Source organism: Streptomyces sp. NPDC039430 (assembly GCF_055639435.1).
Genome location: NZ_JBVKAK010000009.1, coordinates 57,137 through 112,153 on the forward strand (window position 1 = coordinate 57,137; position 55,017 = coordinate 112,153).

The window sequence follows — 55,017 nt, forward strand, 5'->3', positions numbered from 1 at the left end:
GAGCGGAGTAGCTCCCCACCGGTCGTAGCCCAGCGCCTTCACGTCGAAGACGTCCAGGTCCTTACGGATCTGCTTGCCGATCACCGTGTAGTCGGTGACGTTGCCCGGGGTCGTCGTGAGCCAGCCCTCGCGCACCCACACGCTGGCGTTCCCGGCCGTGCGCCGGTCCAGCGACTTGATGTTGTCCTCGGGCGTCCACAAACGGATGACCAGGTCGAGGCTTCCGTCACGGTCGTCCGGGAACAGCCACGCGAGCGCGTTGAGGTCCGAGACGCTGGCGAGGTCCAGGCCGCCGTATGCCTCGCGGCCCTTCAGCTTCGCCTCATCGATGAGCGCGCCGTTCGCCTCCCACGACTCCAGCGTCAAAAACTTCGTGACCTGCTTGGTACGGATCCCCAGATGCAGACGCAGGAACTGGGCGAGTTCCGCCGGCGACTGCTTGGCCTTGTCGCTCGCGACCGCCAGGGCCGCCCGCGTCGGCGACACCCCGTACCCCGGATTGGCCTTGCGCCACGTCGACTCGGCGTGCGGGTCGTCGTCCTTCTCAGCGGCGAACACGACCCCGTAGACCGCCGGGGCCATGTAGGCGCCGCGCGCCAACTGCTCGATCCGCTCGCGCTTACGGGAGTAGACCGACTCCTTCTTGCCCGCGTCCGCCGTCGTGATGATGAAGATCAGCGGCTGGCGCCTTGAACCCGTGCCGGTCTCGATCGTCTCCACCAGCTCGGGTGACTTGTGCTCGTGCAGCTCGTCCACGATCCCCGCGTGGAGGTTGAGGCCGTGCTGCGCGCCAGCCAGCGAGGACACCGGCTTGAAGTACGAATCGCTCTTCGGGTGCAGGATCACCCCGGCGAGCGGCTGCATCACCCGCTTCAGCGCCGGCGACTTCTCCACGATCGCCTTGACCGGCTTGAACAGCAGCCCGGCCTGTTCCTTCGTGGTGGCCGCCGTGATGACCTGCGCGCCGGGCTCCTTGTCCGCGGCCATCATGTACAGCGCGATCCCGCCGGCCAGCGTGGTCTTCCCGTTCTTGCGCGGGACGTCTACATAGACCTCGCGGATGATCCGCACGTACATGTCGGCGTCGTCGTCCCAGACGACCCAGCCGAAGATGGGCGCCAGGATGTAGGCAACCTGCCACGGGTCAGGCTTGAGCGGCCGTCCGGCAAGCTCTCCCTGGGTGTGCCGGAGCTGCTGGAACGCGTTCATCACCCGGTCGACCCGGGCGGCGTCGAACAGGGCGCCCGGGACCTCCCGGGGCTCAGGGGTCTTGATCAGCGGAGAACAGTCGGGCAGCGGGATACCGCGCGCGACCAGATACCACGCCACCTCGGGCGACAGCTTGAGCCGCTCCAGCAGCTCCGCATCCAGGTACGCGGCAGGAACCTGCTTACCCGAATGGGTTGTCGGGGTCCGGCTCATTCTCCGACCCCCTCGCAAGGGCCTGCTCCGTGGAGGGAGTGAGCCCGAAGTGGGCCGCCCACGCGCGCACTTCCCGCCCGGCAGCCCGCGCGATGCCCACCGCCGGATGCGGCAGGGTGCCCTGTGCGGCCTCGATCGTCAGCCCGTCCTGCTGGAGCGTCTCGGTGGCCTCGCGGAACTGGGCCCACGATTCGCAGTACGCGGCCAGCGCCGCGCGGTCCTCCGGTTTGAGCAGCTCCAGACGGGCCAGGCCGGGAAGGACGCGGTCCCACTCGGCCCGCGCTTCGTCCGACAGCCAGCCCGGGGCCTCGGGCGGGAGCCGCTTGAAGGCCGGCCCCATGCTCACCTCGCGCCCGGCGGAGTCCTTGCCCTCCGAACGTCCCTTCAGCAGACGCAGCTTGGCCGGTTCAGCGGTCCGCCCCATGTCAAGACCCCCCCTTGCGTTTTCTGTTCACGCACGCGGAAAGCTGACGGCGCCGGGTCCCCAGAAAATCTTGCTGGAAATCTGAACTCCCCTACCCCTGGGAGGGGAGGGAGCCCTGCTCCAAGCAGTGCCGGCCGGAGGCCACCAGCAGCTCGCCGAGCGTCTCGTAGGCGTCGGCCAGGCCGAACACGCGGCCCTTGGCGGGCGTGGTGGCCGTTCCGATGACGGTCACGATGGGCTCCGCGTCGGGGATGAGCGTCGTCACGTGGACCAGATGAGTCATCTGAGCGGGCATTTTGGGCTCCTGGGGGCTCGTTTTGGGGCTCAGCGGGTCCGTTCCCGGGCCTGATTGGCTCTGCGGGCCTCGGATTTGCTCTTGACCGTGTCGCAGGGCTCGCAGAGGAGCCCGAGATTGTCCAGGTCGGTGACCGAACCGCCCTCGAAGATCGGCGTGATGTGGTCAAGGACGTGGCTGCGCGCGTCGGGATCGTCGGCCGTGACCTCGTCCTGGTCGATGCCGCATCGGTAGCAGCAGCCGTTGTCACGGATGGTCACGCGCCGCTTGAGCGTGCGCCATGTGCCTGAGCTGATGCCGTACCGCGCTGCCTTGTCGTCCCTGCCTGCCCATGGGATGCGCTGGTGTTCCTCGCAGCGGCCCTTGGGTACGAGCGTGGCGCATCCGGTCTCGGCACAGCGTGTGGGTGGCCTGGTGGGCATGGGCGGGCCCCTGGTGGTGAGGGGGTGGGGTGGGTGTCAGGGCCCTGGGGTGGTGCCCACGAGGGAGGGGTTGGCGTACTGGTCCGTGAAGCTCTCCCCGGAGAGGGGCGGGGTGCCCACGGTGGGAGCGACCGCCAGGCCGTCGTTCATGACGATGGTCTGGGCAGCGTCCTTGACCAAGTCATTGACGAGGTCGGGGCACAGGCCGCCGGCCGTGAGTTCGCGGTGGTAGGCGAGCAGCTTCTGCGAGGTGGTGGCCATGGTGTCTCCCCTGGGGTGAGCCGGGCATGACGAAGGCCCCGACGCTTGGTGCGTTCGGGGCCTTCGGTGGTGTGTGGGCTATGCGGCTTCGCGGCATAGCTCTGCACGGAGATCGTTACACGGCTCTGACCTGCGCGTCAAGGGACGTTGGATGGGACGGCGTTGAGCGATGAGGGCCGTGATGTCGGCGCTGGCGTAGTACGGGTGCCGCTCGGTGCCGCCAGCCTTCTTGAGTCGGCCGCGGCGGACGAGCTGGCGGACGCCGCCGAGGCCGATGCCGAGGGCGTTGGCGGTCTGTTGGGCGGTGAGGTGGTCGGGCGGTACGTACATGGCTCCATGGTCGCCTACGCGCGCGGAGACCCCGCCGCGGTGTTCGCGACGGGGCCGGGCGCTAAGCAACGTCAGCAGCCAGAAGACGCGGGTAGTGGTTCCACGCTACGGCTGGCCACTGACAGCGGGGCTACCTCGGCGGCCACCAGGGCGCCGGGCCAGCGCCGTTGAACGCCAGCGCCTCGTCTTCTTGCGCCAGCGTCACGGTGGCGGTCTGGCCGCCGGGCCAGGTGAGCGTGCATGGCTGGGTGAACGGTTCGGCGAGCACCGGCAGTTCCTCGCCCGGCAGGGTCGTCGTGATGCCGGCCCACATCCGACTGTGGTCGTCCCGGGGTGCGGCGTGGATGAACACGGTGAGCGTCATCGTCTCTCCGCCGGACTCGGTCAGGGTGACGGGCCCTTCGTAGTACGCGGAGCACGGGCACGTCTTCAACGCCTGGCGCTGCTCGTCGTCCTCCGCGTGGTGCTCGCAGCCCCAGCCGACTTCCTGACTGTGTTCGCAGAGCGCTGCCGAGCAGCAGGGGCAGTTGGGGCATGGCCCGTTGCTGGCGGGTACGTAGTCGGGTCCAAATGTTTCGGTCATCTGGTCATCGTCTCCTTCTTAGGGGGTGCTGCGCGGTTACAGGTGTTCCATCCAGTCGTTGATGCCGTCGTGGATGAAGTTGGCGAGGATCTGGTCGCCTTCGAGTTCCGCCTTCTGTGCTTTCTGGGACAGCTCAGTGATCACTTCCTTCGCGTATTCGGGGGTGATGGGGGTGGGCGGGTCGGTGGTGTAGTCCATGGGCTCTTCGGCGGCCACGTGGGGCTCCTGTTGGTCAGTGGGTGTGGGGCGGGTACCACCAGCCGCAGCGGGCGCAGTACGTCAGCTCGGCGGCGAGGGTGATGAGGGCATGGATGGGGGGTCGCACGGGGCTCTCCGGGTGGTCTACGGCCCGCTCTACGGGCGGTCTACGCGGGCTCTACAGCCCCTTCTGTGGGGGCGTGACCTGCGTCTACGTCTGATTCGGGGGTCTGGGCAGGGTTGGGGGAGAGGAGGGCTGCGATGTCGGCGGCTTTGATGCCGCTGCGGCCGGTCTGGTCGCCGATACGGACGCTCTTGTGGATGGTGATGCCGCAGTGGATGAGGACGGCGCGGAGTCGGGCGTCGTCAAGGTGTGCGGCGACGGGGCGGGTCTGGAGTGCGTTGTACACGTCGCGGAGGAAGATGGCGGGCCGATCCCCGGTGAGGTGCTGGACTCCGAGGAGCACGCGGCGTTTCAGCTCATCCTCGGTGGGCGGTACGGGCGGGGTGGGCGGTACGGGTCGGCCGGCGCGCCACGCCTGGACGGCGTAGGCGCTAGCGGCGACGGCCAGGAGCCGGGGCTCCTCGTTCGCGGTACGCCAGACCATGAGCGCGCCGAAGGCCAGGCCGCTGGAGCGCGCGGCGACGGTCTTACCGCGGGCGGGGTGGTTCTCGGCGATGGTCCAGGCGCGGAGGCGCGCGTACAGGGCGAGGTGGCCTCGGCCAAGCCGTCGGGGATGGATGCGCTGTGCGGCGACCCGGGGCCGCCCGGCTCCCCAGGTGGGGACGGGCGGCAGTTCGAGGGTGTCGGCCTCGGGGTCGGTCGTGGTCATGGTCAGGCGTTGCCGATGAGGGTGGAGAGCATCTGGCCGACGCTGCCGAAGAGCGTCCCGATGGTGGTGCCGATCGTGGTGCCGGAGAGGGACAGGCCGAGGCCGAGGCAGACGAAGCCGGGCAGGAGGTGGAGCTTCTTGGTGTCCTTGCCGTGCTTGTGCATGTTCCAGGCCCACAGGCCGAGCACGATGATCAGGAGCACGGAGATGGGCACGGACCCGCCCGTGCCGATGGCGGCGGGCTGTGCGGCCATGGTGTGGGCGCCGGCGGTGTCGATGGCGGCGATGAGGCTGGTCTTCACGGTGGCGGGTCCTTAGTAGGAGAGGCCGACGAGGGCGGCGACGAGGAGGAGCGCGGCGCGGGCGAGCAGCCGTCGGGCGTGCGAGTCGCGGGGCAGGACGCGCAGGAGGAGCGCGGCGGCGAGGAGCGCGGGGAGGCCGTAGTAGCCGAGCGCGTGGTAGGTGATCACGGGCGCTCCGGGTGTGACTGGCGTATGACCGGCGGGGTGAGGAGCGGGATGGGGAGTATGACCAGGTAGGCGGTCAGGGCCCAGCCGAGGACGTGGGCGAGCATGGTGGTACTCCGTGGGGTGGTCCGGGTCATACCGCCCGCGCTGTGGCGTCATACCGTGCGGCGCGGGCGGTATGACGGTCAGGTGCCGGGGGCGGCGGGCGGGGGCGGGGTGGTGTGACCGTGCTGGTCGTGGCCGGTATGACCGCCGGTGGCGGGGTCATACGGGGCGACCTGACAGGCGATCACCTGCGGCTCGACACCCGGCGGGTAGACCCCCGCGGCCCAGGCGTTTCGGTAGGTACCGGCGATGAGTGATACCGCGTGCTTCACCGCGGTCGACGCGGTCATACCAGCGGCCGTCCCGGTCATACCGGTGTCGCTGCTGGTCATACCGGCGCTCATCATGACCATCAGGTCGTCATACAGTTCTTGGTCAACCTTGACGGACAGGCCCTTGCCGGGCAGTGGCGGCGTGCTCACCAGGCCACCTCCCGTGCGGCGCCTCGGAGCGCGGCGAGGACGTCAGCCTGCGTGCGCTCCGGCTCGTCCTCCCACGGCACGACGAGCCGCTCACCGAGGTAGACGACCAGCGCGTCCCACGCCCGAAGGGTGGTCTCCTCGGCGGCCGGGTCGATGCCGGGGATGGTGTAACCGGCCGCCCGGTCGATGGCGGAGATGACCGGATTGAGGTGGGGGTGCCAGCCTTCGGCGGCGAGGAGAGTGGCGGCCTGGTCGAGGACGGCGGCGATTCGGGAGCGGGTGACGGACAGCGTCAGCACGGTGTCGCCTTCCCGTCCTCGGGCCGCTTCCACGGGGTGTAGGTGGCGGGCCGGGCTGCGGCTTCCTCGCGGATCCACTGGGCGGCCCGGTCGATGGGGTGGCCGTCTTCGAGGATCAGCAGGGCGGCGTCGCGGACGCGGACGGACCGGGCGCGCAGCAGCACTGCGTGAGCCCGCTCATCGGCGTCGCTGAGGACCGGGAGCGGAAGGTTGAGGCTGTCGGCGATCGCGGCGAGCAGTTCGGCGACGGGCTCGGGGAGGTCGCTCACTGGGCACCCCCGGCGGCCTTGCGGAGCAGCAGGGAGTACTCCCCGCGGGTTACCTCACGGCCTCGCTCGATGGCCGGCGCGAAGCGGAGAACTTCGGCCTCCAGCTCGTCGGCGGCCGTGGACATGTAGCCGTGCTTCGCGGTGGCGGCGGTGAGGATCATCGCCATGCGCCGTGCGTCATCGAAGACGTGCGTGGGGCGGACGGACGCGAGGCGGCCTGCGATGTTGAGGAGGATCTCGCGGGCGTCGCCGCTGGGCTGGGTGTGGGTCTCGGTCACCGGGCACCACCGGTCGGGGCGATGGTGCCGGTGACGCCGGCCTCGGTGGCGCGCACCGTGGTCGTGCGTCCGCTGCGGCGGGTGATGGTGCCGACGGCGACGATGCGCCGGTCGGTGCTGGGTGGGGGCGCGCTGGTGCGCGCAGGCATGGAAAGATCCATGACAGCCGACTCCTTGGTACCTCAAGGTGTACGCCCGGCTTGCCGGGCTTCGGTCAGGCCCCTCGCTGGTGGTAGGACACCGGCTTGGGGCCGCATTCAGTTGTCAGGCGTGGAGGTCGATGAGCTTCCGGATCGCGGCGGCGCGGCTTAGGCCGTGTGCCTTGGCGAAGGCGCCAAGCTTCACGATCTGCCCGGGGTAGAGGGTGATGCCGCCGATAACGCGGCGGTCAGTGGTCCGATTGGGGCCGGGAGATCCCCCGGCGTCTTTGTGCATATGCACACCGTAGCAGGGTATGCATATGCACGGCAAGCGATCCGCTCGACGTATGCATATGCACCCCCTAGCCTGGGCTTATGGTCAGCCGCGCGAAGGACTCGCACACCACCAACCGCGTCGTCCGGGTTCCAGACGACGACTGGAGCGACCTCGGCGGAGCGGTCGGCGAACGGAACCGCGCCGAGACGATCCGGGCGTTCATCGCGTGGTACCTGCGGCGGCCTGGGGCAGAGCTGCCGCAACGTCCGCCTGCCCCATAGTCGTAGCCGCCTTCGTATCGGTGTCCATCAGCACCTTCAGCCCTGGCCACATGGCCGGCGGGTACGCGGTCGAGCACCACTCGCACGTCACAACCTTGGCGCTCGCGTACAGCCGCAGTACCGCGCCGCAGATCTCCCCATTCTCGACCTCGGCCGGGCAGGTCCCTATGCGGGTACCTCGGTCGATCGGGGCTGGTGGTGCGAGGATCGAGGCCACCGACCGGGTCACCTCACGGATGTCCGCAGCGAACATCCCGGCGTCCGACCAGGACACGGCCACCCACGGCAAATGCCCGAGCAACTCGGAGACCGCCGTCTTCAGGCGGCCCCCCACGCTGCCCGCAGGGTTCGGCAGACGCATGCCGCGCTGCTCGCGGATGATGGCCACCCATCGCTCTGCGACGCCCGCGAGACCGCCGGGGCCGCGCAAATCGAGGACGTCTTCCGACACGGGCAGTGGAGCGAACACGGGGCGGGAGCCGCGTACCTGGGGGCTGCCGCCCATCGGGGCGAGGAACGCGGCCAGGCCCTCATACAGGTCCGGCAAGCACTCCAGCCGAACCCTCGTCGACTTGGTGCAGCCGAGGCACAGGTAGCCGTCCTCCAAGGGGCGGACACAGAGCTGGCAGGCGTTCACTGGTCTTCTCCCTGCTCCTCCGCAGCCGAGGCAAGGGCGGCGCGCAATTCGGTGGCGGCGCTGCCGTAGGCCCGGAGCACCACCCACCGGGTAGCGAGCTTCTTGGCCCGCTCGATGGCGGCCTCGGCCCGTGTGGCACGCTCCTCGGCCTGCTTGCGCTGGCGAATGGCTGCGGTAATGCCTTCTTCGGCACTCGTCAGTTGGCTTCGTAGCTCGTCCTCGTACCGGTCGGCGTCCTCCTTGTGGAACTGGCGGGTGCGCTCGGCTCCACTGGCCAGATCGGCGTAGGACTGGCAGTCGCGGCGGAGCTGGTCCGCCAGGGCGTACAGCGAGTCCAAGGCGTCGTCGGTGATGCTGTCCGCGGTGTACCTGATGTCGGTCATCGGCTCGGCTCCTTGCTGGGGTCGTATAGGTCGCAGGGGCGGTTGTGCCAGGCCCCGCGGGTGAGGAATCCGCGTTCGCGGCACCAGGACGCCCAGGGCTCGGACCAGAACGTGAACGGTTCGGAGAGCGGGGCCGGCCGCGCGGCGCGCTCGGCCGCAGAAGCCTCGGCCCGCCGGGCGTAGCGCCCCTCCCGCAGGAGGAGCGCCATAACGGCGACGGCCGTGCCCAGGAGCAGCACCGCCACCGCAAGACCAGCGTTCAGCGCGATCACGAGACCATGCCGAAGAGGTCGAGTTGGATCGGTTCTGTCTGCTCGGGCTCGTGGCCGCTGTGACACGAGCAGGTACAGATCTGACGGCACTGACGAACGGCCGGCCACACCCACGCGAGCACGTTGGGCCCGGAGCGCACCGGGGACGGATGGTCATACGGCTCGCGGAACGTGGCAGCGCGCTGGGTGTTGGTCTGGATGACGGTCTCGTTGATCAAGTGGCCGTCGTGGCGGCACGCGCTGTGGGCGTCGCGCTGACACTCCACAGACGGCGGTTTCTGGCAGGCGCAATCCGTGAGCGTGCCGGGGATGTGCTGGTAGTTGCGGAGCCAGATCGGGGGCCATACGTTCGCGCGGATCCAGGCTGCGGCGTGAGGTGTCATGGGATCTCCGTGGTGTGATGGGTGGAGGTCCGGGCCTGATAGCGACAGGCCCGGACCGCTACGCAGCGGCAGAGACGAGCTGGCCCAGGACGCCGCCAACGCGCGCCTGGTCGATGAGGTCGGCGACTTCGCCAGCTGTGCTGCCGCGCGGCACCGCGAGGCCGAGCCGTCGGCAGAGACCGAGCTGCTTGGGGGACGGCTGGCCGGAGCGCCACCGGGCTTGACGGCTCACAAACGCGCGCGGCGCGAGCACCTTGGCCTGCTGCTCCAGCCACGCCAGCGCCTCCGGCAGAGGCCGGGCCACGTCCTCGCGCGGCGCGTGCACCCCGTGGGATTCCGTCCACCGGCGCGTGCGGTACAGCCGAGTCCCGGGGTCCCGGACCAGGAACAGGAACTGCGCCGACGTCACCCGGATGAACCAGATCCCGCCCTCCGTGCGCAGCCAGCGGATCGCGCTGCCCCCGAACAGGTTGATCTCCTCGGTCTGGATCCGGGCCGCCAGTGCACGGCGCTGCTCGGTGGCCGCGTGGTCCTCGGCGACTTCCCGGAGCGAGCGGCCTTCCTCGGCCTGCCCGATCTCCCGCGCGGTCAGGTCGACCATCGAGGCGAGCTTGTGGCGGGATGCGGCGCCCATCACGTCCAGGAGCAGCGCGTCACGCTTCCCGGGCGCCGGCCGGAGTCCACGGCCGACCATCTGCACGTACAGGCCAGGGTTCTTGGTCGGGCGGGCTACAACGACGCACGACGTGTGCGGCGCGTCGAACCCCTCGGTGAGCACCATGCAGTTGGTGAGCACCTGGACGTCGCCGGCCTCGTACCGCGCGAGCGTCGCCCGGCGTTCGTCGCGGCCCATGTCACCCCACACCGGCGCCGCGGTGATGCCCGCGGCCCGCAGCGAGGCGGCGGCGCCCTGGGCGGTCGCCACGGTCGGCGTGAACACGACGCCCGGCCGGTCCGCGGCGTGGTCGACGTACGCCTTGGCGATCGCGTCCAGCGCTCCGGAGTCCTCCAGCGCCTTACCGAGCTGCCCGTCGACCAGGTCGCCGCCACGAGTGCGGACCTTGTTCAGGTCGAGGGCGTCGACCGTGATCGCCTTGCCCCGAACGTCGCAGAGGTAGCCATCGCTGATCATGTCGAGGATGTCGAGGCGGAAGACGACGTCCTGCCAGACCTCGGCCAGACCGCCGTCCGTACGCGTCATGGTCGCGGTGAACCCGGCGGTGGGCACGCCGCACCAGGCGCCGAAGTGCTCCAGGACCTCCATGTAGGTCCGGGCGGCGGCGTGGTGGCACTCGTCCACCACGATCAGACCGATCTCTGTGATGGCCTCGCGGCGACGCTTCACGGCCAGGGTCTGGACGGAAGCCACCACTACGTCGACCCAGCGGTGGTGGTCGCGCTCGGCCTTGACGATGCCAACGCGGAGCCCGGGGCACACGGCGCGGATCTTCGCGGCGGCCTGTTCGATCAGCTCTTCACGGTGAGCGATGACAAGGGCGCGCTTGCGGCCGAGCTGCTCGCGCATGCCCTTGATCAGGTTGGCGAAGACGACGGTCTTACCGGCACCGGTCGGCAGGACGACGGCGAGCCGATTCTGTTCGATCTTCCAACCGTCGCGCAGCGCCGTGATGGCGTCGCGCTGGTACGGACGAGGGGTGAAGGGGGCGTTCATGGGGCACCTCGATTCGGGTTGCTGGCTGTTTGCGGGGAGTGCGGGGACCTTGCGGGGGTCCTGCGGGGACTCCCGCGCGCTTCTGGTGTGGCGTTGATCAGCTGTTTTGCGGGGACGCGGGGAGTTGCGGGGAGCTGAGAAATCCCTTGATGCCGGAGAGCTGAAGACCTGTCGTGCGGCGCCGTGCGGCACATGTGATGCGCGATGCACGCGAAACGCGCGCGATGTGTGGGAGAGCGAGGCTGGTCCCCGCAACTCCCCGCCTCCCCGCATCTCCGCAGGTCGGGTCCTGTGCGGGGACCTGCGGTAGTCCCCGCACAGGTCCCCGCAAGGTCCCCGCAGTCCCCGCAGGACGGCCCCCGGTCACGACTCGTGCCGCCCGGTGCCGCGGTCACCGTGGACGTCGACCCGCCACAGGTTCTGCTTCTTGTGGCTGTCCACGACCATGACGACTTTGTGAGTGCCGAAGTAGCGGCCCGCCCTCGCCTTCAGCCAGATGCCCAGCTGGTTGGAACTCGGCGGGTCATCACCCTTCCGCGGCACGTGGTTGGGCAGGCCCTTGATTACGGCACCGGTCTGGACGGGTTCGGCACCGTAGGTCTCCCGCCACATCTCCAGGAAGTTGGCCCACTCCTGCTGTTCGTCGTCCTGGTTCCGCGCATCGGCGCCGTCAGCCATCCAGCCGTCGACTCCGAGGAAGCCGAGGAGGCCGGCCATCATGGAGGCCCATTCGCTGTAGTCGCCTTTGCGGACGCGGGTGGTTGGGGCTCCGGCCGCGAGCCAGGCCCGGACGAGGGTGACGAGCGCAGCGACCAGAGTGGACGCGTTGGCGCGCAGCCAGGGCCGGAGGTCGCCGATACGGAAGTCGTCGCGCTGGTCGGGGTCGGGGCAGTCCGGATCGAGCTTGACCCAGAGGACGCGGCGCCCGTTGTCGCCGCCGGTTCGCAGGGCGTTGCCGGTGACGAGCCACAGCCGGTCGTTGCGCATGGTGACCTTGCCGGTGGACCCGAGGATGCGGTCGCCCCAGTGCTCGCCGGTGAGCAAGGCGGACAGGATCGGTGTCTTCAGCACGAAGCCGTTCGGCAGGTTGTCGAAGACGACGACGGGCGAGCCGGTGCCGTACAGCTGAGTCGTGATCGACTTCCTGAGTTCGGTGTCGTTCTCGGGCCACGCTGTGTCCGCCGTGCCATAGCAGTACTTGAAGATGTCCTTCAGCAGGGTCTTGCCGCTCCCTGCCGCAGTCGCGGTGATGACCACCATCTGCGTAGGCCCGTGGAAGTATGCGCGCACGATGGGTGTGAGCAGCGCGCCCAGGAAGTTGGCTCGGTCGCTGGCGGCGACCCATGGGAAGTCGGCCAGGACCTGTCCGAGCACGATGTCCTTCGCCCGGTCCAGGCTCTCCCGGGTGACCTGGGGCTGGAGTCGCCGCAGCGGTACCCGGGGCTCCAGATAGAGGCCGGTCGGACGGTCGTACCCTGGGGACTCCAGCAGGCTGCCGTCCGGCCGGATTACCGGCGAGGTGACGACGCCACGGAGGACCGGAAGCGGCCAGTCTTTCCGGCCGAGGAGCGTCGAGCAGCTCTTGGGCATGAGCAGCTCGCGTTCCTCGATCACCTCTTCGGTCTGCGGATTCCTCTTCACGCTGTAGCTGCTGACGTGGTCGGCGAGGTACGCGCGCAAGTTGTCCGTGCCGAGCTGCTGGACCACCGGGTCGTCGTTGTCGTCGCGGTAGACCCAGCACGGGCCGCCGGAGCGCTTGTAGAGGTCGGGAAGACGCCCCTCGGCCATGAGCTGCAAGATGCCGTCGATGGCGTCCGCCTCGTTGGTGATGTCCAGCTCGGGGCGGGAGGGGACAGAACGCAGCTGCGGGCCGCCCTCGAACCCTCCTTCCGCCCGCGGGTCCGGGGCATGGGCGGGGTCGAGCGCGGACGACCCGTCGGCGAAGTGCTGCGCGGGCACGGAGGACAGGCGCCGGCGGGTCGGCTCAGAGCCGTAACCGCGGCGGCGCAGCTCGGCCGCCGCGGCCTTGTGGTTGCCGCCATGGTGCAGCTGCGCGTAGGCGCCGAACTTGGTGTACGGCGTCTCGGCCGTGAACTCCGAGCTGGTGGTGAAGACGTACAGCCGGTCGGCGTCGCCCCGGCCGGTGGTGGCCTTCACACCGCCCTGCCCGTCGGCCCACCCCCAGTACGTGGTGCTGCCGCGTGTGATGACGGGACGGAAGGTCCCGATGAGGATCTCCTGCCAGTCCGCGCGGGCCTCGAAGTCCTCACCGGGGCGCAGGCCGCCGTCTGGCAGCGGCGGCATCTGGCGGGGGGCCGCCTTCGGGACCTCCGGTTTGGGGAGGGCGTCGACCATCCGGCATACCTCGTGGATGGCATCCATGCGGTCGTGGCTGATCGTGGGGATCGTGGCGGGGCCGCCCTCCATCCGGAGGTATGGGCGGCCGGTCGCGTGCACGGTGCCGCAGCTCGGCTCGACCAGCCCGTAACCGCCCTCGCCGCGCGTCTCGATCTGGACGCGGATGATGCGGCTGGTCGGCTTCTCGGCCAGGCGCTGCGTCTCCTCCGGGGTGTACTCCTCCGGGCGGGCGAGGCGGGAGGCCAGTTTCGTGTTGCCCCGGACGGGAGAACCGTCGATGCGAACGCGGAAGTGCCGGCCACCGGACGGTGACTCACTGGCCCAGCCGGTGAGAACTGCCCGCCACTCCTCGCCGAGCCCGGAGGCCTGCATGATGTCGGTGACCTCATCGAGGAGGCCGTCAGCGATAGCGGTTCCCTCGAACTCGATCAGCTCGATCCCGCCGGACACCGCACCGTAGGCCACGGCGATACCAGCCGGTTTCCCAGCAGGGAACCAAGCGTCGTGCTCCTCCGGCGTGGAGCGGGTCACCTTGTACGGGCTCCAGCTCCGCAGAGCGGGCGCCTTGCTGCCATCGGCCTTGATGGGCAGGACGCACAGGCCAGCGTCGTACATCTCGCGAGCGGAAGCCCGGAGGTTGGGGGTCTGTGCGTCGGTCACGCGCTGCTCCTGGCGCTGCATCGGGCGGGGTGTTCGGTGCGGATGGCGGCGGCGAACTCCGTGACGGCCTGGTCGCCGTGCACCGGGCCGTCACGCTGCTGGCAGAGCGCGCACTCGTACTTGGCGCGCGGCGGCCGGATGCGGGTGCCATCCGGGTTGAGTCCGAAGTCGACGGTTAGGGCTGCGGTGACCACGCGGCGGCCGTCGGCGCGACCCGGGCGGCTGGGGATGGTGCCCCCGGCCGCCGCCGCGGTGTGGTGCGTCTGGGTCACGGGCGCGCCTCGGTGTCGGCGAGGTGGTTGCGGAGCGCCCGCAGGCGGGGGACGGAGGAGAGCAGTTGGGCGGCGATCTCCGCGCCGATGATGGCCGGGCCGGGCTGACCGGGAAACGCCCTCCGCGCCCCTGCGGCCTCTGCCAGACTGGTCATGAGCGTGTTCCGATCTGCTTCGCGGCTGTTTCGTTGACGTGCTCGTTCGATGCCGTCGCGGGGGCAACCGCGGCGGCATCGCTGTTGGCGGGCAGGTGGAGGAAGGCCAAGAGGTCGACGTGCCGCACGTAGCGGCGTCGGCCAAGGCGCACCACCTCGAAGGGCAGTTCTCCTCGCGCGGCAAGCAGGTAAGTGGTCGACTCGGCTTGTGCCAGGGCCTTGCCGACGGTGGGCCAGAGCGGGACCAGCGCGGGCTGGTCGAGGATCTCGGCGATACTGAGTGCGGGCGTCATACGGACGCCGCCTGCCGCTGGAGGCTGCGGAGGGTGCGTCCGTCCCGGATCCAGAGGACCGGGAGGTCCACGCCGATACGTTCCGATACGGCCAGAGCCACGCTCTCCGGCGCGGTGTCCTGCACGCCGGTCAGGAGGTGGCCGATGGTGCTGTGGTGTACTCCGGCGGCCTCGGCCAGGCCGCGGATACTGACGGGTCGGCCGTCGCCCGTGCGCTTCATGAGGGAGCGCAGAACATCGCGATCGGCCAGGCGGTACATGGGTTCGGGCACTTTCCACCTCGCGGCTGTATAAGTCGATATACAGAACCCTGCCACGGGGGCGACCCTTTGTCTAACTACTTGCACAAGCTGACGGGTATTCAGCCGCACAAGGGCGCCTCTCCGGCCAGATGACGACCCCCGGGTGGCGCTTCGCATTCATCCGCATAGACAATCTGGCGATGCGGATGAACTAAGGGTTGCCTCAGAACTGGATCGGGATCACCGGCCAGATAGACACCTAGCGGCAGCGGAGTGGCAGGATGAATCTCATGGCGGAGCCAAGGACTCGGACGGACTTGTCCGACCTCGTGCGGGACCGACGCGCGGAGCTGGGGCTAAGCCTCCGGAAGCTGGCGGACCTGTGCATCGATCCGGAAGATCCGGGTGAGCCGCTGTGGAAGTTCGCCGTGATCAATCGCCTGGAGAGGCATCTCCCGGTCATTCCGCCACAGCTCCCGGAGCTGCGCGCCCTTGCGGCCGGCCTGAGCTTGCCTCTGTGGAAGGTCCAGGGAGCTGCGGGCGCCCAGTTCTTCGGCATCGACACCGTGTGGTCCGATGCAGTGCGGGCCCTGGTGCAGGACTACGAGTCGATGCCTCCGGACGATCAGAAGCGCGCGCGCCAGCTCATGAGAGCATGGGGCGCCGAGTCCACCCCAGAGAGTGACTCTCAGTAATTTTCTTGTAACCCCTGGTGCAGACTTAAACGACTATGCATGATGGGGATCCTTGTCGGAGTCTTTGCTTCCGGCTCTGGAATCGAACTGACATACGGTCAGTTCGCAGGGGGGTACGACATGATCAAAGTCAACGAGGTGACACGGGTGAACTTCTTGCTGGGGAGCAAGAAGGAGGGCATCCCCACCGGGCACGCATGCCTGCTCACCGAGGACGACGGAGCCATCACCGTGGCCATCCGGTACGGCCACGCGCATCCAGACCTCTGCCGGGACCTGAACGACTACCACACGCAGTTGCTTGGCGCCGAGGGCCGATGGGCGCAGACCTGGGATCCTGAGGGCGCGGACCGCGTCTACAAGGCGCCGGAGGGGCTCGGGCTGGCCCATGTCGCGTGGAGGATCGTTCCTGCACGGGAGCTTCCAGACGGCCTTACCTGCATGCCGCTGGAAGTGCAGGGACGGTTCGCGTGGGTGATCCGCTCGGGCCTCGCCACTCCCCGGCTGTGTGACGAGATGAACGAGTACCTCACGCGGATCACCGGGGATGGACTCTGGGTGCAGCGCTGGCGCGGCATGAATCTGCTGGACAACTGACCTACCCACCAACGGAGTTCTGCATCGCGGCCACGTCCAGCCGCCTACCGAACAGACTGGTGAGTACCCGCGTCCAGCGGGCCAGTTCAGGTCCAGGAGGGCAATCGTGAAGGGTTCGACATACCGCCGCTGCTACTGCCGCGGCGAGGACGGCAGATCGCTGGGCAAGGACTGCCCACAACTGTCCAGCCGCAGACACGGGGTGTACGCCGTGCGCCAGGAGCTGCCCGCGCAGGCGGACGGCGTACGGCGCAGCTTCAACCGGTCCGGGTACGAGTCAGCGACGAAGGCCCAGAGCGACCTGGACAAGGTCCGGGCCCTGCTTGATCTGCCGGAGAGCGACGACACCGAGGCGCTGATTCGAATAGGCGACCTGTTGGAGGCTGTCAGTAAGGACAAGAAGGCTCCACTGCCCGACCTTGCGGAGACGCGGCGCCGACTGGTGCGCGGGCAGAAGCTGACGGCCTCGATGACCGTGGCCGATCTGCTGGACGAGTGGCTGGGCGTGAAGCGGAAGGCTCGCCGTAAGACCACTGTCAACGGATACGGGTCGCATGTCGAATACCACCTCCGGCCGGGTCTCGGACACCGCCGGCTCGACCGTCTGACCGTGGGACAAACTCAGGAGTTCTTCGACGCGATCGATGATGCGAACGAGACGATCGCCGCGGAGAATGCTGCACGGCGCGATCAGGTGGAGCGGTGCCGCTGGGCGAAAGGCGGCCGGCCGCCGACGGCCGAGCGCGCGCGCCTGGCGGTGGAGAAGGAACGCCTGGCGGAGATGCCCCCGTTCCGGCGCATTACGGGGCCAGCGACGAAGCAAGCTATCCGGCGCACCCTGCGGACGGCCCTCAACTTTGCGATCGGCCGGGAGTACATCACGTTCAACCCAGCCAAGTTCGTGGAGCTGGAGACGGCGAAGCGGCCGAAAGGGCAGCTCTGGACGGCGCCCCGGGTGGCGCGCTGGCAAGAGACGGGCGAGAAGCCGTCGTCCGTAATGGTGTGGACTCCGGAGCAGCTGGGTGCCTTCCTTGACGCGGCGGAGAACGACCGGCTGTACGCCTTCTTCCATCTGATCGCCCACCACGGCCTGCGTCGCGGCGAGGGCGTCGGGCAGGAGTGGGCGGACGTCAGTTACGAGTCACGCACCATCCGTGTGGCGAAGGAGATCGTCGTTGACGGCTGGACGCCGATCGAGACGGCCCCGAAGACGGAGGACTCGGCGGCCACAGTACGCATCGACACGGGCACAGTGGAGGCCCTGACGGCGCACCGTGTCCGGCAGCAGGCGGAGCGGGCGGCGCGGATAGAGGCGCGCCTTCCGTGGGTGGACACGGGGAAGATATTCACCAAGGAAGACGGCTCTTGGCTCCATCCGGACGACGTCAGCAAAGCCTTCGTGCGGATCATGACGGACGCCGGTCTGCCGCCGATCAATCTGCGTGATCTGCGACACGGAGCGGCAGCCCTCGTGAAGGCCGGCGGCGGGGATATGAACGACGCCAAGGTGAAGTTGAGGCACTCCACCTACGTGCTGACGGTCGACACGTATATGGAGCTGTTCGAGGAGTACGAGGAGGAGCTGACGGAGCGGGCGGCGGCGGCCGTCCCGCGTGCCCGAAAGCCCGTTTCCGGGACGCCCGCTCACGCATCGCTCACGCACGAGACCCAGAAATGAGAGCCGCCCCATGCCAGATATCTCTGACCTGGGGCTTAAGCGTAGGCCGTGTGGGACTCGAACCCACAACCAACGGATTAAAAGTCCGCTGCTCTGCCAATTGAGCTAACGGCCCTCGGCACAACACACACGAGCATAGCCCGCCGTCGGCCCTGCGCCGATCGGGTATCCGCTCGTGGGTATGTCGCGCGTCGGTGTGGGTGTCTGCGCGGTTCGCGGGGGTGGGGTCGGCAGGGTGGCCGGAGGGGGTTCTCGTGGGGCGGGGCGGGCGGGGTGTCCGTTCCCTCGGATCCTCGGGTCCCCGGACGCGGGCAGGGCCCGTGTCCCACCTCGGGGGTGGGACACGGGCCCTGGTGACGCGTCAGCCGGACCGCTGTCGCGGACGGTCAGCCGTTGCGCTTCCAGCGCGGCTTGTCGTCGCGGCGGCCGAAGGAGCCGGTGCCGGTGCCCGTCGTGCCGCCGCGGTGGTCGTCGCGGCGGGTGGACGGACGGTCGTGGCCGCCGGGGCGGAAGCCGCTCGACGGGCGGTCGTCGCGGCGGTCGCGGTTGAACGGGCGGTCGCTGCCCCGGTGGTCACGGCGCTCGAAGGAACGGCCGCCGCGGTCGTCACGGCGCTCGCCACCACGGTCGTCACGGCGGTCACGGTTGAACCCGCCCCGCTCGCCACCACGGTCGTCGCGGCGCTGGAAACCGCCACGGTCGTCACGGCGCTCACGGTTGAACCCGCCGCGCTCGCCACCCCGCTCGCCACCGCGGTCGTCACGGCGCTGGAAGCCACCACGATCACCACCACGGTCACCACCGCGGTCGTCGCGGCGCTGGAAACCGCCACGGTCGTCACGGCGCTCACCGCCGCGGTCGTCACGCGGGGTGTAGCCCCGCGCGCCGCCCCGGCCACTGCGCTCGCCGCGGTCGTCGCGGCGCCCGAAGTTGCCACGGTCGTCGCGGCTGTCCCTGCGCTCCTCGCGCTGCGCCGGTACGGCGGCAGCGGCGGCCGCTGCCGCCTCCTCCACCGCGCGCTCGGCCTCGGCGGCCACCTCGGCCACCGCCGCCTCCGGGTCGTCGCCCCGCTCGCGCGCCGCACGGGCGACCAGGCGCTCGGCCTCCTCGCGCAGTTCGGCGGCGCGGCGCTGGACGCGCTCCAGCTGCTTGGCCAGTTCGGCGGCCTCGCGCTCGGCCTGCTTGGCCGCGTTGTTCGCCGAGTCGGCCTGGACCTCGGTGAGCGAACGGGCGCCGGTGATCTCGGCGACCTCCGGGTCGAACGCGCCGGCTCCGCCGACCATGTGGCGCGAGGCGTCCACGCCCGCGTCCTCCATCAGCCGGAAGATCTGGCGGCGCTGGTGCGGCAGCGCCAGCGAGACGACGACCCCGGACTTGCCGGCCCGCGCCGTACGGCCCGAGCGGTGCAGATAGTCCTTGTGGTCACCGGCCGGGTCCACGTTCAGCACCAGGTCGATGCCGTCCACGTGGATACCGCGCGCGGCGACGTCGGTGGCGACCAGCGCGTTGACGTAACCGTCCTTGAAGTCGGCCAGCGTCCGCGTCCGCGCGCCCTGCGTCATACCGCCGTGCAGCGCGTCGGCCTTCACACCCGAGTCGCGCAGCTGCTCGGCGATACGGTCGGCGCCCAGCTGCGTCCGTACGAAGATGATCGTGCGGCCCTTGCGGGCGGCGATCGCGGCGGTGACCGGGGCCTTGTCCTTCGGCTTCACGACGAGCACGTGGTGCGTCATGGTCGTGACATTGCCCTGGGCGCTGTCGACCTCGTGGCTGACCGGGTTGGTCAGATAGCGCTTGACCAGCGTGCTGATCTCGTTCTCCATGGTGGCGGAGAAGAGCATGCGCTGACCGCCCGCGGGCACCAGGTCGAGCAGCTCGGTGACCTCGGGCATGAAGCCCAGGTCCGACATCTGGTCGGCCTCGTCGAGGATCGCGATCTGGATCTGCTCCAGCGAGCAGGCGCCGCGGTTGATGATGTCGCGCAGCCGGCCAGGCGTGGCGACGAGGATGTCGACGCCGCGCTCCAGCGCGTAGATCTGGTTGCCCATCGACGTACCGCCGCAGACGACCTTCATCTTCAGGCCGAGCACGTCGCCGTACGGCTGGAGGGCGTCCGCGACCTGCATCGCCAGCTCACGGGTCGGGGTGAGGATGACGCCGCGGGGCTTCTTCTTCTCGGTGTGGCCGCCGGCGAGCGTGGCCAGCAGCGGCAGACCGAAGGAGAGCGTCTTGCCGGAGCCGGTACGGCCACGGCCCAGGATGTCCTTGCCGGCCAGGGCGTCCGGGATGGTCGCGGCCTGGATCGGGAAGGGGGCGGTGACGCCGTTCTGGGTGAGCTTGCGGACGATGCCGTCCGGGAGGCCGAGGTCGCCGAAGGTGAGTCCGGGGGTCTCGTCGGCCTTGCCGGCCTCGTCGGCACCTGACTCCTCGTCAAGCACCGAGGCCTCGGTGGACTCGGGCGACTCGATGGCCGTCTCGGGGGCCACGACGGCCTCCGCGCCCTCAACGGTCTCAGGGGCCTCGGCGGCCTCGGCGGTCACGTCGGTGACCGTCTCGGGGAACTCGTTCTCGGGCATGACGGCGTGGTCAGTACTGGAAATGGACATGCGAAATGCGAAACCTTCCGGAGTCTCGGCACGCGCCCAAACTCCGTGATTCGCAAATCGACCGCCTCAATGCGGTCAGCCACGGCAAGGGAGAGTACGCGCCACGCGGCGCTCTTCTGTGTCGGCGCCGGGCAATGATCAAACGATCTACTACCATACGCACCCTCCCCCCTCTTAGGCAAACCACCGGGCAGACCGATACGCGGCCCGGTGCGCGGACCGGGCCGCGGACGGTGCGCGGACCGGTGCGGGGACGGTGCGCGAACCGCCTCCGCCGTCACCCCCGTCACACCGGCCCGAGCTGCGGCGAAGCCGCCGGTTCCTTCCGCATCCCCATCCCGTCGGCGGCCGACATCGCGCCCGTACGGACGTCCGCCGCCGGTGACGCGGACGGCTGCTCCGGCGGCCTCGTCGGCTCCGGCTCGGGCTGTGGTTCCGGATCCTGCGGCCCCGGCGGCGGGGAGGCGGGCGGCGCGGGGCGCGTGGGCTCCTTGGGCGGCTCGGGGCCGTCGCCCGGCGGGGCCGGCTTCCCCGGCTGCGGACGCGTGCCCTTCGACGGCTCGGGCGAGGGCGTGACATCGGAACTGGCGCTCGGCGACGCTCCGTTGTCGCCGCCGCCGGCCCTGTCGCCCGTGCTCTTGCCGTCGCCCTTCTCGTCCCCGCCCTCCTTCCCGCGCCCGTCCGCGCCGGAACTCTCGGCGCCGCCTTCCGTATGGCCCTGCCAGGCATAGGGCTCACCGGCTCCGGCGCCCTCGCCCGTGACGCCGTCGGGCTCGGCCGCGGTGTCCTGGTCCTCCGCCGACCGCGAGGGCGCCGGCTTTCCTTCGTCCTCACCGACGCTCATGCAGCCTGTGGAGGCCGCGACCGCCAGTGACGTGACGATCCAGACGGCGAAACGGCCTGGGGCGGACAACTGGCGCACGAGTGGCACCTCCGGGGGGCACGGAACGGGTCTCCCCGCCGACGGCGAGGTGAGGGTTTCCCTGCTCAACTCCCTTTTCCCCGCCGGGGACACGCCCGGGACGCATCCCGCACTCACGCATGCGGAAGGCGAGGGTCGTTCGGCCGGGCTCTGCTGGACAATGGCCATGTGCTGGAGATGACACGCGAGACCTTCGAAGAGCTGGTGAGCCAGGCCCTTGATCAGATCCCACCGGAGCTGACCAAGGTCATGGACAACGTCGCCGTCTTCGTCGAGGACGAACCCGACGCGTCCGACCCCGAGCTGCTCGGGCTCTACGAAGGGACTCCGCTCACGGACCGCGGCGAGTGGTACGCCGGGGTGCTGCCCGACCGGATCTCCATCTACATGGGGCCGACCCTGCGCTACTGCGAGACCCCCGAGGACGTGGTGCACGAGGTCTCCGTGACCGTCGTCCATGAGATCGCCCACCACTTCGGCATCGCGGACGACCGGCTGCACGAGCTGGGCTGGGGGTAACCCCGCCGGGCCGGGGTAACAGCCGGGGGTGACAAGCAGGGCCGGGGGTGAAGGGCCGGGGGTGAAGGGCCGGGGCTAAGCGGAATCCCCCGCCCACCACACCTCCGCCAGCCACGCGCACCCCGCCCACCACGCGCACCCCGCGCACCGCGCCCGACGCCGGACTACTCCTGATGGCCGTGGCCAGGCATGGTCCGCCCCCATCGTGGGCATACGCGACCAATGGCCCGTGATGTACCACGCTTCCCGTTCCGTACTTCGCTCACCCGCATCCAGGGCCATCTCAGTTCCCGCCGCGACGCCCCCACCAGCGCCCTGATCCACTCCCCGCACCCCTACAGCCGCGCTGTCGGGCTGCTCTCCGTCGTCCTGCTGGGCGCCTGGCTCGGGCTGCTGATCGTCGGCAGCGTACGGACCCCGGTCGGGCCGATGGACACCAAGATGACGCTCCGCCCGTCCCTGACCGGCGGCACCAAGATCAACGTCTCGCCGCTGGGCGCGCTGGAGCTGAGCACGCACACCGCCCCCATCCGCCTCGACGTCGATGTGGACCAGCTCGACCCCGTACGGTCCCAGGCGCTCGTCGAGCACCCCGAGCGGCTCTCCGGCCTCCAGGGCGAGGTCAGCCACGACGTCATGGACGGCACCACGGAGCTGGCCGTACGGTCCGTCGTCGCCGTCGTCTCCGGAGCCACCGCGCTCGGGCTCGCCGTCTACCGCCGCCCGCGCCGCGCCCTCGCCGCCGGCGGGCTCGCGCTCGCGCTGCTGGCCGCCTCGGGCGTCGGCGCGTACGCCACCTGGAACCCCAAGTCGGTGCTGGAGCCGCGGTTCTCCGGACTGCTCTCCTCCGCCCCGCAGGTGGTCGGCAGCGCGCGCTCGATCGTGAACGATTTCGATGTCTACCAGAAGGAGTTGGCGCGGCTGGTCACCAACGTGACCAAGCTGTACGACGCCGCCTCCACGCTCCCCACCTTCCAGCCGGACCCGGCGACCCTCCGGGTGCTGCACGTCTCGGACATCCATCTCAACCCGGCGGCCTGGCACATCATCGGCTCCCTCGTGGAGCAGTACGGGATCGGCGTGATCATCGACTCCGGCGACACCATGGACCACGGCGCCTCCGCCGAGAACACCTTCCTCGACCCCATCGCCGACCTGGACGTCCCGTACGTCTGGGTGCGCGGCAACCACGACTCGCGGGGCACCCAGGAGTATCTGCGGCGCATGAAGAACGTCCGGGTGCTGGACGACGGCCGTGCCGTCACCGTGGGCGGGGTACGGGTGGCGGGCAGCGGCGACCCGCAGTTCACCCCCGACCGCTCGGTGGAGGCCCAGGGCGACCCGGCGGAACGCATGACGGGCATTCGGCTCGCCTCGGCCCTCCGCGACCAGCGGCGGGCCGGCACCCCCGTGGACATCGCCGTCGCCCACAACCCGGTGGCCGCGCGCGAGACCGACGGCCTCGTACCGCTGGCCCTCTCCGGCCATATCCACCACCGCGAGACCGAGGTGCTGCCGCACGGCACCCGGCTGAAGATCGAGGGCTCCACGGGCGGCGGCGGGCTGCGCGCCGTACAGAACGAGAGCCCCGAGAAGGTGCAGATGTCGGTGCTCTATCTGGACCGGACCACCAAGCGGCTCCAGGCCTGGGACGAGATCACCCTCGGCGGGCTGGGTCTGACGACCGCCGAGGTCAGCCGCCATCTTCCACAGGAGGTGGGCACACCGGGGGCCGACGCCTCACCGGGCCCGGACCCGTCGGGCACCGGCGGCACGGGTCCCTCGTCGGGCACCGGCTCCCCGTCGGCCCCGCCGGGCTCCCCGTCGCGTACGCCCGGCTCCCCCTCCCGTACGCCGGACGTCCCGCTGCCCGCTCCCTAAACCGTTTTGGCGATAGCTCTGCCCATCCCATATGCTTCTCACGTCCCCGACGCGCTGCAAAGCGCCCAGGCGGGCCCTTAGCCCTCATCGTCTAGTGGCCCAGGACGCCGCCCTTTCAAGGCGGTAGCACGGGTTCGAATCCCGTTGGGGGCACGCAACACTGTGTGCGAGACTAGTGCTCGCACATTGCTTGGTCCTGTGGAGCAGTTTGGAGTGCTCGCCACCCTGTCAAGGTGGAGGCCGCGGGTTCAAATCCCGTCAGGACCGCTGCAGCCGTCGAGGTTGCGTGGCTGGGTAGCTCAGTTGGTACGAGCGATCGCCTGAAAAGCGATAGGTCGCCGGTTCGATCCCGGCCCCAGCCACTTCGGCCCGTGAGGGCGAAACCCCCCACCGAGTTTCTCGGCGGGGGGTTTTCTCATGCCCCGGTCTCGGTACGGACCGGGGCGGTCGGCCCGGTCGGCCCGGTGGGCTTGTCGCGCTCGGCCCGCTCGGCCGACCTGTGGTGCTCGGTCGGCCCGGTTCGCTCGGTCCGCTCCTCACGGCCCTCGCGCTCGTCACCGCGCCCCTCGGGTCCGCGGAGCCAGCGCACCAATGTGATCACCACCACCAGCACCACCCCACCCAGCAGCGCCCAGTCCGGGATCGCCGCCCCGACCCCGCGCGCCCACTCTTCGGTCGCGAAGGAGTCGTCGACCGAGAGCAGCCCCGGCAGCGCCGTCGTCCCGTCGAAGACGAGGAAGACCGCGCCCAGGACGAGGAAGAACAGCCCCGAGAGCAGCGAGGTCGTGTGCAGTTCGAGGCGGCCGAGCCGGAAGGCCCGGCCGCGCAGCCACCGCCGCCCGCCGAGATCGAACCGTTCCCAGAGCAGGGCGAGCAGGAAGAGCGGTACGGCCATGCCCAGCGCGTACACCGCGAGCAGCAGCCCGCCGTAGACGGGACTGCCGCTCAGCGCGGCCACGGTCAGCACGCTGCCGAGGATCGGGCCCGCGCAGAAGCCCGCGAGCCCGTAGACCATGCCGAGGGCGTACACGGACAGCGCGGTCGTCGGCCGGATCCGGCCCGACAGCGCGGCCATACGGCGCGAGGCGAAGCCCATGCCGAGGATCTGGGCGGCCCCGAGCGCGATGATCAGCCAGCCGCCGACGGCGACGAGCAGATCGCGGTGCCCGTAGAACAGCCGGCCGGCGAAGGAACCGGCGGCGCCCAGCGGGACGAGCGTGGTCGCCAGGCCGAGATAGAAGATGCCGGTACGGGCCAGGAGCCGGCCGGCCGAGTCGATGGAGTACGCGAAGAACGCGGGCAGGAGCAGGGCGCCGCACGGGCTGAGCAGCGCGAGGAGCCCGCCGAGCAGCGCGACCGGATACCCGATGTCGGTCACTGGTCCCCGTCCCCCGTTCCGGCCTCGGGGGCAGACTTGGTGCCGGGCTCGGGGCCGGCCCCGGGGGCGGACTCGGAAGCCGAGTCGGGGCCGGGCTTCGGGGCAGACCCGGGGCCGGACTCGGGGCCGGGCCTCGGGCCGGAACCTGGGGCGGGCTTCGCCGCGGCCTTCGCCGACTCGATGGCCTGCGTGAAGGCCTCCACCGGCTGCGCGCCCGCGATGGGGCGGCCGTTGATGAGGAAGGACGGCGTGGAGGTGGCGCCGAGGCCGTACGCCTCCTCCTGGTCCTTCCGTACGGCCGCCGCGGCGGCGTCTCCGGCACGGTCGCGCCGGAACCGGTCCAGGTCCTTCACCCCGGCCTCCCGGGCGAGCGCGTCGAGCCGCGCGGCGCCGAAGCCCTTCTCCTTCGCTCCCTCGGCGTACGCGGCCGAGTGGAACTCCCAGAAGCGGCCCTGCTGTCCGGCGGCCCAGCCGGCGCGGGCGGCGGCCTCCGACTCCTCGCCGAAGATCGGGTAGTTGCGCCATTCGATGCGCAGGGTGCCGTTCTTGACGTACTTCTCGACGAGTCCGGGCTCGGTGTCGCGGGCGAACTTGCCGCAGTAGCCGCACTTGAAGTCGGCGTACTCGACCATGACGACCGGCGCGTCCGCCCGGCCGACGGCGAGCGGGTCCGCCGCGTCGCGGCGGGCGAGCTTCGCCAGCTCGGGATAGACCCCGGCCTGCGGCTCCGCGGAGACGTCGGTGACCGGGCTGTCCCCGGTCGTGACGCGGGTGGAGGTGTCGGGCTTGGTGGCGGTGTACGAGACGACGCCGAGCAGGGCGGCGGCGGCCACGACTCCGGCGCCGATGGCGACGGCGCGGCGGGAGGACATGCGGGAGGGCTGTGCGGACATGGGGGTTCGACTCTCCGTAGCGATCCATGAAAAAAGGGGATGAAAGGGGCGGACGGAGCCGGGCCCTATACGCGCAGTACGGAGAGATCGACCGGAGACGGCGCGGCGACCGGCGGCGGCCCGCGATCGGGAGTCACGGCGAGGACGGCCTGAGCGACGCCCCACGCGCCGGCGGCGTCGCGGGCGTCGTGGAGCGCGGGCAGCAGTTCATGGACGGAGCTGCCGCGCGACGGGGTGAGGGGCGGGATGCCCGTATCGTCCCGGTCGCCGCGCCCGCACCCCGGGGTCTGGCCGCCCTGACCGCCGCCGACCGCGCCGGCCTGGGCCCCGACGGTCCCGGCGGGCTCGACGGTCCCGACACCCTCGACGGCCACCGCGGCCCCAGCCGTCCCGGGGGCTCCCACCGTCTCGACGGCCACGGCGGTCGACGGAAGACAGAACAGCAGCGCGACCAGCACTCCCAGCAGCGCCCCGCCCACACCCACACCCACGAAGCGGCGGCGCCTGCTTCCGGTGCGCGTGCGGGGCATCGGCTGAGCCTCTCCGAGGGACGGCGATACGGGGACAGAGGGCGGGGCAGGGGACGCGGGGTACGTGCCTCGCATCGTAAGGGGTGCTCCTCCCGATCGGGCAATACGGCCCCCGACCCGCCGAGCCACCCCGGCCGCCGCGACCACCGTGCCGGGGCCACCGCGCCGGGCCGCGCGGGCGCCGCGCCGGGGCCGCCGCTGAAATGGGTTCGCCACTCCCGAGCGGCGGGTGAGATCCTGGGCCAGGTATGTCTACTTCCTTCGCCGACCTCCAGACCCTGCTCGCCGACGTCTCCCTGCGCGACGCGCAGCGGCTCGGCCGCCGTCTCGAAGGCGCACGGCGCATCCGCAAGCCCGAAGCGCGGCAGGCCGTGCTGGACGAGATCGCAGGCGAGGCCGGAAAGGCCGCCGAGCGCACCGAGCTGCGCAGGGCGCGGATGCCCGCCGTCTCGTACCCCGAGCAGCTGCCCGTCAGCCAGAAGAAGGATCTGATCCTGGAGGCGATACGCGACCACCAGGTCGTGATCGTCGCCGGTGAGACCGGGTCGGGCAAGACGACGCAGATCCCCAAGATCTGTCTGGAGCTGGGCCGCGGGGTCCGCGGCATGATCGGGCACACCCAGCCGCGCAGGATCGCCGCCCGTACCGTCGCCGAGCGCGTCGCGGAGGAGCTGGACACCCCGCTGGGCGAGGCCGTCGGCTGGAAGGTCAGGTTCACCGATCAGGTCGACCGGGACGCGACGTTCGTCAAGCTGATGACCGACGGCATCCTGCTCGCCGAGATCCAGACGGACCGCGAGCTGCTCGCCTACGACACGATCATCATCGACGAGGCCCACGAGCGAAGCCTCAACATCGACTTCCTGCTGGGCTATCTGGCCCAGCTGCTCCCCAGACGCCCGGACCTGAAGGTCGTCGTCACGTCCGCGACGATCGACCCGGAGCGCTTCGCCCGCCACTTCGGCCGCTTCGCCTCCGTCGGCGTCGGCAGCGACAGCGGCGAAAGTGGCCGAAGTGGCGAAGGCGGCGAGGGCGAAGCACGGCGCAGCGCCCCCATCGTGGAGGTCTCGGGGCGTACGTACCCGGTCGAGGTCCGCTACCGCCCCCTGCTGGAGGAGGACGGCGAGGAGGGCGACCGCGACCAGATCACCGCGATCTGCGAAGCCGTGGACGAGCTCCAGTCCGAGGGCCCCGGCGACATCCTGGTCTTCCTCTCCGGCGAGCGGGAGATCCGCGACACCGCCGACGCCCTGGAGAAGCGCGGGCTCCGGGGCACCGAGGTCCTCCCCCTCTACGCGCGGCTCTCGCACGCCGAGCAGCACCGCGTGTTCCAGCGCCACAGCGGACGCAGGATCGTTCTGGCGACGAATGTCGCCGAGACCTCGCTGACCGTCCCGGGCATCAAGTACGTCATCGATCCGGGCACCGCCCGTATCTCCCGCTACAGCCACCGCACCAAGGTCCAGCGGCTGCCGATCGAGCGGATCTCCCAGGCCAGCGCCAACCAGCGCAAGGGCCGCTGCGGCCGTACGTCGGACGGGATCTGCGTACGGCTCTACTCCGAGGACGACTTCGAGTCGCGCCCGGAGTTCACCGACGCCGAGATCCTCCGTACGAATCTGGCGTCCGTCATCCTCCAGATGACCGCGGCCGGCCTGGGCGACATCGAGAAGTTCCCCTTCATCGATCCGCCGGACCACCGCAATATCCGCGACGGCGTGCAGCTGCTCCAGGAGCTGGGCGCGTTCGACCCGTCGCAGGCCGCGCAGAAGGATCCGGGGAAGCGGCTCACCCCGCTCGGCCGCAAGCTCTCGCAGCTTCCCGTGGACCCCCGGCTGGCCCGGATGGTCATCGAGGCCGACCGCAACGGCTGTGTGCGCGAGGTGATGGTGATCGCCGCCGCGCTCTCCATCCAGGACCCGCGCGAGCGGCCCGCCGACAAGCAGGCCCAGGCGGACCAGCAGCACGCCCGGTTCAAGGACGAGACCTCCGACTTCCTGGCCTTCATCAATCTCTGGCGCTACATCAGGGAGCAGCAGAAGACGCTGTCCTCCTCGGCCTTCCGCCGGATGTGCAAGTCGGAATATCTGAACTTCCTGCGGATCCGCGAGTGGCAGGACATCTACTCGCAGCTGCGTACGGTCGCCAAGCAGATGGGCATCCACCTCAACGAGGAGGACGCGGCGGACCAGTCCGTCCATGTCTCGCTGCTCGCCGGGCTGCTGTCGCACATCGGGATGAAGGATGTGAAGGACGGCGCCAAGAACGAGTATCTCGGCGCCCGCAGCGCGAAGTTCGCGGTGTTCCCCGGTTCGGCGCTCTTCAAGAAGCCGCCGCGTTTCCTCATGTCCGCCGAGCTGGTGGAGACCTCCCGGCTCTGGGCGCGTGTCAACGCGAAGATCGAGCCCGAGTGGATCGAGCCCCTGGCCGGCCATCTCCTCAAGCGGACCTACAGCGAGCCGCACTGGGAGAAGGACATGGCGGCCGTGATGGCGTACGAGAAGGTGACGCTGTACGGCGTACCGATCGTCGCCCAGCGCAAGGTGAATTTCGGCCGGATCGACCCGGAAGCGTCCCGGGAGCTGTTCATCCGCCACGCGCTGGTCGAGGGCGACTGGCGCACGCACCACCAGTTCTTCCATGACAATCGCAAACTCCTGGGCGAGGTCGAGGAGTTGGAGCACCGCGCCCGGCGCCGCGACATCCTCGTGGACGACGAGACGCTCTACGACTTCTACGACCAGCGGGTGCCGGACGAGGTGGTCTCCGGCGCGCACTTCGATTCCTGGTGGAAGAAGAGACGCAAGGAGGAGCCGGAGCTGCTCGACTTCGAGCGCTCGATGCTCATCAACGAGAAGGCCGGCTCCGTCACCAAGGACGACTATCCGGACTCCTGGCGCCAGGGCCCTCTCAAGTTCCGTGTGACGTACCAGTTCGAGCCGGGTACGGACGCGGACGGCGTGACCGTCCACGTCCCGCTCCAAGTGCTCAACCAGGTCACCGCCGAGGGCTTCGACTGGCAGATCCCGGGCCTGCGCGAGGACGTGGTCATGGAGCTGATCCGCTCGCTGCCCAAGCCGGTCCGCCGCCACTACGTGCCCGCGCCGAACTACGCCAAGGCGTTCCTGGAGCGTGCCGTGCCCCTTCAGGAGCCGCTGCCGGTGACGCTGGCCCGCGAGCTCCAGCGGATGGTCGGGGTGCCGGTCACGGCCGACGACTTCGATCCGGCCCGGATGCCCGACCATCTCAGGATCACGTTCCGCATCGTCGACGAACGCCGCCGCAAGATCGCCGAGGACAAGGATCTGGAGGCGCTCAGGCTCCAGCTGCGTCCCAAGGCCCGTCAGGCGCTCTCCAAGGCCGCCGCGGCCACCGCCGAGCGCGCGGGCGGCGAGGCGATCGAACGTACGGGGCTGACGGACTGGACGGTCGGCACGCTCTCCCGGGTCTTCGAGACCCGGCGGGCCGGCCAGCCCGTCAAGGCGTACCCGGCGCTGGTCGACCAGGGCGCGACCGTGGCCGTACGGCTCTTCGACACCGAGGCCGAGCAGCGCCAGGCGATGTGGGCCGGGACACGCCGGCTGATCCTGCTGAACATCCCGGTGAACCCCGCGAAGTTCGCCTCGGACAAGCTCACCAACCAGCAGAAGCTGGCGCTCTCCCGCAATCCGCACGGCTCCATCCAGGCGCTGTTCGACGACTGCGCCATGGCCGCCGCCGACAAGCTGATCGCGGACCACGGGGGTCCGGCGTGGGACGAGGAATCGTTCCGGAAGCTGTACGACAGGGTGCGCGCCGATCTCGTCGACGCGACCGTACGGACCATCGGGCAGGTCCAGCAGATCCTGGCCGCCTGGCAGGCCTGTGAGCGCCGTCTGAAGGCCACGGGCAGTCTGACGCTGGTCAGCAACGTCCAGGACGTCAGGGACCAGCTGGCGGCCCTCGTACCGGCCGGGTTCGTCACCCGCACCGGGCTGCGCCGGCTGCCCGACCTGATGCGCTATCTCGTCGCGGCGGACCGCAGGCTCCAGCAGATGCCCACGAGCGTCCAGCGCGACACCACGCGCATGGAGAAGGTCCACGAGATGCAGGACGAGTACGCCTGGCTGCTCGAACAGCTGCCGCGGGGACGGCCGGTGCCGCAGCAGGTGCTGGACATCCGCTGGATGATCGAGGAGCTGCGGGTGAGCTACTTCGCGCACGCCCTGGGCACCGCGCAGCCCGTCTCGGACAAGCGCATCATCAAGGCGATCGACGCGGCGGCGCCGTAACGCGTTCATGTCGGAGGGTGCGCGGGGAGTGAGTTCGACCGGACCCTCCGAGCTGCTGTAGAGTCTCGTTTCGCAGCCGCCGCTACGGGGCAGCGAAACCTGGTCCTGTGGAGCAGTTTGGAGTGCTCGCCACCCTGTCAAGGTGGAGGCCGCGGGTTCAAATCCCGTCAGGACCGCAGTAGAGGAAGAGCCCGCGTCCCCTCGGACGCGGGCTCTTCCGTTGTTCCCCGTCGCCCCCCGTCACAGGTGACCCCATTGCATACGGCAAGCGCCGTCGACGCGGTGGTCACGTGGCAGTAATGGCGTACCCAAATCAGCCGGGCCCGGGCCGCAGCTCCTTGACGGCGCCAACGGCCGGGGGTACCTAAGCAGAAGGGCCCCACGCTCATCGCATCCACGGGCCCGCACCGGGGGTGGTGTGCGTGACCGCATCGAAGACGAAGCATGAGACTCGCGCGCTGCTGCGCGCCCATCTGGCGGCCGCGTCCGGCCACCCGCATCGCACCGGGTACTGCCCGATCTGTCATCGCCTCCAGCGGCTCGCCATGGAGCCGTCGGTGGACGACGACCTGTTCCTCGAAGACTGCTTCCTGGACGGGGAGTTAGCGGAGGGTCAAGCCACCTCCGCCCCGTGACCCGCCGACTGGCCGCGATCCGTCCCGTAGCGCGCCCGCTGTTGGCAAGACCTTCGCAGTGTGACGCTAGTCACCGAATGAGTTTCTGGAATGACGGCGCTTACACCCCACCTACAACGCACCAATTTAATATGTGCAATTGCACCCTCTCCCGACCCACTCCCACGGCATCTCCGAGAGCCCTCGCACGGTGCCCCAACAGGGCAGGGACGCCACCTCCCCGGCGCACAAAAAAGATCGCGCTGGACCCGGCGGAGTCCAGCGCGATCGACGACTTACCCGTGTTGCGAGGGCATGGGACCTGTTGGGGCAGGCGCCCGTCGTGTGGAGCTATGGGTCGGGACGACCGAGTTTGGGGGACCCGGCTGTGCCCTGCTTGTAGTTGAGCCCTAATGAGCCTTACTGGGGTGTTCAGGCCTCGCTGCGCTGCTGCGGAATACCCGCAAGCAGTGCGCGGACCTCTGCCTCGCGATACCGGCGATGCCCACCGAGCGTGCGGATGGACGTGAGCTTGCCGGCTTTTGCCCAGCGCGTGACCGTCTTCGGGTCCACGCGGAACATCGTGGCAACCTCAGCCGGGGTCAGCAGCGGCTCGGCATCAGGGGTGCGAGCGGTCATGAGCGGCCTCCTCGGGAGAACCGAACCATCTCGGTTCTTTCCTCTAAATTCTGCACCTTGACCCGCGTTGCCCGAAATGGCGGACGCGGGCCGAGTCGGTTATAGGACGAACGGCTTGTCCTCGGCACTACAACTACACCATCCGTCCAGCCACGTCGGCCAAACCGATGGAATTGCCCTCTGAGGTGCCCATCAGTGGCGGAAGCCGATGGACCATGCCATAGCGGACAGTCACGTCACAGATACGATCAGTCACAGAGCGATCAGGAGTCAACAGATCCCCCGCATAGAGTGCAATGCTGAGCGTTCCGCCCACACTTGGACGGAAGGAACCCTCCCCGGACTCCTTGTCCTATTTTGACACGAGGGTGGGTGATGGGCGCAAGAGCCCCGTTAGTGCGGTCCGTCACGCTTGAGACAAAGGCCCGGATCGGGACCTCTGCCCTAGGTCCGGTTCACCGCCCGTAAGGAGCCGGGCACTGCCCGTTTCGGCGCCCGTTTCCGCGCCCGTTCCGGTTCCCGTCCCGGGCGCCCGCCGACCGCGGCTCTCCACCCGACACTCTCCGCCCCGTGTGAGTCGGTGAGTGAGACAGAGTATGAACTCAGTTCGCGAACTGCCGGTCCCGGACCGCCCGCCACCGCTCCATGAGCCGCCCGTACGCCTCGCCGGCCCCCTCGTCGTCCCCGTCCCGCAGCGCCGTGATCGCCGCCGCCACATCGGCCGCCGAATGGTCCTCGGCGAGCTGAGCGCAGGACAGTACGTGGACCAGGCCGCCGTAGTCCAGTTCGACCAGTGAGCGCGGATGGAACTCCTCCAGCCAGCGCCCCACGTCCACCAGGCCGTCGATCAGCGGACCGTCGTCCACGGCGTCCCGCAGGGTCTTCAGCGAGCGGGCCAGCCGGCGCCGGGCCTGCACCATCGGGGTCCGGTAGCGCAGCACCCGCGCCTTGGCCCCGCCCTCCCCGGCCCCCTCGGTCCCGTCGGCCGCACCTGGCTCAAAAGTGCGCTCGTCGTCGGAGAAAAGCGTGAACCAGCGCACCGGCACCTGCCAGACCGCCGTCCGGATCCACGGCCGCGCGTCCGGATTGCGGTCGCGCCAGCGCTCGTAGTCCTTCGCCGCCTGCCCGCGCACCACCGGCGGCAGCACCGCGTCCAGCAGCGGTACGGGCAGCAGCTCCCCCAGCTCCTCCAGGGCCAGCCAGCCGCGCAGCCGGGTCCGCCACGGACAGACGCACACCACGCCGTCCACCTCCGCGACGAAGGCGTCCGCGCTCTCGTGCACGGGCACCGGCACCGGCGGGGTGGGCAGCAAGTCGGCCAGGGAGCGCCGTAGTTCGTCCTGTGCGGTCGGCGTGCCGTCCCGGGCGGCGTAACGCCGCCAATGGCCGCGTTCGGGCTCCGCGAAGGCTGCCAGCGGCTCGTAGACCCGCAGGTAGGACGCGTAAGGGACGAGAACTGAAGACACCGCCGGCATGCGGCGCATCGTCCCATGCCCGTACCCCACAAGGGGGTGATCCTCAGCACTGCGGCTGATCTGCGCCCCCACAGGAATTACGCTCTTGCTTGCTCGACCGCCTCACCCGCACAACCGCTCCATCAGGTCCTCCCCCAACCCATGGGAGGGGCCTTCCCACCGCCGTTTCTTACTTGGGAGTCACCACAGTGACCGATGTGACCGGCGCTCCTGTCGACGCACTGCACACCCTGTTCCGCTCGGAGCAGGGAGGCCACGAGCAAGTCGTGCTGTGCCAGGACCGTGCCAGCGGCCTCAAGGCCGTGATCGCCATTCATTCGACCGCCCTGGGCCCCGCCCTGGGCGGTACTCGTTTCCACGCCTACGCGTCCGAGGAAGAGGCCGTCGCCGACGCGCTGAACCTCTCGCGGGGCATGTCGTACAAGAACGCCATGGCCGGGCTCGGCCACGGCGGCGGCAAGGCCGTGATCATCGGGGACTCCGCGCAGTTCGAGGGCGCCCGGCGCACCGAACTGCTGCTCGCCTACGGCCGGGCCGTGGCCTCGCTCGGCGGCCGGTACGTCACCGCCTGCGATGTCGGCACGTACGTCGCGGACATGGACGTCGTGGCGCGGGAGTGCCGGTGGACCACGGGACGGTCCCCGGAGAACGGCGGCGCGGGCGACTCGTCGGTCCTGACGGCCTTCGGGGTCTTCCAGGGCATGCGGGCGAGCGCGCGGCACCAGTGGGGCGACCCGTCGCTGCGTGGCCGTACGGTCGGGGTCGCGGGCGTCGGCAAGGTCGGCCGGCTGCTGGTGGAGCATCTGCTCCAGGACGGCGCGCAGGTCGTCATCACCGACGTACGGGAAGCGTCGGTCACGCACGTCACCGACCGATATCCGCAGGTCGCCGTCGTCTCCGACAACGACGCGCTGATCCGTACCCCGGGCATGGACATCTACGCCCCGTGCGCGCTCGGCGGCGCGCTGAACGACGAGTCGGTGCCCGTCCTCACCGCGGCCGTGGTGTGCGGAGCGGCCAACAACCAGCTCGCCCACCCCGGCGTCGAGAAGGACCTCGCGGACCGCGGGATCCTCTACGCGCCGGACTATGTGGTGAACGCCGGCGGGGTGATCCAGGTCGCCGATGAACTGAACGGGTTCGACTTCGAGCGCTGCCACGCGAAGGCCGCGAAGATCTTCGACACCACGCTGGCGATATTCGCACGTGCGAAGGATGACGGTATTCCGCCGGCCGCGGCGGCGGACAGGATCGCCGAGCACAAGATGGCGGAAGCCCGCCACGGCTGACCGTGCGCGAGGCCGGCGTTTATGCCCGGTGGACCGTGCGGGGGACCGTTCGGGAGACCAGACTCACGCCGGTCGGCGGGTCGCCCCTCAAGAAGAGGTTAAAATCGCAGCTGACCAGCGAGGACGGGGCATCTCGTTGGTCCTGCGCCGGGGCGCGTCATGCGGGCGGCGTACCGTATGGCCGCGGAAGCAGGTACCGTTGAAGCCCTACGGACGGGTCTCTCCGCGGAGAGCTCGTTCTGATTCATGAACGCGTGTCAAGACTCTGGGGCCGTCGAGCCCCGTCACCGAGGGGGTCGAGCCATGGGGCGCGGCCGGGCCAAGGCCAAGCAGACGAAGGTCGCCCGCCAGCTGAAGTACAACAGCGGCGGGACTGACCTGTCGCGTCTGGCCAACGAGCTGGGCGCATCGCCTTCAAGTCAACCACCGAACGCGGAGCCGTTCGAGGATGACGACGAGGAAGATGACCCGTACGCGAAGTACGCGGATCGGTACAACGACGACGAGGACGAGGACGACGAGTCCGGACCCTCGACGCAGCGCCGCGGCGCTTGACGTCCGTATACGTCGCTATACCCCGAGCAGTAGCTCATTGCCCGGTCCTGGGCGGTAGTCCGGGACCGGGTTCTGTGCTGTCCGCTTTCCCCGTGTCCGCCCTGCTCGCCCTGTCCGTGGGGCCTCCGGCGGTGCCGGGGCGGCCCCTGGACGGGCCGGGTCTCCCCCGCGCTCAGCCCGCGTAGTCGCCGGTCAGCGTGGCGCCCGTGGCGTGGCCGGCCCGCTCGGTGATCTCTCCGGCGATCCAGGCGTCCACTCCCCGGTCGGCGAGCGTGGTGAGCGCGGCGTCGGCCGACTCCCGCGGGACGACCGCCATCATGCCCACGCCCATGTTCAGCGTCTTCTCCAGCTCCAGGCGCTCCACCCGGCCCGCCGTGCCGACGACGTCGAAGACCGCGCCGGGCGTCCAGGTCGAGCGGTCCACCGTGGCGTGCAGTCCGTCCGGGATCACCCGGGCCAGATTGGCCGCCAGACCGCCGCCGGTGATGTGGCTGAACGCGTGCACCTCGGTGGTCCTGGCGAGGGCCAGGCAGTCCAGCGAGTAGATCTTGGTGGGTTCGAGCAGTTCCTCGCCCAGGGTGCGGCCGAACTCCTCGACCTCGCGGTCCAGCGACCAGCCCGCCCGGTCGAAGACCACGTGCCGGACCAGCGAGTACCCGTTGGAGTGAAGACCGGAGGACGCCATGGCGATCACCGCGTCACCCGTACGGATACGATCCGCGCCGAGCAGCCGGTCCGCCTCGACCACGCCCGTACCCGCGCCGGCGACGTCGAAGTCGTCCTCGCCGAGCAGTCCGGGATGCTCGGCGGTCTCGCCGCCGACCAGGGCACAGCCGGCCAGTACACAGCCTTCGGCGATGCCCTTGACGATGGCGGCGACCCGCTCGGGGTGGACCTTGCCGACGCAGATGTAGTCGGTCATGAAGAGGGGCTCGGCGCCGCAGACCACCAGGTCGTCGACGACCATGCCGACCAGATCGTGACCGATCGTGTCGTACACGCCCATTTTACGGGCGAGGTCGACCTTCGTACCGACGCCGTCGGTGGCGGAGGCGAGCAGCGGGCGCTCGTAGCGCTTGAGGGCGGAGGCGTCGAAGAGGCCGGCGAAGCCGCCGAGGCCGCCGAGGACCTCGGGGCGCCGGGTCTTCTTCACCCACTCCTTCATCAGCTCGACCGCGCGGTCACCGGCTTCGATGTCGACGCCCGCGGCGGCATAGCTGGCACCAGTAGTCGTTTCGGACATGGCTGGGTACTTTCCTGTCGTCTTGCGGTCGTCGGAGGGACGCACGGTCACGGGCGGGGAGGACGCGGGCGGCTACGGGCGGCGGAGCGCGTCCGTGGCGGCGGTATTGGCAGGTCCCGCCGCCAGCTCGGTCTCCAGCAGCTGCTTGCCGAGCAGCTCGGGGTCGGGAAGATCCATCGGGTACTCGCCGTCGAAGCAGGCACGGCAGAGATTCGGCTTGGCGATGGTCGTCGCCTCGATCATCCCGTCGAGCGAGATGTACGCGAGGGAGTCGGCTCCCATGGAGACGCCGATCTCCTCCACCGTCATGCCGTTGGCGATCAGCTCGGCGCGGGTGGCGAAATCTATCCCGAAGAAGCACGGCCACTTCACCGGCGGCGACGAGATCCGGATGTGGACCTCGGCGGCGCCCGCCTCACGGAGCATCTTGACCAGGGCCCGCTGGGTGTTGCCGCGGACGATCGAGTCGTCGACGACGACCAGGCGCTTGCCCCGGATGACTTCCTTCAGCGGGTTCAGCTTGAGGCGGATGCCCAGCTGGCGGATGGTCTGGGACGGCTGGATGAAGGTCCGGCCGACATAGGCGTTCTTGACGAGACCCGAGCCGTACGGGATGCCGCTGGCCTCCGCGTAGCCGATCGCGGCCGGCGTGCCGGACTCCGGCGTCGCTATGACCAGATCCGCCTCGACCGGAGCTTCCTTGGCGAGTTTCCGCCCCATTTCGACCCGGGACAGATAGACGTTCCGCCCGGCGATGTCCGTATCGGGACGGGCCAGATAGACATACTCGAAGACACAGCCCTTGGGCTTCGCTTCCGCGAATCGCTGCGAACGGAGACCGTTCTCGTCGATGGCGATCAGCTCGCCGGGCTCGATCTCCCGGACGTACGAGGCGCCGCAGATGTCAAGAGCGGCGCCCTCGGAGGCGACGACCCAGCCACGTTCGAGCCGGCCGAGGACCAGCGGGCGGATGCCCTGGGGGTCACGGGCGGCGTAGAGCGTGTGCTCGTCCATGAAGACGAACGAGAAGGCGCCCTTGACCTCGGGCAGCACCTTGGCGGCGGCTTCCTCGACCGTGAGGGGCTTGCCGTCCTCGTCGACCTGGCTGGCGAGCAGCGCCGTGACCAGGTCGGTGTCGTTGGTGGCGGCGACGCGCGTCGTCCGGCCGTTCTCCTTGGGCAGATCGGCGACCATCTCGGCGAGCTGGGCGGTATTGACCAGATTGCCGTTGTGGCCGAGCGCGATCGAGCCATGGCCCGTGGCCCGGAAGGTCGGCTGCGCGTTCTCCCACACCGAGGCCCCGGTGGTGGAGTAGCGGGCATGACCCACGGCGATATGGCCGAGGAGTGAGCTGAGGGAGGTTTCGTCGAAGACCTGTGAGACGAGGCCCATGTCCTTGAAAACCAGGATCTGGGACCCATTGCTCACTGCGATGCCCGCGGACTCCTGTCCACGGTGCTGCAGGGCATACAGTCCGAAATAGGTGAGCTTGGCGACCTCTTCGCCCGGGGCCCAGACTCCGAAGACGCCGCAAGCGTCCTGGGGGCCTTTCTCTCCGGGGAGCAGGTCGTGGTTGAGTCGTCCATCACCACGAGGCACGCCACCGAGTGTAGGCGAGATCGACCACTGGTCCGAATTGGGGATACGGACCGGCCCCCCACCGGTCCTCCGGCTACTTCCCCTGAGCGGGCGCGGTGGCGCTCAGTGCCTGGCCGTCGGCGGACGTGAGGCTCAGCCCGCGGTGACGCAGCTCATAGGACACCTTGCCCTCCAGTACCTTCTGTACCTGGCGTTCCAGGGTCATTTCGGGCCCCGGGCAGAGCTTGCGGGTGGAGCTGACCCGGCCGATGGTGACGGTGGCCGCGGAGTCGGACGCGGACCCGGACAGCTGGGCGGGCGCGCTGAAGGTGTTGCAGCCGAGGCTGCCCTCCATGGCCAGGCCCTTGCCGTCCTTACGGAACGTGAAGTGCGCCTTGCCGTCCGTCCCCTTGGGCAGGGAGGTCGCGGTGGCGCCCTGGGCCAGCGCGTCGACGGTCCACTCGGTGCCCACGAGGGGGGCGGGGGGCTCGGAGGTCAGGGCGATCGCGTCGCCGTCGGCGGTGGTGAGCGTGAGCCGTTTGTCCTGGACGGTGGCCTTGAGCTTGCCGGAGAAAGCGCCGTCGAGCGCCTTCTCGAAGGTCTCCAGCTCCTTCGGACACCCGATCAGCGTGGTCTCCTTCTTGCCCACGGTGACGGTGTCACCCTCGACGGTGACCTCCGCGCCGATGGAGTTGCAGCCCGTCTTCGCGCTGGCCCGTCCCTGGGAGTCGATCTGCACGCTGGCGCCGGCGGGGGCGGCGGTCCTCTTGCCGCCGACCGTCACGCTGGCGACGTTCCAGCGCACATCGGTGAGGGCGGTCTCGGTCCGTACCTCGCCGCCGGAGCCCGCGCCGGCGCCCGATCCCGAGCCCTTGCCGGACTCCGTACCGCAGGCGGCCAGTGTGAGCAGAGCGACGGTAGTGACGGCTGTGACAGTAGTGACTGTGGTGATCCGCTGCTTCGGCATACCCGTGGGACGGACCGGGCGGGGCTCCGGTTCCGCGGTTCTTCCGATGTCGCTCGTGCGGCGGGGTCGCGTCACCCCATGAGCGGGAGCAGCCCGGCCAGATCCGCGCGTTCGCCGCCGGCACTGACCCGGGCCGCGTCCAGCGCCTCGCGCCAGGTCGTCCGTCCGGTGGCGAGCCTGACCCAGGTCAGCGGATCGGTCTCCACGACGTTCGGGGGCGTTCCGCGCGTGTGCCGGGGACCCTCCACGCACTGCACCACCGCGTACGGCGGGATCCGTACCTCGGTCGAGGCCCCGGGCGCCTTCACGGCGAGGGCGTCGGCGAGCAGCCGCGTACAGGCGGCGAGCGCCTGTCGCTCGTACGGGACGCTCAGCCCGGCCGCCCGGTTCAGGTCATCGGTGTGGACGATCAGCTCGACGGTCCGGGTGACCAGATAGTCCCCGAGGCGTATGGCCCCGATCCTGGTCGCGAGCAGCCGGTCGTCGGGGGCGCCCGGCAGCAGCGCGGCGATCCGGGTACCGGCCCGCTCGAACAGCTCGTCGGGGGTGGCGGACGCGGCGAGCGCGCGGATGTCCTCGGAGATGGCCGGGGCGTGGGCGGCGGTCGTGAACGGCCACTCGGGCAGGACGACCACGGGGCCGGGCGGCGGGCCGGGGTATTCGGGCTGTTCGAGATAGCGGTTGACGGACTCGACGGCCATGCTGAGATGCGCGGCCAGCTCGCGGACGGTCCAGTCGCCGAGCGCGGTGGGCAGCGCGAGCTGCTCGGGGGTGAGCCGGGCGACTGCCTCGCGCACGGCCCCGAACTGGGTCAGGACGGCGGTCCGGATCTTGGCGGAGTCGTAGCTGCGCAGACGCTTCTTGGCCGGTGGCATGGCGCGAGCATATGCGCGGCCCCCGGCCGGCCGCCGGGGGCCGTACGTCACCCCGGCCATGACTGGCGCGAAGTGAACGCACCGGTTTCGGCCGCGCACCATTCGCCAGGACCTCCGGAATGGTGGAGAACTCGCCGCCCCGGAGAATCCCGTGCCTTTCCGCGCGAGAAGCGCGCGAAAAGCGGCCCGCCGCACCACCGCGCTCCACCGAAGACCGGGCGCCGGCGCCGAGACCGGAGTCATCCCTGCTCAGAGGGTGCGGGGAGGGCGTGGGGGGCGTCCGAACGAAGAAGGAATCCTGCCCTGGAACGCGGTTTTCCTGGAGAAAACCCTCCCCTTTCAGGGGTTTTCACCGGTGCGGAGAGCATATGACTCCGGATATGCGGCCAGGTCCGGGGGAATTCCGCGGACCGCCGGAACCGAGGCCCCCTTCCCCTCATTTCGCGCCCCAGGCGACGCGGAGATGAAGAACGGGCGGACGAACATCACTTTCCCGGCAATGGCCTGATGCCCGCCGCGCGACGGAGCCCCCGCCCGGGGAGACCGGGCGGGGGCTCGTCGTCGCGTGAACCGCGTCGCGTCGGGTGCGGATCTCGTGACCGCGTTCCGTCGGGTGCGGATCTCGTGACCGCGTTCCGTCGGGTGCGGACCTCGTCAGTACATTCCGTCGCGTACGGGCCTCAGGCCAGCAGCGCGGGGATCGTGCCCTCGTGGGCGTCCTTCAGCTCGGCCAGGGGCACGCTGAACTCGCCCTGGATCTCGATCGCCTCGCCGTCCACAACCCCGATCCGGGTCACGGGCAGCCCGCGCGCACCGCACATGTCGGTGAAGCGGAGCTCCTCGCTGCGCGGTACGGAGACGACCGCGCGCCCGGCGGACTCGCTGAACAGGAACGTGAACGCGTCCAGACCGTCCGGCACGACCAGCCGGGCGCCGTTCCCGCCGCGCAGGCAGGACTCGGTGACCGCCTGGATCAGACCGCCGTCGCTCAGATCGTGCGCCGCGTCGATCATTCCGTCGCGGGACGCCGAGATCAGGATCTCGCCGAGCAGTTTCTCCCGGTCCAGGTCCACGGCCGGCGGCAGCCCGCCGAGGTGGTCGTGGACGACCTGCGACCAGGCCGAGCCGCCGAACTCCTCGCGCGTCTCGCCCAGCAGATAGAGGAGCTGGCCCTCTTCCTTGAACGCGATCGGCGTACGGCGGTTGACGTCATCGATCACACCGAGCACCGCGACGACCGGCGTCGGGTGGATGGCCGTCTCACCGGTCTGGTTGTAGAGCGAGACATTGCCGCCGGTGACGGGCGTGCCCAGCTGGAGGCAGCCGTCCGCCAGACCGCGCGTGGCCTCCGCGAACTGCCACATGACCGCCGGGTCCTCGGGCGAACCGAAGTTCAGGCAGTCGGAGATGGCGAGCGGCCTGGCACCGGAGGCGGCGACATTGCGGTACGCCTCCGCCAGCGCGAGCTGCGCGCCCGTGTACGGGTCGAGCTTCGCGTACCGGCCGTTGCCGTCGGTCGCCATGGCCACGCCGAGGTTCGACTCCTCGTCGATCCGGACCATTCCGGCGTCCTCGGGCTGCGCGAGGACGGTGTTGCCCTGCACGAACCGGTCGTACTGGTCGGTGATCCACGCCTTCGACGCCTGGTTCGGCGACGCCACCAGCTTCAGCACCTGCTCGCGCAGCTCGGCCGAAGTGGCCGGGCGTGCCAGCTTGTTGGCGTCGTCCGCCTGGAGGGCGTCCTGCCAGTCGGGGCGCGCGTACGGCCGGTGGTAGACCGGGCCGTCATGGGCCACCGAGCGCGGCGGCACGTCGACGATCTGCTCGCCGTGCCAGAAGATCTCCAGCCGCTCGCCCTCGGTCACCTCACCGATGACGGTGGCGATGACGTCCCACTTCTCACAGATCTCCATGAAGCGGGCGACCTTGTCGGGCTCGACCACCGCGCACATGCGCTCCTGCGACTCGCTCATGAGGATCTCCTCGGGCGAGAGGGTCGCGTCACGCAGCGGCACGGTGTCCAGCTCGACCCGCATCCCGCCGGAACCGGCGGACGCCAGCTCGCTGGTGGCGCAGGAGAGCCCGGCGCCGCCGAGGTCCTGGATACCGGCGACGAGCTTCTCCCGGAAGATCTCCAGGGTGCACTCGATGAGGAGCTTCTCCTGGAACGGGTCGCCGACCTGGACGGCGGGGCGCTTGGCGGGCCCGGTCGACTCGAAGGTCTCGGAGGCGAGGACGGACACGCCGCCGATGCCGTCGCCGCCGGTGCGGGCGCCGTACAGGATCACCTTGTTGCCGGGGCCCGACGCCTTCGCGAGGTGGATGTCCTCGTGCTTCATCACGCCGATGCAGCCGGCGTTGACCAGCGGGTTGCCCTGGTAGCAGGCGTCGAAGACGACCTCGCCGCCGATGTTGGGCAGGCCCAGGCAGTTGCCGTAGCCACCGATGCCCGCGACGACGCCCGGCAGGACGCGCTTGGTGTCGGGGTGGTCGGCGGCGCCGAAGCGCAGCGGGTCCACGACGGCGACCGGGCGGGCGCCCATGGCGAGGATGTCGCGCACGATGCCGCCGACGCCGGTGGCCGCGCCCTGGTAGGGCTCGATGTACGACGGGTGGTTGTGGGACTCGACCTTGAACGTGACCGCGTACCCCTGGCCGACGTCCACGACGCCCGCGTTCTCGCCGATGCCGACGAGCATGGCGTCGTTGGCCGGGGCCTTCTCGCCGAACTGCTTGAGGTGCACCTTGCTGCTCTTGTACGAGCAGTGCTCCGACCACATGACGGAGTACATGGCCAGCTCGGCACCGGTGGGACGGCGGCCCAGGATCTCGCGGATCCGGGCGTACTCGTCCTCCTTGAGGCCGAGGTCCTTCCAGGGCTGCTCGGTCTCGGGCGTGCCGCTCGCGTGCTTGACCGTGTCGAGGGTCTTGATGGTCATCAGGCGCTTACCAGCTTCTTCAGGATCGAGGTGAAGAATCCCAGGCCGTCGGTACGGCCCGTACCGATCAGCGGCTCCACGGCGTGCTCGGGGTGCGGCATCAGGCCGACGACATTGCCCGCCGCGTTGGTGACTCCGGCGATGTCGCGCAGCGAACCGTTGGGGTTGCCGTCCAGATAGCGGAAGGCGACCCTGCCCTCGGCCTCCAGCTCGTCGAGCGTGCGCTCGTCGGCGACGTACCGGCCGTCGATGTTCTTGAGGGGTACGGAGATCTCCTGGCCGGCCTCGTAGTCGGCGGTCCAGGCGGTGTCCGCCGTCTCCACGCGCAGCTTCTGGTCGCGGCAGATGAAGTGCAGGTGGTTGTTCCTGAGCATCGCGCCGGGCAGCAGATGGGACTCGGTGAGGATCTGGAAGCCGTTGCAGATACCGAGGACCGGCAGACCAGCCTTCGCCTGCTCGATGATCGTCTCCATCACCGGGGAGAACCGGGAGATGGCGCCGGCCCGCAGATAGTCGCCGTAGCTGAAGCCACCGGCCAGCACGACGGCGTCGACCTGCTTGAGGTCCTTGTCGCGGTGCCAGAGGGAGACGGGCTCGGCCCCGGCGATCCGGACGGCGCGCAGGCTGTCCCGGTCGTCGAGCGTGCCGGGGAAGGTGACGACTCCGATACGGGACGTCACTTCGGCCCCTCGGCCTTCTCCGCGCTCCCGGCCTTCTCGGCCTTCTCGGCCTTCTCGGACTCGACCTTCACGATGAAGTCCTCGATGACGGTGTTGGCGAGGAAGGTCTCGGCCATCTCATGGATACGGGCGAGGGCGGCGTCGTCGACCGGCCCTGCCACCTCAAGCTCGAAGCGCTTTCCCTGGCGGACGTCGGCGATGCCCTCGAAGCCCAGGCGGGGCAGTGCGCGCTGCACCGCCTGGCCCTGCGGGTCGAGGATCTCCGGCTTGAGCATGACGTCGACTACGACGCGTGCCACTGGCACTCCCGGTGGTGTGGTGCGGCTGGTTCTCGCTGCTGTCTTCTCCAGGGAATCCCCCAGACCCCCCGAGCACACTCAGCGTACCCGGCCGCAAGATCTACGCGGGTAGATATGCCGTTTCGCAGATCACGCCGCGATTTCGGACCCGGCGACGGCGGGAAAAATCCAGGGAAAAAGTCACACCCCACCATTGCCTCGGGACACGCTGATGCAATTGGCTGGGCTTCACAATGCGACGCTTGCGGCTGTACAAAGGAATACAGAAGAAAGCAGCATTGCCCCATAACAGCCGGAAGGCCGGTATCGCCGCACGTCAGCCGTGTTTTCAGCAGGTGACGGGCGCGAGCGGTACCGCAGGAAAGGACCGATATCCGTGGCGCAGCGCGTAGTGGTCACGCTCTCCGACGACATCGACGGAGGAGAAGCGGCGGAAACGGTCACGTTCGGCCTGGACGGGAAGACGTACGAGATCGACCTCAATCCCGCCAATGCAAAGAAACTGCGCAAGGCCCTGGCGCCGTTCATGGCAGCAGGCCGAAAGCAGACAAACGCCAGCAAGCACGGCAAGTCTCGCACCACCTACCGGCACACCGCCCTCGCACCCGACCCGGCGGCGGTCCGCGCCTGGGCGCAGTCCCACAAGATGGAGGTGCCGGCCCGGGGCCGGATCCCCAAGCGGGTGTACGAGGCGTTCCGCGAAGCGAGTTGAGGCCGCGCCACCCGGCTCCGCGGGTCCGGCGCGGCGGCTCCGCGGGCCCGGCGCTGCCCGGTCCCGCGGACAGTGGGGCCCGCAGCGCACCGAGTTGCACAGCACCCCCATTGATCGGCTAGAGTTTGGACCACGCCGAGGGGCAAGGCCGAAAGGCCAAACCCCAAGCAGCGTGCGGGTGTAGTTCAGTAGTAGAACGCCCCCTTTCCAAGGGGGAGGCGCAGTGTGCAATTCCTGTCACCCGCTCCGCGTCGCTCTCCGGTCCACCGGGCCGATGGTCCAGTGGCTCTTTTGGATCAGGTAGAGTGGTGCTCGCGCCGGACTTCCGACGCACTGCGGACGTAGCTCAGTTGGTAGAGCGCAACCTTGCCAAGGTTGAGGTCGCCAGTTCGAACCTGGTCGTCCGCTCAGAAATGAAGGCCCCGGTCACATCGACCGGGGCCTTCTTCGTATATCCCCGATGCGTATCCCTGGGGGCGTATCCCCGCTACGTATCGCCGTTACGTATCCGGTCTACGTATCCGGTCTACGTAGACCGGCCACCTGTCCCGGGTGGCTGTCTCCGGGGCGCGTACCGGCGTATGTCCAGCGCGTGCGCAGCGCGTGTGCCAGCGTGCGCCCGGCATCCGATGACAAATGTCATCCGCCGCGATGACACCGCGCACTGCCGACCACACCGGTCCGACGGAAACCTCGAAGGCATGATGAACGACGCGGTAATCGAGGTGGAAGAGCTGAGGCGTACATACGCCGGTGGCTTCACAGCGGTGGACGGTGTCTCCTTCTCCGTGGCGCGCGGCGAGCTGTTCGCCCTGCTGGGGACGAACGGAGCGGGCAAAACGTCCACCCTGGAAATGCTGGAGGGCCTCGCGAGACCCAGCGGCGGCACGGTCCGGGTGTTCGGCCATGATCCGTACACCAAGCGGACGGCCGTCAGGCCCCGGATGGGAATGATGCTCCAGGAGGGCGGCTTCCCGTCCGATCTGACGGTCGCCGAGACCGTGGCCATGTGCGCCGGCTGCACCAGCGGGGCGCGGCCGACCCCGGAGGCGCTGGAGCTGGTGGGGCTCACCGAGCGCTCCGGCGTGCGCGTCAAGCAGCTCTCCGGCGGGGAGAAGCGGCGCCTGGATCTGGCGCTCGCGCTGCTCGGCCGGCCCGAGGTGCTCTTCCTCGACGAGCCGACGACCGGGCTGGACGCCGAAGGACGGCGCGACACCTGGGAGTTGGTCAGGGAGCTGCGGGACGGCGGCACCACCGTGCTGCTGACCACGCACTATCTGGAGGAGGCCGAGACCCTCGCCGACCGGCTGGCGATCATGCACCAGGGCCGGATCGATGTCACCGGCACCCCGGCCGAGGTGACCGCCACCCGGCCGGCCCGGATCCGCTTCGTGCTCCCCGAGGAGGTCCCCGCCGGACGGCTCCCGCTGTCCCTGCGGGCGGCGGCGAACGGTCAGGCGGTGGAGATCCGTACGCAGCGGCTCCAGCGGGATCTGAGCGAACTCCTCCGGTGGGCCGAGGAGTCCGGCGTGGAGCTGGGGGCGCTGGACGCGCGGTCCGCCTCCCTCGAAGAGGCCTTTCTCGACATCGCGGCCAGGACCGCGGAAACGGCGGGAACGGCGGGAACGGCGGGAACGGCGGGAACGGCGGGAACGGCGGGAATGGCGGGAGTCGCTGGTGCGGCGGGCGTCGCCGGTGCGGCGGGCGTCGCCGGTGCGGCGGGCGTCGCCGGTGCGGCGGGTACGGCGGCGGGCACGGCAGGAACGGCGAGAACGGTGGACGCACGATGAGCACGGTGAGCCGGCAGAAGACGGAGATCCCGCGGAGCGGGGACACCGACGTACGGACGACAACGACAGGAGACCGCCTCAAGGCGCTCGGCCGGGCCGAGTTCTCGCTGCTCGTACGGAACAGGACAGCGCTGTTCACCGCCCTGCTCGTGCCGCTGGGAATGATCGTCGCGATCAAGGAATCGCTCGGCAGGATCGACCTCGGCGGCACCGGGATCAGCGTCATCGAGGCGTCGATGACCGGCGGCATCGGCATGGTGCTGATCATGGCCGTCTACGGCAGCCTCACCGCCGCGTACACCGCGCGCCGCGAGGAACTGGTGCTCAAGCGGCTCCGCACGATGGAGGCGTCCGACCGGGAGATCCTGATCGGCACCGCGCTGCCGTCGGCCGGGCTGGCGTTCGCTCAGTCCGCCGTGATGATCGCCGCCGCGGTCGCGTTCCTCGACGTACGCGCCCCGCAGCAGCCGGTGGTGCTGGTCGGCGGACTGCTGATCGGGCTGGTGCTGCTCAGCGCGCTGGCGGCGGTGACCTCCGCCTTCACCCGTACCGTCGAGAGCGCTCAGATCACCAGCATGCCGCTGTTCATGATCTCGGTGGTCGGCTCGGGGCTGTTCGTGCCGCTGGAGGTGCTGCCCGAACGGATCGCCTCCATCTGCGAACTGCTGCCGATGACCGGGACCGTCACGCTGATCCGTGCGGGCTGGCTCGGCGGGGCGGAGGCGAACGACCTGCTCGGCGCGGCGCTGAGCGCCTTGGTTTGGACCATCCTCTCAGTGTTTGCTGTACAGCGATGGTTCCGCTGGGAGCCTCGTCGCTGAGACGCGGACACAGGCACCAGGACACCGAGGAAGGGCGCGATGTCCAGACTGACGGGCTGGTGGCACGGCTGGAGCACGCCGGCCAGGAGCAGCATGGCCAAGGTCGAGCTCTACACCCGCTGGACGTTCCACAGCTTCACGATCCTTGAGGTCGCCGCGATCGGCGTTCCGCGGCTCTTCGACGGGAGTGGAGGACAGCGCGGCGGCTGGCTGTTCCTGCTCGTCGTGGCACATTCCGCGCTGACGGGTGTGCTGCTTTCCACGGCCATGGACTGGCGCCTGGGCCAGCGTGAGCAGCCCGTACGGCTGATTCTGGGCGTTTCCGCGCTGACGGGCGGAGGCATCATCCTCCTGCTCGTGCTGGGGAGTACCGGCTCGATCCCACAGGACACGGCTTACGCGTATCTGCTGGTGGGATTCGCCGGCTTCGGTCTGGCGGCGATCACTCTCGGACTGCGCACGACGGCGCACAGGGTGTCCGCCGTGCTCGGTGCGGGGGTCGGCACGGCTGCCGTCAGTCTGCTGCTCGGGCTGGAGGGGTACAGCGCCGCCGCGAACGGGGTCGCGGTCCTTGCCACGGGTTCGGCTCTGGGCTTCTCCTGTGTCTTCTCGGCCTGGCTGGTCAACGTCGTCTGGGAGCTGAGCGAGGCGCGCGAGCTGCATACGCGGCTCGCGATCGCGGAGGAACGGCTGCGATTCGGGCGCGATCTGCACGATGTCATGGGCCGCAACCTCGCGGTGATCGCGCTGAAGAGCGAGCTGGCGGTTCAGCTGGCCGAGCGCGACCGGCCGGGGGCGGTGACCCAGATGACCGAAGTGCAGCAGATCGCGCAGGAGTCGCAGCGGGAGGTACGGGAGGTCGTACGCGGCTACCGGGAAGCGGATCTGCACACCGAACTGGAAGGAGCCCGGGGCGTGTTGAAAGCGGCGGGCATCGACTGCCGGATCAAGGGGGGCGATGTCGGCGGACTGTCCGCCGAGGTCCAGTCGGCTCTCGGGTGGGTGGTACGGGAGGCGACGACGAATGTGCTGCGGCACGGGGACGCCCGGCGATGCACCGTACGGCTGTCGCAGACCGGGGGGTCGGGGACCGGGGAGTCGGGGGTTGGCGGGTCGGGCAGCCGGGAGGTGGTGCTGACCGTGGAGAACGACGGGGTGCCGGCCGCCGGCGCCGGTACGCGGGCCGGGACAGGCTCCGGACCGGCCGGGAAGGACTCCGGGCTGTCGGGGACGGGCTCCGGGCTCGCCGGACTGCGGGAGAGGCTGGCCGCGCTGGACGGGACCCTTGAGGCGGGAAGCACCGGGGACGGCTGCTTCCTGCTGACGGCACGGGTGCCACTGCCACTGCCACAGCCACTGCCGCTGTCACCTCCGCTGCCACTGCCACTGCCGCGGACGGACACCGGGCATGACCGCCCCTTCCCCGAGGGGGGCGGCGCGGCCGATGACGCCAATGAGTCCGACGCGAGCCGTGTGACCCGCGTGCTTGATGTGCCTGAGGTGCCTGATGTGCCTGACGTGACCGATGAAGCCGGCGAGACCCGGACGGCGAGGAAGTAGCGGTATGAGTCCTGTTCGCGTACTGCTCGCCGACGATGAGCATTTGATCCGCGGTGCGCTCGCCGCGCTGCTCGCGCTCGAAGACGATCTGATCGTGGTCGCCGAGGCGGCCTCCGGCCCCGAAGCCCTCGCGATGGCACGGGCCCACCGGCCCGATGTGGCCGTACTCGATCTCCAGATGCCGGGCGCGGACGGTGTGAAAGTCGCCACATCGCTCCGTACCGAACTGCCCGGCTGCCGGACGATGATCGTGACGAGCCATGGCCGCCCCGGCCATCTGAAACGGGCACTGGCCGCGGGCGTACGGGGCTTCGTCCCGAAGACGATGAGCGCGCGGAATCTCGCCGAGATCATCCGTACCGTCCACGCCGGGAACCGTTTCGTCGACCCCGAGTTGGCGGCGGACGCGATCTCGGCCGGGGACTCGCCGCTGACCGCGCGGGAGGCCGAGGTCCTGGAGCTGGCGGCGGACGGGGCGCCGATCGCGGAGGTCGCGGAGCGGGCGTCGCTGTCGCAGGGGACCGTGCGGAACTATCTGTCGTCGGCCGCCTCCAAACTGGGGGCGGAGAACCGGCATACGGCAGTGCGTCTCGCACGCGAGCGAGGTTGGGTATAGTGGTCTCCGCGCCACGACGCATGCGGACGTAGCTCAGTTGGTAGAGCGCAACCTTGCCAAGGTTGAGGTCGCCAGTTCGAACCTGGTCGTCCGCTCAGCGTAGAAGCCCCCCGGCCGGATCGGTCGGGGGGCTTCTTGGTGTCCGGACCGGATTCTGCGGCCGGCTTGTGCGGCCGGGTTCTGTATTCCGGTCGTGTCTTCCGGCCGCCGCTCGTACGGGGTGGGCTCAGCGCCAGCTGAGGCCGGTGAGGAGTTCGTACGCCTCCACGTACTTCGCGCGGGTCGCGTCGACGATCTCCTGCGGCAGCGGGGGCGGCGGCTGCTCGCTCCCGCGGTCCCAGCCGGAGGCCGGGGAGGTCAGCCAGTCGCGTACGTACTGCTTGTCGTACGACGGCTGCGGACGGCCCGGCTCCCAGCCGGCGGCCGGCCAGAAACGCGAGGAGTCGGGGGTCAGCACCTCGTCGGCGATCACCAGCCGCTCGCCGTCGAAGCCGAACTCGAACTTGGTGTCGGCGAGGATGATCCCCCGGTCGCGGGCGATGTCCCGGGCCCGGCCGTAGACGTCGAGGGTCGTCCGGCGGAGCAGGGCCGCGATCTCCGCGCCGACCTGGTGGGCCACTTCCTCGTACGGGACGTTCTCGTCATGGTCGCCGACGGCCGCCTTGGTGGCGGGCGTGAAGATCGGACCGGGCAGCTCGGAGCCGTCCATGAGGCCCTCGGGGAGGGCGAGCCCGCAGACGGTGCGGGACTCCTTGTACTCCGCGAGGCCCGAGCCGGTCAGATAGCCACGGGCGACGCACTCCACCGGGACCATCCGGAGCGAGCGGCAGACGAGGGTGCGGCCTGCCCAGTCGGCGGGGGCGCCCGCGGGGAGGTCGGTCGAGATCACATGGTTGGGCACGAGGTCGACGAGCTTCTCGAACCACCAGAGCGAGAGCTGGGTGAGTACCCGGCCCTTGTCGGGGATTTCCGTGGGCAGCACCCAGTCGTACGCGGACAAACGGTCACTGGCGACCATCACGAGGTCGCCCGCCTCGTTCCGGTACAGATCCCGCACCTTGCCGGTGTGGATGTGCACCAGACCCGGCACCTCTGCGGGCTCGGGCTTTTCTACGAATCCGGACACGGTTCCTCCCCGTGGTTCTGTCCGATCTGAGAGATCGCGTCGATTCTCCCGTATGCCGGAAGTCCCAGCTCGCACGGGTGCCGCGCGCCGTGCCCCCAGGTCCTGGTGCTCGGGCCTGACGCCCGGTCCCGGCGTTCAGTCCGGCGGTCAGCCGCAGCGTTCCAGTCCCGGCGGTCAGTCCCGGCGGTCAGTCCCGTTTGCAGATCCGGTCCAGGAGGTTGGCGGTCGCGCGCTGGATACGGGGATCGATATGACCCGGCCGGTCCAGCGCCGGGGACCAGGCGAAGGTCCCCGACGCGAAGACGAGTGCGCCGGAAGGGGCACGGTAGAGCGAGGTCTCCTGGTGGCGCCGACTGTTGTCGAGATCGCGGTACGGGGAGTGCGCGAGCAGGATCCGGTCCTGGTGCTCGGGGAGTGCGGTACGCGGGAAGTAACGGTCCGCCTCACCCGCGACCAGGCCGTCGATCTCGTCGCCCTCCGTCGCGCCGGTGGCTTCCCAGAGCCAGTGATCGGCGTTCCTTACGACCAGGGGGCGCGGCTCGGGGACCCGGCCCGCGTACTGGATGCCGAGCAGTTCCTGTTCCGGCCGGTCCACCTCGCGCCAGAGCGCGGGACGGCCTGGGCCACGGCGCTTGCGGCAGGTGAGCAGGCGGTCGGGGACGCCGGAGGCCGAGGGGCCCAACTCCACCTGCCAGTACATGGTGTTGGCGGAGAGGAAGACGAGTGAGGTGCCGCCGTCGCGCGCGGCCTCGACGGTCCGGCGCATGGGGACGGACCAGTACTCGTCATGGCCGGGGAAGACCAGGCCCCGGTAGCGGCTGGGGTCGACGCGGCCCGCGTGCAGATCGCGGGTGTCGGCGTAGGCGAGGTCGTAGCCGTACCGCTCGGCCCAGCGGATGAAGTCGTAGGCGTGGCCGACATGGAGGGGGAGCCCCGCGCCCGCGTAAGGGCGGTCGAAGGAGACCGTCATGGCGGCGTCCTGCTCGCCGAGGAGCCGGCCCTGCTCGTCCCACGCGTGGTAGAGGCTGGCGCCGGTGTGGCCGTCCTCGGGGTAGAGGTTGTAGGCCTGCCAGGTGATGTCGGGGAGGAGCAGGAGCAGATCGGCGGGGTGGCTGTCGCGGACCGTGAAGGGGATGTGGGAGCGGTAGCCGTCGGCTGTGGTGAGGACGGCTACATAGGCACCGAGGGCCCAGAAGTCTGGGATCTGGAGCCGCCAGGACAGCCACCAGTGATGGCAGGAGACGGTGCGGTCGGCGGCGAGCGGGGGCGGCTGGACGATCCCGGAGAGCCGGGGGCTGGTGATGATCTTGCGGGCGCCGTCACCGCCGTAGTGCCCGATCCGGTAGATGTCGACCGAGAACTGCTGCGGCGGGTCGACGGTGACATGGAAGTCGATGGCCTCGCCGGGGGCGACGGCGCCGGTGGACGCGAAGCCCTTGATCTGGCGGCGTACGTCGTCGGCGGTACGGGTGCCACCGCTGCCGGCGCTGCCGCCGTGGTGACCGTGACCGTTTCCGCGTCCGTGTCCGTGTCCGTTACCGGCGTGGTTGCCCTGGCTGCCGCTGCCCAGATGCGGATCGGCGTACCAGGGCACGACATGGCCGGTGTCGTCGAAGTAGTTCTCGCTGCCGCGCAGCCAGGGCAGCGGGCCCTGGCCGAAGGGATCGCTGACCGCGTGGGCGAGCGCGCCCGATTCCCACCGCCGGATCTGGTCCGCCCCCATGGTGCGCCCCTCCTCCGAGCCCCCGCGCCATCAGGTGGCACGACCGTTGACAAATGCGCCGACGCGAGCACCGACGCGCCGGTGATACGACCGTTTATCCGGCCGGTGAAGCGGTCGGGTGTAAGCGGCGACCCCCAGCACATCACATTACGCACGCGCTCCGTCACCGTTCGTTGCGAATTAACCTTAAAGGAAGGCGACAATCGGGATTCACGGTGTGATAAAGGGTGAGCCGCGATCGCGGGTCGGGTGGGCGGCACCGGGCCCAGCGCCCACCGGCGCCGGGCGGTGTGTGGCGTTATATGGCGGGGCTCACACCAGGCGCACGGGCTTCTCGGCCCGTACGCCGAGCGACGTCAGCCAGGAACGGAGCGGCTCGGCGTCGCCGCCCTCGACCAGGCTGAGGACGCGCCCGCCCAGATCCGCGCGGCGCTCGCCGTCGACGAGGAGGGCCGGGCCGTCGAGCCAGTCGAGGCCGGGCACGGCACCCGCCGTATCGACGGCGGAGCAGCAGACCATCGCCGTGACATGGTCGGCGAGCAGCTCACGGCCGCTGCGGGGCGGCTGGAGCGGGAAGAGGGGCAGCGGGTCGGTGCCCCAGAGCGCGAGGGCATCGCTCGCGGCCTCGGCCGGGACGGCCGGTGCGGCCGCCGCCTCTTCGCGGGCCAGCTCCGCGCTGATGCCGGCGGCCAGGGCGTCGCCGGCGTCGATGGCCTCGCTGTTCTTGCTCGTGTTGCTCGTCTTGCTTGTGTTGCTTGTGTTGCTTGTCTTGCTCGTGTTGTTGGCCTGTCTCGTGCCTTCGACGGCACTGGTACCGCTGGAGCCACCACTGCCACCGCTGCCACCACTTCCACCACTGCCACTGACGTGACGGGTATCGCTGGTGGCGTCTGTCCCGGCGTCGTGCCGGGACAGGTGGTCGATGACCCGCTCCAGGGTCGGGCCGGGCGTCAGGGCGGAGCCCGCGGGGTCGGCGGAGCGCCGTACCCCCATGGCGTCGAGGACGCGGTGCAGCCGCGCCGCTTCCGTACGCCACTTACGGTCGACGACCTCCTCCGGATACTGCTGCCAGTCCACCGGGGACCAGTCCGGGCCGGCTTCGGCCGGGCCACCGTGGAAGAGGCGGGCGGCCAGCAGCGAGGCCGCCTCGTCGACCAGGCCCGGTTCTTCGAGCAGATCGCAGGCGGGGCGCTCGCCGAGCCGGGACGCGAAGCCCTCGGCGAGACGGTCGCGACGGGACAGCTCCGTGAGCGCGGACACCACGCCGGCGTCCAGCCGGGACGGCCAGCGGCCCATCCGCCACGCGGGCAGCGCGACCCTGGTCAGCAGCCGGTCCCAGCCCGCGTACGCGAGGCCCACCTGCTCCTGGGCGACGATCCGCAGACCGTAGTCCACAGCCTGTGCACGCTCGGAGGCGGCCGCCGCGACACCGCGCTCCATCAGCGCGGCATGCTCGCCGCAGCCGCGCAGCAGCAGCTTGGCGACCCGGCCGACAAAGCCCAGCGCCACTCGGCGTATCGGTCCCAGCCCAGGCCGGGACGCGACGGCGACCGCCGCGTCCAGCCCCCGGACGAACCGGCGGGCCGCGGCTATGTCCGGATGCGCCGAAGGTCCCGTACCCGCCACGACAGGGGCGAGCACGGCCCGCAGCTCGGCGACCCGCATCCACCAGAGGAAGGGCGAACCGATCACCAGGACGGGGGCGGCGGCGATCCGCCGGGCGGCGATCCGACGGCCGCCGCCGAAGCCGGACAGCGCGCTCGGGTGCGTATACGCGTCCGCGTGCGTATCCGAGAGCGCCTCGGCGTGCGCCGGATGCGTACGGTCCTCCAGCCAGCTGTCGCAGTCCGGGGTCAGGGCTATGGCGGAGGGCGCCGGCACGTCGAGCCGCTCAGCGAGATCGCGCACCAGCCGGTAGAGATCGGGCGCGGCCTTCTCGCTGACCGGGACCGTCGGGCTGAGAGCGGGCCTGGCGCGGGCGATCACGGCGGCGACGGCGCCCGCGAGCAGCAGCACGACGAGCGCGAAGCCCGTCACGGCCCAGCGCGCGATGTCCCAGCCTCCGCCGCTGATGCGGCCCGTGGCCCCGCCGACGAGCAGTACGACGGCGACGGCGGCGGGCAGCAGCGCCACGCCCAGCGCCCTGCTGCGGATGCGCAGCACCGCGAGAGCCCGTACACGGGCGCCCTGAGCACCCATCTCCTCACCGATACCGGAACCGGACATGGTCGGACCTCACCCCCTCTGCCCTGCGGCCTGCGTTGCTCACTCCCCCACTGTGGCACCCGTCACTGACATCGCAATGCCGGTGGGCCAAGTGCCGGAACGCCTGCGCCGCACCCTAGTTGGACCCTGGAGACCCGTCATCCGGATGGCCCAACGGTCACTCGATGGAATGGCCTTGGGTAAAGCTGCTGACGCGCGGGGATGCGGCGAGGGGGTACGCCGTGACAGCCCCGCCCCCGCCCCGGGCGAGCCGGGACGGGGGCGGAGTGAAGTGAAGTGAGGTGAGGTGAGGTGAGGTGAGGTGAGGTGAGGCGCGGGCCGGGGCGCGGGCCGAAGCGGGCCAGGGCTGACGGCGCCCGGGATCAGGCTCCCGTGGTCTCCACACCCTCGACGACCGTGACGTTCTCCGCGTTCTCCGCGTGCGCCGCGCTCTCAGCCTTCTCGGCGTTCTCCGCGGCCTCGCGGGCGATGTCCGTACGGTGCTGGGAGCCCGCCAGCCGGATACGGCGCAGCGCCGTGTACGCGCGCTCCCTCGCCTGCGTCAGGTTCTTGCCCGTGGCCGTCACCGACAGCACGCGGCCACCGGCGCTCACGACCGTATCCGTGTCGCCGTCACGCCGGGTGCCGGCGTGCAGGACGTACGCGTCGGGGGCATCCTGTGCCGCGATCTCGCCGAGACCCTCGATC

58 protein-coding genes, 8 tRNA genes and 1 pseudogene (2 of these 67 only partly in view) are annotated in these 55,017 nt (G+C 70.0%); 21 read left to right on the plus strand and 46 right to left on the minus strand.

Annotation, left to right across the window (positions count from 1 at the left end):
• From ACZ7LS_RS22620 to ACZ7LS_RS22750, 27 genes are all read right to left on the minus strand, one after another.
• Nucleotides 1–1,422, minus strand: partial view of a terminase large subunit gene (locus ACZ7LS_RS22620; protein WP_385137212.1) — the 5' portion only. It extends 339 nt beyond the left edge of the window; 1,422 of the gene's 1,761 nt are visible here — the first part of the coding sequence; it begins with the start codon at nt 1,420–1,422; the stop codon falls past the left edge of the window.
• Complete coding sequence (locus ACZ7LS_RS22625; protein WP_385137214.1) at nt 1,391–1,846, minus strand: phage terminase small subunit P27 family; 456 nt, start codon at nt 1,844–1,846, stop codon at nt 1,391–1,393. Before ACZ7LS_RS22625 ends, ACZ7LS_RS22620 begins: the two co-directional genes overlap by 32 nt.
• Before the next feature lie 91 nt (nt 1,847–1,937).
• Nucleotides 1,938–2,141 carry a hypothetical protein gene (locus ACZ7LS_RS22630; RefSeq protein WP_385137216.1) on the minus strand — a complete coding sequence of 68 codons (204 nt, stop codon included), beginning with the start codon at nt 2,139–2,141 and terminating at the stop codon, nt 1,938–1,940.
• Between the two features lie 29 nt (nt 2,142–2,170).
• Nucleotides 2,171–2,563 (minus strand): HNH endonuclease, encoded by a 393-nt coding sequence (locus ACZ7LS_RS22635; protein WP_385137218.1) that lies wholly within the window; start codon nt 2,561–2,563, stop codon nt 2,171–2,173.
• Between the two features lie 36 nt (nt 2,564–2,599).
• A complete protein-coding gene (locus ACZ7LS_RS22640; protein ID WP_385137219.1) occupies nt 2,600–2,824 on the minus strand; it encodes a hypothetical protein in 225 nt (74 codons plus the stop codon).
• 78 nt (nt 2,825–2,902) lie between these two features.
• Nucleotides 2,903–3,154 (minus strand): helix-turn-helix domain-containing protein, encoded by a 252-nt coding sequence (locus tag ACZ7LS_RS22645; protein ID WP_385137221.1) that lies wholly within the window; start codon nt 3,152–3,154, stop codon nt 2,903–2,905.
• A gap of 130 nt (nt 3,155–3,284) precedes the next feature.
• Nucleotides 3,285–3,737 carry a hypothetical protein gene (locus ACZ7LS_RS22650; RefSeq protein WP_385137223.1) on the minus strand — a complete coding sequence of 151 codons (453 nt, stop codon included), beginning with the start codon at nt 3,735–3,737 and terminating at the stop codon, nt 3,285–3,287.
• Between the two features lie 36 nt (nt 3,738–3,773).
• Nucleotides 3,774–3,953, minus strand: coding sequence for a hypothetical protein (locus ACZ7LS_RS22655; protein ID WP_385137225.1), 180 nt, complete (start codon nt 3,951–3,953; stop codon nt 3,774–3,776).
• Nucleotides 3,954–4,102: 149 nt separating this feature from the next.
• Nucleotides 4,103–4,768: a hypothetical protein gene (locus tag ACZ7LS_RS22660; RefSeq protein ID WP_385341757.1), complete on the minus strand. Its 666-nt coding sequence runs from the start codon at nt 4,766–4,768 to the stop codon at nt 4,103–4,105.
• Between the two features lie 2 nt (nt 4,769–4,770).
• Entirely contained in the window at nt 4,771–5,070 is a 300-nt protein-coding gene (locus ACZ7LS_RS22665; protein ID WP_385137345.1) for a hypothetical protein, read from the minus strand.
• Nucleotides 5,071–5,082: 12 nt separating this feature from the next.
• Nucleotides 5,083–5,238: a hypothetical protein gene (locus ACZ7LS_RS22670; protein WP_385137347.1), complete on the minus strand. Its 156-nt coding sequence runs from the start codon at nt 5,236–5,238 to the stop codon at nt 5,083–5,085.
• Between the two features lie 182 nt (nt 5,239–5,420).
• Nucleotides 5,421–5,762 (minus strand): hypothetical protein, encoded by a 342-nt coding sequence (locus tag ACZ7LS_RS22675; RefSeq protein WP_385137348.1) that lies wholly within the window; start codon nt 5,760–5,762, stop codon nt 5,421–5,423.
• Nucleotides 5,759–6,061, minus strand: a complete 303-nt coding sequence (locus tag ACZ7LS_RS22680) for a DUF6197 family protein (RefSeq protein WP_385137350.1) — start codon at nt 6,059–6,061, stop codon at nt 5,759–5,761. Before ACZ7LS_RS22680 ends, ACZ7LS_RS22675 begins: the two co-directional genes overlap by 4 nt.
• Complete coding sequence (locus ACZ7LS_RS22685; protein ID WP_385137352.1) at nt 6,055–6,330, minus strand: hypothetical protein; 276 nt, start codon at nt 6,328–6,330, stop codon at nt 6,055–6,057. Before ACZ7LS_RS22685 ends, ACZ7LS_RS22680 begins: the two co-directional genes overlap by 7 nt.
• Nucleotides 6,327–6,608: a hypothetical protein gene (locus ACZ7LS_RS22690; RefSeq protein WP_385137353.1), complete on the minus strand. Its 282-nt coding sequence runs from the start codon at nt 6,606–6,608 to the stop codon at nt 6,327–6,329. The genes ACZ7LS_RS22685 and ACZ7LS_RS22690 overlap by 4 nt, the downstream gene beginning before the upstream one ends.
• Complete coding sequence (locus ACZ7LS_RS22695) at nt 6,605–6,769, minus strand: hypothetical protein (RefSeq protein ID WP_385137355.1); 165 nt, start codon at nt 6,767–6,769, stop codon at nt 6,605–6,607. Before ACZ7LS_RS22695 ends, ACZ7LS_RS22690 begins: the two co-directional genes overlap by 4 nt.
• Before the next feature lie 103 nt (nt 6,770–6,872).
• Entirely contained in the window at nt 6,873–7,043 is a 171-nt protein-coding gene (locus ACZ7LS_RS22700) for a hypothetical protein (RefSeq protein WP_385137356.1), read from the minus strand.
• A gap of 201 nt (nt 7,044–7,244) precedes the next feature.
• Nucleotides 7,245–7,943, minus strand: coding sequence for a hypothetical protein (locus ACZ7LS_RS22705; protein ID WP_385137357.1), 699 nt, complete (start codon nt 7,941–7,943; stop codon nt 7,245–7,247).
• Nucleotides 7,940–8,326 carry a hypothetical protein gene (locus ACZ7LS_RS22710; RefSeq protein ID WP_385137359.1) on the minus strand — a complete coding sequence of 129 codons (387 nt, stop codon included), beginning with the start codon at nt 8,324–8,326 and terminating at the stop codon, nt 7,940–7,942. The genes ACZ7LS_RS22705 and ACZ7LS_RS22710 overlap by 4 nt, the downstream gene beginning before the upstream one ends.
• On the minus strand, nt 8,323–8,598 hold the full coding sequence (locus ACZ7LS_RS22715; protein WP_385137361.1) for a hypothetical protein: 276 nt from the start codon (nt 8,596–8,598) through the stop codon (nt 8,323–8,325). The genes ACZ7LS_RS22710 and ACZ7LS_RS22715 overlap by 4 nt, the downstream gene beginning before the upstream one ends.
• Nucleotides 8,595–8,981: a hypothetical protein gene (locus ACZ7LS_RS22720; RefSeq protein ID WP_385137363.1), complete on the minus strand. Its 387-nt coding sequence runs from the start codon at nt 8,979–8,981 to the stop codon at nt 8,595–8,597. The genes ACZ7LS_RS22715 and ACZ7LS_RS22720 overlap by 4 nt, the downstream gene beginning before the upstream one ends.
• Nucleotides 8,982–9,039: 58 nt before the next feature.
• Nucleotides 9,040–10,653, minus strand: coding sequence for a DEAD/DEAH box helicase (locus tag ACZ7LS_RS22725; protein ID WP_385137365.1), 1,614 nt, complete (start codon nt 10,651–10,653; stop codon nt 9,040–9,042).
• A gap of 363 nt (nt 10,654–11,016) precedes the next feature.
• The gene (locus tag ACZ7LS_RS22730) at nt 11,017–13,671 is read right to left on the minus strand and encodes a bifunctional DNA primase/polymerase (RefSeq protein ID WP_385137367.1); all 2,655 of its coding nucleotides are present in this window, start codon (nt 13,669–13,671) and stop codon (nt 11,017–11,019) included.
• The gene (locus ACZ7LS_RS22735) at nt 13,668–13,943 is read right to left on the minus strand and encodes a hypothetical protein (protein ID WP_385137368.1); all 276 of its coding nucleotides are present in this window, start codon (nt 13,941–13,943) and stop codon (nt 13,668–13,670) included. The genes ACZ7LS_RS22730 and ACZ7LS_RS22735 overlap by 4 nt, the downstream gene beginning before the upstream one ends.
• Nucleotides 13,940–14,098, minus strand: coding sequence for a hypothetical protein (locus ACZ7LS_RS22740; protein ID WP_385137370.1), 159 nt, complete (start codon nt 14,096–14,098; stop codon nt 13,940–13,942). The genes ACZ7LS_RS22735 and ACZ7LS_RS22740 overlap by 4 nt, the downstream gene beginning before the upstream one ends.
• The gene (locus tag ACZ7LS_RS22745; protein WP_385137371.1) at nt 14,095–14,391 is read right to left on the minus strand and encodes a DNA-binding protein; all 297 of its coding nucleotides are present in this window, start codon (nt 14,389–14,391) and stop codon (nt 14,095–14,097) included. Before ACZ7LS_RS22745 ends, ACZ7LS_RS22740 begins: the two co-directional genes overlap by 4 nt.
• A complete protein-coding gene (locus ACZ7LS_RS22750; RefSeq protein WP_385137373.1) occupies nt 14,388–14,663 on the minus strand; it encodes an XRE family transcriptional regulator in 276 nt (91 codons plus the stop codon). Before ACZ7LS_RS22750 ends, ACZ7LS_RS22745 begins: the two co-directional genes overlap by 4 nt.
• Before the next feature lie 287 nt (nt 14,664–14,950).
• Between ACZ7LS_RS22750 and ACZ7LS_RS22755 the strand changes: the two genes are divergently transcribed.
• From ACZ7LS_RS22755 to ACZ7LS_RS22765, 3 genes are all read left to right on the plus strand, one after another.
• On the plus strand, nt 14,951–15,328 hold the full coding sequence (locus ACZ7LS_RS22755; RefSeq protein WP_385137375.1) for an XRE family transcriptional regulator: 378 nt from the start codon (nt 14,951–14,953) through the stop codon (nt 15,326–15,328).
• A 120-nt stretch (nt 15,329–15,448) separates the two neighbouring features.
• Complete coding sequence (locus ACZ7LS_RS22760) at nt 15,449–15,925, plus strand: hypothetical protein (protein WP_385137376.1); 477 nt, start codon at nt 15,449–15,451, stop codon at nt 15,923–15,925.
• A 106-nt stretch (nt 15,926–16,031) separates the two neighbouring features.
• Nucleotides 16,032–17,603: a site-specific integrase gene (locus ACZ7LS_RS22765; RefSeq protein WP_469450028.1), complete on the plus strand. Its 1,572-nt coding sequence runs from the start codon at nt 16,032–16,034 to the stop codon at nt 17,601–17,603.
• Nucleotides 17,604–17,645: 42 nt separating this feature from the next.
• Here the strand turns inward: ACZ7LS_RS22765 and ACZ7LS_RS22770 are convergent.
• From ACZ7LS_RS22770 to ACZ7LS_RS22780, 3 genes are all read right to left on the minus strand, one after another.
• A tRNA-Lys gene (locus ACZ7LS_RS22770) sits at nt 17,646–17,718 on the minus strand.
• A 271-nt stretch (nt 17,719–17,989) separates the two neighbouring features.
• Nucleotides 17,990–20,209, minus strand: coding sequence for a DEAD/DEAH box helicase (locus ACZ7LS_RS22775; protein ID WP_385130599.1), 2,220 nt, complete (start codon nt 20,207–20,209; stop codon nt 17,990–17,992).
• 286 nt (nt 20,210–20,495) lie between these two features.
• Entirely contained in the window at nt 20,496–21,131 is a 636-nt protein-coding gene (locus ACZ7LS_RS22780) for a hypothetical protein (RefSeq protein WP_385130602.1), read from the minus strand.
• A 168-nt stretch (nt 21,132–21,299) separates the two neighbouring features.
• Here ACZ7LS_RS22780 and ACZ7LS_RS22785 point away from each other — a divergent pair, with 168 nt between their 5' ends.
• From ACZ7LS_RS22785 to ACZ7LS_RS22805, 5 genes are all read left to right on the plus strand, one after another.
• The gene (locus tag ACZ7LS_RS22785; protein WP_030350046.1) at nt 21,300–21,650 is read left to right on the plus strand and encodes a metallopeptidase family protein; all 351 of its coding nucleotides are present in this window, start codon (nt 21,300–21,302) and stop codon (nt 21,648–21,650) included.
• Nucleotides 21,651–21,872: 222 nt separating this feature from the next.
• A complete protein-coding gene (locus ACZ7LS_RS22790) occupies nt 21,873–23,531 on the plus strand; it encodes a metallophosphoesterase family protein (RefSeq protein ID WP_382527133.1) in 1,659 nt (552 codons plus the stop codon).
• Between the two features lie 80 nt (nt 23,532–23,611).
• A tRNA-Glu gene (locus tag ACZ7LS_RS22795) sits at nt 23,612–23,684 on the plus strand.
• A gap of 39 nt (nt 23,685–23,723) precedes the next feature.
• Nucleotides 23,724–23,798 (plus strand) — tRNA-Asp (locus tag ACZ7LS_RS22800).
• 21 nt (nt 23,799–23,819) lie between these two features.
• Nucleotides 23,820–23,893, plus strand: a tRNA-Phe gene (locus tag ACZ7LS_RS22805).
• Nucleotides 23,894–23,946: 53 nt separating this feature from the next.
• Here ACZ7LS_RS22805 and ACZ7LS_RS22810 read toward each other — a convergent pair.
• From ACZ7LS_RS22810 to ACZ7LS_RS22820, 3 genes are all read right to left on the minus strand, one after another.
• Nucleotides 23,947–24,909, minus strand: a complete 963-nt coding sequence (locus ACZ7LS_RS22810) for a cytochrome c biogenesis CcdA family protein (protein ID WP_385130606.1) — start codon at nt 24,907–24,909, stop codon at nt 23,947–23,949.
• A complete protein-coding gene (locus tag ACZ7LS_RS22815; RefSeq protein WP_382669655.1) occupies nt 24,906–25,802 on the minus strand; it encodes a thioredoxin domain-containing protein in 897 nt (298 codons plus the stop codon). The genes ACZ7LS_RS22810 and ACZ7LS_RS22815 overlap by 4 nt, the downstream gene beginning before the upstream one ends.
• Before the next feature lie 65 nt (nt 25,803–25,867).
• Nucleotides 25,868–26,332 (minus strand): hypothetical protein, encoded by a 465-nt coding sequence (locus ACZ7LS_RS22820; RefSeq protein WP_382527124.1) that lies wholly within the window; start codon nt 26,330–26,332, stop codon nt 25,868–25,870.
• A gap of 248 nt (nt 26,333–26,580) precedes the next feature.
• Between ACZ7LS_RS22820 and hrpA the strand changes: the two genes are divergently transcribed.
• The 3 genes from hrpA to ACZ7LS_RS22835 all read left to right on the plus strand — a co-directional run bounded on the left by hrpA (nt 26,581) and on the right by ACZ7LS_RS22835 (nt 31,238).
• Complete coding sequence (gene hrpA, locus ACZ7LS_RS22825) at nt 26,581–30,603, plus strand: ATP-dependent RNA helicase HrpA (protein WP_385130609.1); 4,023 nt, start codon at nt 26,581–26,583, stop codon at nt 30,601–30,603.
• A 101-nt stretch (nt 30,604–30,704) separates the two neighbouring features.
• A tRNA-Asp gene (locus ACZ7LS_RS22830) sits at nt 30,705–30,779 on the plus strand.
• Nucleotides 30,780–31,025: 246 nt separating this feature from the next.
• Nucleotides 31,026–31,238, plus strand: a complete 213-nt coding sequence (locus ACZ7LS_RS22835) for a DUF6274 family protein (RefSeq protein ID WP_382527118.1) — start codon at nt 31,026–31,028, stop codon at nt 31,236–31,238.
• 411 nt (nt 31,239–31,649) lie between these two features.
• Here the strand turns inward: ACZ7LS_RS22835 and bldC are convergent, their stop codons facing one another.
• Both bldC and ACZ7LS_RS22845 read right to left on the minus strand, forming a co-directional pair.
• On the minus strand, nt 31,650–31,856 hold the full coding sequence (gene bldC / locus ACZ7LS_RS22840; RefSeq protein ID WP_003949541.1) for a developmental transcriptional regulator BldC: 207 nt from the start codon (nt 31,854–31,856) through the stop codon (nt 31,650–31,652).
• A 602-nt stretch (nt 31,857–32,458) separates the two neighbouring features.
• A complete protein-coding gene (locus ACZ7LS_RS22845) occupies nt 32,459–33,331 on the minus strand; it encodes a DUF8083 family protein (RefSeq protein WP_382527115.1) in 873 nt (290 codons plus the stop codon).
• Between the two features lie 188 nt (nt 33,332–33,519).
• On the opposite strand from ACZ7LS_RS22845, the gene ACZ7LS_RS22850 reads away from it, so the two are divergent.
• Nucleotides 33,520–34,620, plus strand: a complete 1,101-nt coding sequence (locus ACZ7LS_RS22850; RefSeq protein WP_385130613.1) for a Leu/Phe/Val dehydrogenase — start codon at nt 33,520–33,522, stop codon at nt 34,618–34,620.
• A 303-nt stretch (nt 34,621–34,923) separates the two neighbouring features.
• Nucleotides 34,924–35,175, plus strand: a complete 252-nt coding sequence (locus tag ACZ7LS_RS22855; RefSeq protein WP_129769940.1) for a DUF3073 domain-containing protein — start codon at nt 34,924–34,926, stop codon at nt 35,173–35,175.
• A gap of 172 nt (nt 35,176–35,347) precedes the next feature.
• Here the strand turns inward: ACZ7LS_RS22855 and purM are convergent, their stop codons facing one another.
• From purM to purS, 7 genes are all read right to left on the minus strand, one after another.
• A complete protein-coding gene (purM, locus tag ACZ7LS_RS22860; RefSeq protein ID WP_382669668.1) occupies nt 35,348–36,418 on the minus strand; it encodes a phosphoribosylformylglycinamidine cyclo-ligase in 1,071 nt (356 codons plus the stop codon).
• 72 nt (nt 36,419–36,490) lie between these two features.
• Nucleotides 36,491–38,017, minus strand: coding sequence for an amidophosphoribosyltransferase (gene purF / locus ACZ7LS_RS22865; protein WP_382527107.1), 1,527 nt, complete (start codon nt 38,015–38,017; stop codon nt 36,491–36,493).
• A 73-nt stretch (nt 38,018–38,090) separates the two neighbouring features.
• Nucleotides 38,091–38,963 carry an META domain-containing protein gene (locus tag ACZ7LS_RS22870; protein WP_382527104.1) on the minus strand — a complete coding sequence of 291 codons (873 nt, stop codon included), beginning with the start codon at nt 38,961–38,963 and terminating at the stop codon, nt 38,091–38,093.
• Nucleotides 38,964–39,034: 71 nt separating this feature from the next.
• A complete protein-coding gene (locus ACZ7LS_RS22875) occupies nt 39,035–39,838 on the minus strand; it encodes a maleylpyruvate isomerase family mycothiol-dependent enzyme (protein WP_385130618.1) in 804 nt (267 codons plus the stop codon).
• 680 nt (nt 39,839–40,518) lie between these two features.
• The gene (gene purL / locus ACZ7LS_RS22880) at nt 40,519–42,777 is read right to left on the minus strand and encodes a phosphoribosylformylglycinamidine synthase subunit PurL (protein WP_382669675.1); all 2,259 of its coding nucleotides are present in this window, start codon (nt 42,775–42,777) and stop codon (nt 40,519–40,521) included.
• Nucleotides 42,777–43,457: a phosphoribosylformylglycinamidine synthase subunit PurQ gene (purQ, locus tag ACZ7LS_RS22885; RefSeq protein WP_382527097.1), complete on the minus strand. Its 681-nt coding sequence runs from the start codon at nt 43,455–43,457 to the stop codon at nt 42,777–42,779. The genes purL and purQ overlap by 1 nt, the downstream gene beginning before the upstream one ends.
• Nucleotides 43,454–43,756 (minus strand): phosphoribosylformylglycinamidine synthase subunit PurS, encoded by a 303-nt coding sequence (gene purS / locus ACZ7LS_RS22890; RefSeq protein WP_382527094.1) that lies wholly within the window; start codon nt 43,754–43,756, stop codon nt 43,454–43,456. Before purS ends, purQ begins: the two co-directional genes overlap by 4 nt.
• Nucleotides 43,757–44,132: 376 nt before the next feature.
• Here purS and ACZ7LS_RS22895 point away from each other — a divergent pair, with 376 nt between their 5' ends.
• From ACZ7LS_RS22895 to ACZ7LS_RS22930, 8 genes are all read left to right on the plus strand, one after another.
• Nucleotides 44,133–44,468 carry a histone-like nucleoid-structuring protein Lsr2 gene (locus tag ACZ7LS_RS22895; RefSeq protein ID WP_129769933.1) on the plus strand — a complete coding sequence of 112 codons (336 nt, stop codon included), beginning with the start codon at nt 44,133–44,135 and terminating at the stop codon, nt 44,466–44,468.
• A gap of 174 nt (nt 44,469–44,642) precedes the next feature.
• A tRNA-Gly gene (locus ACZ7LS_RS22900) sits at nt 44,643–44,714 on the plus strand.
• 89 nt (nt 44,715–44,803) lie between these two features.
• Nucleotides 44,804–44,876: transfer RNA gene (locus tag ACZ7LS_RS22905), tRNA-Gly, on the plus strand.
• Between the two features lie 293 nt (nt 44,877–45,169).
• On the plus strand, nt 45,170–46,258 hold the full coding sequence (locus ACZ7LS_RS22910) for an ABC transporter ATP-binding protein (RefSeq protein WP_385130623.1): 1,089 nt from the start codon (nt 45,170–45,172) through the stop codon (nt 46,256–46,258).
• Complete coding sequence (locus ACZ7LS_RS22915) at nt 46,255–47,079, plus strand: ABC transporter permease (protein WP_385130625.1); 825 nt, start codon at nt 46,255–46,257, stop codon at nt 47,077–47,079. Before ACZ7LS_RS22910 ends, ACZ7LS_RS22915 begins: the two co-directional genes overlap by 4 nt.
• A 39-nt stretch (nt 47,080–47,118) precedes the next feature.
• Complete coding sequence (locus ACZ7LS_RS22920) at nt 47,119–48,639, plus strand: histidine kinase (protein ID WP_385130627.1); 1,521 nt, start codon at nt 47,119–47,121, stop codon at nt 48,637–48,639.
• A gap of 4 nt (nt 48,640–48,643) precedes the next feature.
• A complete protein-coding gene (locus ACZ7LS_RS22925) occupies nt 48,644–49,255 on the plus strand; it encodes a response regulator (RefSeq protein ID WP_382527084.1) in 612 nt (203 codons plus the stop codon).
• Nucleotides 49,256–49,277: 22 nt separating this feature from the next.
• A tRNA-Gly gene (locus ACZ7LS_RS22930) sits at nt 49,278–49,350 on the plus strand.
• Nucleotides 49,351–49,481: 131 nt separating this feature from the next.
• On the opposite strand, the gene ACZ7LS_RS22935 is transcribed toward ACZ7LS_RS22930, so the two are convergent.
• The 4 genes and pseudogenes from ACZ7LS_RS22935 to purD form a co-directional block, all read right to left on the minus strand.
• A complete protein-coding gene (locus ACZ7LS_RS22935) occupies nt 49,482–50,381 on the minus strand; it encodes a phosphoribosylaminoimidazolesuccinocarboxamide synthase (protein WP_385130630.1) in 900 nt (299 codons plus the stop codon).
• A 187-nt stretch (nt 50,382–50,568) separates the two neighbouring features.
• Nucleotides 50,569–52,104 (minus strand): N,N-dimethylformamidase beta subunit family domain-containing protein, encoded by a 1,536-nt coding sequence (locus tag ACZ7LS_RS22940; protein ID WP_385130632.1) that lies wholly within the window; start codon nt 52,102–52,104, stop codon nt 50,569–50,571.
• Between the two features lie 312 nt (nt 52,105–52,416).
• Nucleotides 52,417–54,330, minus strand: coding sequence for a M48 family metalloprotease (locus tag ACZ7LS_RS22945; RefSeq protein ID WP_385130635.1), 1,914 nt, complete (start codon nt 54,328–54,330; stop codon nt 52,417–52,419).
• Between the two features lie 449 nt (nt 54,331–54,779).
• A pseudogene (gene purD / locus ACZ7LS_RS22950) lies at nt 54,780–55,017 on the minus strand (phosphoribosylamine--glycine ligase) (its annotated part continues 1,013 nt past the right edge of the window); the annotation flags it as partial.

What these genes read in the sequence shown, in the direction of transcription:
- ACZ7LS_RS22625 (WP_385137214.1), bottom strand. Translation starts at nt 1,846, where the DNA reads ATGGGGCGGACCGCTGAACCGGCCAAGCTGCGTCTGCTGAAGGGACGT.
- ACZ7LS_RS22630 (WP_385137216.1), bottom strand. Translation starts at nt 2,141, where the DNA reads ATGCCCGCTCAGATGACTCATCTGGTCCACGTGACGACGCTCATCCCC.
- ACZ7LS_RS22635 (WP_385137218.1), bottom strand. Translation starts at nt 2,563, where the DNA reads ATGCCCACCAGGCCACCCACACGCTGTGCCGAGACCGGATGCGCCACG.
- ACZ7LS_RS22640 (WP_385137219.1), bottom strand. Translation starts at nt 2,824, where the DNA reads ATGGCCACCACCTCGCAGAAGCTGCTCGCCTACCACCGCGAACTCACG.
- ACZ7LS_RS22645 (WP_385137221.1), bottom strand. Translation starts at nt 3,154, where the DNA reads ATGTACGTACCGCCCGACCACCTCACCGCCCAACAGACCGCCAACGCC.
- ACZ7LS_RS22650 (WP_385137223.1), bottom strand. Translation starts at nt 3,737, where the DNA reads ATGACCGAAACATTTGGACCCGACTACGTACCCGCCAGCAACGGGCCA.
- ACZ7LS_RS22660 (WP_385341757.1), bottom strand. Translation starts at nt 4,768, where the DNA reads ATGACCACGACCGACCCCGAGGCCGACACCCTCGAACTGCCGCCCGTC.
- ACZ7LS_RS22695 (WP_385137355.1), bottom strand. Translation starts at nt 6,769, where the DNA reads ATGGATCTTTCCATGCCTGCGCGCACCAGCGCGCCCCCACCCAGCACC.
- ACZ7LS_RS22700 (WP_385137356.1), bottom strand. Translation starts at nt 7,043, where the DNA reads ATGCACAAAGACGCCGGGGGATCTCCCGGCCCCAATCGGACCACTGAC.
- ACZ7LS_RS22710 (WP_385137359.1), bottom strand. Translation starts at nt 8,326, where the DNA reads ATGACCGACATCAGGTACACCGCGGACAGCATCACCGACGACGCCTTG.
- ACZ7LS_RS22720 (WP_385137363.1), bottom strand. Translation starts at nt 8,981, where the DNA reads ATGACACCTCACGCCGCAGCCTGGATCCGCGCGAACGTATGGCCCCCG.
- ACZ7LS_RS22725 (WP_385137365.1), bottom strand. Translation starts at nt 10,653, where the DNA reads ATGAACGCCCCCTTCACCCCTCGTCCGTACCAGCGCGACGCCATCACG.
- ACZ7LS_RS22740 (WP_385137370.1), bottom strand. Translation starts at nt 14,098, where the DNA reads ATGACCAGTCTGGCAGAGGCCGCAGGGGCGCGGAGGGCGTTTCCCGGT.
- ACZ7LS_RS22745 (WP_385137371.1), bottom strand. Translation starts at nt 14,391, where the DNA reads ATGACGCCCGCACTCAGTATCGCCGAGATCCTCGACCAGCCCGCGCTG.
- ACZ7LS_RS22760 (WP_385137376.1), top strand. Translation starts at nt 15,449, where the DNA reads ATGATCAAAGTCAACGAGGTGACACGGGTGAACTTCTTGCTGGGGAGC.
- ACZ7LS_RS22775 (WP_385130599.1), bottom strand. Translation starts at nt 20,209, where the DNA reads ATGTCCATTTCCAGTACTGACCACGCCGTCATGCCCGAGAACGAGTTC.
- ACZ7LS_RS22790 (WP_382527133.1), top strand. Translation starts at nt 21,873, where the DNA reads ATGGCCCGTGATGTACCACGCTTCCCGTTCCGTACTTCGCTCACCCGC.
- ACZ7LS_RS22815 (WP_382669655.1), bottom strand. Translation starts at nt 25,802, where the DNA reads ATGTCCGCACAGCCCTCCCGCATGTCCTCCCGCCGCGCCGTCGCCATC.
- ACZ7LS_RS22820 (WP_382527124.1), bottom strand. Translation starts at nt 26,332, where the DNA reads ATGCCCCGCACGCGCACCGGAAGCAGGCGCCGCCGCTTCGTGGGTGTG.
- hrpA (WP_385130609.1), top strand. Translation starts at nt 26,581, where the DNA reads ATGTCTACTTCCTTCGCCGACCTCCAGACCCTGCTCGCCGACGTCTCC.
- bldC (WP_003949541.1), bottom strand. Translation starts at nt 31,856, where the DNA reads ATGACCGCTCGCACCCCTGATGCCGAGCCGCTGCTGACCCCGGCTGAG.
- ACZ7LS_RS22845 (WP_382527115.1), bottom strand. Translation starts at nt 33,331, where the DNA reads ATGCCGGCGGTGTCTTCAGTTCTCGTCCCTTACGCGTCCTACCTGCGG.
- ACZ7LS_RS22855 (WP_129769940.1), top strand. Translation starts at nt 34,924, where the DNA reads ATGGGGCGCGGCCGGGCCAAGGCCAAGCAGACGAAGGTCGCCCGCCAG.
- purM (WP_382669668.1), bottom strand. Translation starts at nt 36,418, where the DNA reads ATGTCCGAAACGACTACTGGTGCCAGCTATGCCGCCGCGGGCGTCGAC.
- ACZ7LS_RS22870 (WP_382527104.1), bottom strand. Translation starts at nt 38,963, where the DNA reads ATGCCGAAGCAGCGGATCACCACAGTCACTACTGTCACAGCCGTCACT.
- ACZ7LS_RS22875 (WP_385130618.1), bottom strand. Translation starts at nt 39,838, where the DNA reads ATGCCACCGGCCAAGAAGCGTCTGCGCAGCTACGACTCCGCCAAGATC.
- purL (WP_382669675.1), bottom strand. Translation starts at nt 42,777, where the DNA reads ATGACCATCAAGACCCTCGACACGGTCAAGCACGCGAGCGGCACGCCC.
- ACZ7LS_RS22910 (WP_385130623.1), top strand. Translation starts at nt 45,170, where the DNA reads ATGATGAACGACGCGGTAATCGAGGTGGAAGAGCTGAGGCGTACATAC.
- ACZ7LS_RS22915 (WP_385130625.1), top strand. Translation starts at nt 46,255, where the DNA reads ATGAGCACGGTGAGCCGGCAGAAGACGGAGATCCCGCGGAGCGGGGAC.
- ACZ7LS_RS22920 (WP_385130627.1), top strand. Translation starts at nt 47,119, where the DNA reads ATGTCCAGACTGACGGGCTGGTGGCACGGCTGGAGCACGCCGGCCAGG.
- ACZ7LS_RS22925 (WP_382527084.1), top strand. Translation starts at nt 48,644, where the DNA reads ATGAGTCCTGTTCGCGTACTGCTCGCCGACGATGAGCATTTGATCCGC.
- ACZ7LS_RS22940 (WP_385130632.1), bottom strand. Translation starts at nt 52,104, where the DNA reads ATGGGGGCGGACCAGATCCGGCGGTGGGAATCGGGCGCGCTCGCCCAC.
- ACZ7LS_RS22945 (WP_385130635.1), bottom strand. Translation starts at nt 54,330, where the DNA reads ATGTCCGGTTCCGGTATCGGTGAGGAGATGGGTGCTCAGGGCGCCCGT.